The organism is Caulobacter sp. GW821-FHT12A07 (genome assembly GCF_058807655.1).
In genome coordinates this window covers 108,886-163,045 of sequence record NZ_JBXAQX010000009.1, presented here as the reverse complement: position 1 = coordinate 163,045, position 54,160 = coordinate 108,886, and the positions used below count along the sequence as shown (strand labels likewise).

At 69.7% G+C, this 54,160-nt stretch carries 52 protein-coding genes, 1 tRNA gene and 1 pseudogene (2 of these 54 running past the window's edge); 26 read left to right on the top strand and 28 right to left on the bottom strand.

What is annotated here, in order from left to right; genetic code table 11:
* The 7 genes from AC1RRS_RS18420 to AC1RRS_RS18390 all read left to right on the top strand — a co-directional run.
* Window positions 1-321, top strand: partial view of a response regulator gene (locus AC1RRS_RS18420; RefSeq protein ID WP_492856360.1) — the 3' portion only. 144 nt of this gene lie to the left of the window's left edge; the window shows 321 of its 465 coding nt (coding positions 145-465); its start codon lies beyond the left edge, outside the window; the stop codon is at window positions 319-321.
* Window positions 321-629 carry a SemiSWEET family sugar transporter gene (locus AC1RRS_RS18415; protein ID WP_487291904.1) on the top strand — a complete coding sequence of 103 codons (309 nt, stop codon included), beginning with the start codon at window positions 321-323 and terminating at the stop codon, window positions 627-629. Before AC1RRS_RS18420 ends, AC1RRS_RS18415 begins: the two co-directional genes overlap by 1 nt.
* Window positions 630-688: 59 nt before the next feature.
* Window positions 689-1,603 carry an acetylglutamate kinase gene (gene argB, locus AC1RRS_RS18410; RefSeq protein ID WP_487291903.1) on the top strand — a complete coding sequence of 305 codons (915 nt, stop codon included), beginning with the start codon at window positions 689-691 and terminating at the stop codon, window positions 1,601-1,603.
* A gap of 136 nt (window positions 1,604-1,739) precedes the next feature.
* The gene (locus AC1RRS_RS18405) at window positions 1,740-2,399 is read left to right on the top strand and encodes a pyrimidine 5'-nucleotidase (RefSeq protein WP_492856359.1); all 660 of its coding nucleotides are present in this window, start codon (window positions 1,740-1,742) and stop codon (window positions 2,397-2,399) included.
* 1 nt (window position 2,400) lies between these two features.
* A complete protein-coding gene (gene dapD / locus AC1RRS_RS18400) occupies window positions 2,401-3,246 on the top strand; it encodes a 2,3,4,5-tetrahydropyridine-2,6-dicarboxylate N-succinyltransferase (RefSeq protein WP_487291901.1) in 846 nt (281 codons plus the stop codon).
* 5 nt (window positions 3,247-3,251) lie between these two features.
* A complete protein-coding gene (locus AC1RRS_RS18395; RefSeq protein WP_492856358.1) occupies window positions 3,252-4,544 on the top strand; it encodes a leucine-rich repeat-containing protein kinase family protein in 1,293 nt (430 codons plus the stop codon).
* Between the two features lie 40 nt (window positions 4,545-4,584).
* Window positions 4,585-5,037: a DUF805 domain-containing protein gene (locus AC1RRS_RS18390; RefSeq protein ID WP_492856357.1), complete on the top strand. Its 453-nt coding sequence runs from the start codon at window positions 4,585-4,587 to the stop codon at window positions 5,035-5,037.
* 302 nt (window positions 5,038-5,339) lie between these two features.
* Here the strand turns inward: AC1RRS_RS18390 and AC1RRS_RS18385 are convergent, their stop codons facing one another.
* Entirely contained in the window at window positions 5,340-5,819 is a 480-nt protein-coding gene (locus tag AC1RRS_RS18385) for a cupin domain-containing protein (RefSeq protein WP_492856356.1), read from the bottom strand.
* Window positions 5,820-5,883: 64 nt separating this feature from the next.
* Here AC1RRS_RS18385 and dapE point away from each other — a divergent pair, with 64 nt between their 5' ends.
* The 3 genes and pseudogenes from dapE (at window position 5,884) to AC1RRS_RS18370 (ending at window position 8,126) form a co-directional block, all read left to right on the top strand.
* On the top strand, window positions 5,884-7,047 hold the full coding sequence (gene dapE, locus AC1RRS_RS18380) for a succinyl-diaminopimelate desuccinylase (protein ID WP_492856402.1): 1,164 nt from the start codon (window positions 5,884-5,886) through the stop codon (window positions 7,045-7,047).
* Window positions 7,025-7,144: pseudogene (locus tag AC1RRS_RS18375) on the top strand (hypothetical protein); the annotation flags it as partial. The gene dapE and the pseudogene AC1RRS_RS18375, both read left to right, overlap by 23 nt.
* 61 nt (window positions 7,145-7,205) lie before the next feature.
* Window positions 7,206-8,126 carry a glutaminase gene (locus AC1RRS_RS18370; protein ID WP_492856355.1) on the top strand — a complete coding sequence of 307 codons (921 nt, stop codon included), beginning with the start codon at window positions 7,206-7,208 and terminating at the stop codon, window positions 8,124-8,126.
* 565 nt (window positions 8,127-8,691) lie between these two features.
* On the opposite strand, the gene truA is transcribed toward AC1RRS_RS18370, so the two are convergent.
* A complete protein-coding gene (gene truA, locus AC1RRS_RS18365) occupies window positions 8,692-9,435 on the bottom strand; it encodes a tRNA pseudouridine(38-40) synthase TruA (RefSeq protein WP_487291896.1) in 744 nt (247 codons plus the stop codon).
* Window positions 9,435-10,361, bottom strand: coding sequence for a methionyl-tRNA formyltransferase (gene fmt, locus AC1RRS_RS18360; protein WP_492856354.1), 927 nt, complete (start codon window positions 10,359-10,361; stop codon window positions 9,435-9,437). Before fmt ends, truA begins: the two co-directional genes overlap by 1 nt.
* A 144-nt stretch (window positions 10,362-10,505) precedes the next feature.
* Between fmt and AC1RRS_RS18355 the strand changes: the two genes are divergently transcribed.
* From AC1RRS_RS18355 to AC1RRS_RS18345, 3 genes are all read left to right on the top strand, one after another.
* Window positions 10,506-10,862, top strand: a complete 357-nt coding sequence (locus tag AC1RRS_RS18355) for a cell surface protein (RefSeq protein WP_110121077.1) — start codon at window positions 10,506-10,508, stop codon at window positions 10,860-10,862.
* 298 nt (window positions 10,863-11,160) lie between these two features.
* Complete coding sequence (locus AC1RRS_RS18350; protein WP_492856353.1) at window positions 11,161-11,478, top strand: hypothetical protein; 318 nt, start codon at window positions 11,161-11,163, stop codon at window positions 11,476-11,478.
* Window positions 11,479-11,638: 160 nt separating this feature from the next.
* Window positions 11,639-11,776, top strand: a complete 138-nt coding sequence (locus AC1RRS_RS18345) for a hypothetical protein (protein WP_199228285.1) — start codon at window positions 11,639-11,641, stop codon at window positions 11,774-11,776.
* Window positions 11,777-11,959: 183 nt separating this feature from the next.
* Here AC1RRS_RS18345 and AC1RRS_RS18340 read toward each other — a convergent pair whose 3' ends face one another.
* Window positions 11,960-12,433, bottom strand: coding sequence for a COG3650 family protein (locus AC1RRS_RS18340; RefSeq protein ID WP_492856352.1), 474 nt, complete (start codon window positions 12,431-12,433; stop codon window positions 11,960-11,962).
* 125 nt (window positions 12,434-12,558) lie between these two features.
* Between AC1RRS_RS18340 and AC1RRS_RS18335 the strand changes: the two genes are divergently transcribed.
* The 3 genes from AC1RRS_RS18335 to AC1RRS_RS18325 all read left to right on the top strand — a co-directional run bounded on the left by AC1RRS_RS18335 (window position 12,559) and on the right by AC1RRS_RS18325 (window position 15,214).
* Window positions 12,559-13,686, top strand: a complete 1,128-nt coding sequence (locus tag AC1RRS_RS18335) for a DNA cytosine methyltransferase (RefSeq protein WP_492856351.1) — start codon at window positions 12,559-12,561, stop codon at window positions 13,684-13,686.
* Between the two features lie 78 nt (window positions 13,687-13,764).
* Window positions 13,765-14,751 carry a cysteine synthase A gene (cysK, locus tag AC1RRS_RS18330; protein ID WP_492856350.1) on the top strand — a complete coding sequence of 329 codons (987 nt, stop codon included), beginning with the start codon at window positions 13,765-13,767 and terminating at the stop codon, window positions 14,749-14,751.
* 28 nt (window positions 14,752-14,779) lie between these two features.
* Window positions 14,780-15,214 (top strand): very short patch repair endonuclease, encoded by a 435-nt coding sequence (locus AC1RRS_RS18325; protein ID WP_492856349.1) that lies wholly within the window; start codon window positions 14,780-14,782, stop codon window positions 15,212-15,214.
* Window positions 15,215-15,366: 152 nt separating this feature from the next.
* On the opposite strand, the gene AC1RRS_RS18320 is transcribed toward AC1RRS_RS18325, so the two are convergent.
* From AC1RRS_RS18320 to AC1RRS_RS18310, 3 genes are all read right to left on the bottom strand, one after another.
* Window positions 15,367-17,142, bottom strand: coding sequence for an ATP-binding protein (locus tag AC1RRS_RS18320; protein WP_492856348.1), 1,776 nt, complete (start codon window positions 17,140-17,142; stop codon window positions 15,367-15,369).
* Between the two features lie 185 nt (window positions 17,143-17,327).
* Entirely contained in the window at window positions 17,328-17,621 is a 294-nt protein-coding gene (locus AC1RRS_RS18315; protein ID WP_492856347.1) for a DUF167 family protein, read from the bottom strand.
* Window positions 17,622-17,635: 14 nt separating this feature from the next.
* Window positions 17,636-17,950: a YggT family protein gene (locus tag AC1RRS_RS18310; protein WP_487291887.1), complete on the bottom strand. Its 315-nt coding sequence runs from the start codon at window positions 17,948-17,950 to the stop codon at window positions 17,636-17,638.
* A gap of 151 nt (window positions 17,951-18,101) precedes the next feature.
* On the opposite strand from AC1RRS_RS18310, the gene AC1RRS_RS18305 reads away from it, so the two are divergent.
* A tRNA-Ala gene (locus tag AC1RRS_RS18305) sits at window positions 18,102-18,177 on the top strand.
* 184 nt (window positions 18,178-18,361) lie between these two features.
* Window positions 18,362-19,540 carry a carbohydrate porin gene (locus AC1RRS_RS18300; protein WP_492856346.1) on the top strand — a complete coding sequence of 393 codons (1,179 nt, stop codon included), beginning with the start codon at window positions 18,362-18,364 and terminating at the stop codon, window positions 19,538-19,540.
* Here the strand turns inward: AC1RRS_RS18300 and AC1RRS_RS18295 are convergent.
* Window positions 19,537-19,911 (bottom strand): hypothetical protein, encoded by a 375-nt coding sequence (locus tag AC1RRS_RS18295; RefSeq protein WP_492856345.1) that lies wholly within the window; start codon window positions 19,909-19,911, stop codon window positions 19,537-19,539. The two genes, AC1RRS_RS18300 and AC1RRS_RS18295, sit on opposite strands and share 4 nt — an antisense overlap.
* A 162-nt stretch (window positions 19,912-20,073) precedes the next feature.
* Here AC1RRS_RS18295 and cytX point away from each other — a divergent pair, with 162 nt between their 5' ends.
* Window positions 20,074-21,327 (top strand): putative hydroxymethylpyrimidine transporter CytX, encoded by a 1,254-nt coding sequence (cytX, locus tag AC1RRS_RS18290; protein WP_492856344.1) that lies wholly within the window; start codon window positions 20,074-20,076, stop codon window positions 21,325-21,327.
* 65 nt (window positions 21,328-21,392) lie between these two features.
* On the opposite strand, the gene AC1RRS_RS18285 is transcribed toward cytX, so the two are convergent.
* From AC1RRS_RS18285 to AC1RRS_RS18255, 7 genes are all read right to left on the bottom strand, one after another.
* On the bottom strand, window positions 21,393-21,779 hold the full coding sequence (locus AC1RRS_RS18285) for a DUF1801 domain-containing protein (protein WP_492856343.1): 387 nt from the start codon (window positions 21,777-21,779) through the stop codon (window positions 21,393-21,395).
* A 20-nt stretch (window positions 21,780-21,799) separates the two neighbouring features.
* Window positions 21,800-22,210, bottom strand: coding sequence for a DUF1801 domain-containing protein (locus AC1RRS_RS18280; RefSeq protein ID WP_492856342.1), 411 nt, complete (start codon window positions 22,208-22,210; stop codon window positions 21,800-21,802).
* 91 nt (window positions 22,211-22,301) lie between these two features.
* Complete coding sequence (locus AC1RRS_RS18275) at window positions 22,302-22,730, bottom strand: SRPBCC family protein (RefSeq protein ID WP_492856341.1); 429 nt, start codon at window positions 22,728-22,730, stop codon at window positions 22,302-22,304.
* Window positions 22,727-23,050: an ArsR/SmtB family transcription factor gene (locus AC1RRS_RS18270; protein WP_492856340.1), complete on the bottom strand. Its 324-nt coding sequence runs from the start codon at window positions 23,048-23,050 to the stop codon at window positions 22,727-22,729. The genes AC1RRS_RS18275 and AC1RRS_RS18270 overlap by 4 nt, the downstream gene beginning before the upstream one ends.
* A 243-nt stretch (window positions 23,051-23,293) precedes the next feature.
* The gene (aguB, locus tag AC1RRS_RS18265; protein WP_492856339.1) at window positions 23,294-24,175 is read right to left on the bottom strand and encodes an N-carbamoylputrescine amidase; all 882 of its coding nucleotides are present in this window, start codon (window positions 24,173-24,175) and stop codon (window positions 23,294-23,296) included.
* Window positions 24,176-24,181: 6 nt separating this feature from the next.
* Entirely contained in the window at window positions 24,182-25,186 is a 1,005-nt protein-coding gene (locus AC1RRS_RS18260) for an agmatine deiminase family protein (protein ID WP_492856338.1), read from the bottom strand.
* A gap of 146 nt (window positions 25,187-25,332) precedes the next feature.
* Entirely contained in the window at window positions 25,333-27,927 is a 2,595-nt protein-coding gene (locus AC1RRS_RS18255) for a TonB-dependent receptor (RefSeq protein ID WP_492856337.1), read from the bottom strand.
* A 190-nt stretch (window positions 27,928-28,117) separates the two neighbouring features.
* Between AC1RRS_RS18255 and AC1RRS_RS18250 the strand changes: the two genes are divergently transcribed.
* Window positions 28,118-29,701, top strand: a complete 1,584-nt coding sequence (locus AC1RRS_RS18250; protein ID WP_492856336.1) for an ArnT family glycosyltransferase — start codon at window positions 28,118-28,120, stop codon at window positions 29,699-29,701.
* 248 nt (window positions 29,702-29,949) lie between these two features.
* Here the strand turns inward: AC1RRS_RS18250 and cysS are convergent, their stop codons facing one another.
* On the bottom strand, window positions 29,950-31,341 hold the full coding sequence (cysS, locus tag AC1RRS_RS18245) for a cysteine--tRNA ligase (RefSeq protein WP_492856335.1): 1,392 nt from the start codon (window positions 31,339-31,341) through the stop codon (window positions 29,950-29,952).
* A 192-nt stretch (window positions 31,342-31,533) separates the two neighbouring features.
* Here cysS and folE point away from each other — a divergent pair, with 192 nt between their 5' ends.
* Window positions 31,534-32,175, top strand: coding sequence for a GTP cyclohydrolase I FolE (gene folE / locus AC1RRS_RS18240; protein ID WP_110121597.1), 642 nt, complete (start codon window positions 31,534-31,536; stop codon window positions 32,173-32,175).
* Window positions 32,176-32,319: 144 nt separating this feature from the next.
* Here the strand turns inward: folE and AC1RRS_RS18235 are convergent, their stop codons facing one another.
* The 5 genes from AC1RRS_RS18235 to AC1RRS_RS18215 all read right to left on the bottom strand — a co-directional run bounded on the left by AC1RRS_RS18235 (window position 32,320) and on the right by AC1RRS_RS18215 (window position 34,393).
* Window positions 32,320-32,511, bottom strand: coding sequence for a hypothetical protein (locus AC1RRS_RS18235; protein WP_487290111.1), 192 nt, complete (start codon window positions 32,509-32,511; stop codon window positions 32,320-32,322).
* Window position 32,512: 1 nt separating this feature from the next.
* The gene (locus AC1RRS_RS18230) at window positions 32,513-32,689 is read right to left on the bottom strand and encodes a hypothetical protein (protein ID WP_199228617.1); all 177 of its coding nucleotides are present in this window, start codon (window positions 32,687-32,689) and stop codon (window positions 32,513-32,515) included.
* Window positions 32,682-32,951: a hypothetical protein gene (locus tag AC1RRS_RS18225; RefSeq protein ID WP_110121918.1), complete on the bottom strand. Its 270-nt coding sequence runs from the start codon at window positions 32,949-32,951 to the stop codon at window positions 32,682-32,684. Before AC1RRS_RS18225 ends, AC1RRS_RS18230 begins: the two co-directional genes overlap by 8 nt.
* A complete protein-coding gene (locus tag AC1RRS_RS18220; protein WP_492856334.1) occupies window positions 32,948-33,250 on the bottom strand; it encodes a hypothetical protein in 303 nt (100 codons plus the stop codon). The genes AC1RRS_RS18225 and AC1RRS_RS18220 overlap by 4 nt, the downstream gene beginning before the upstream one ends.
* A gap of 258 nt (window positions 33,251-33,508) precedes the next feature.
* Window positions 33,509-34,393, bottom strand: a complete 885-nt coding sequence (locus tag AC1RRS_RS18215; RefSeq protein ID WP_492856333.1) for a DUF817 domain-containing protein — start codon at window positions 34,391-34,393, stop codon at window positions 33,509-33,511.
* Window positions 34,394-34,468: 75 nt separating this feature from the next.
* Here AC1RRS_RS18215 and hisI point away from each other — a divergent pair, with 75 nt between their 5' ends.
* The 3 genes from hisI to AC1RRS_RS18200 all read left to right on the top strand — a co-directional run bounded on the left by hisI (window position 34,469) and on the right by AC1RRS_RS18200 (window position 35,980).
* On the top strand, window positions 34,469-34,891 hold the full coding sequence (gene hisI, locus AC1RRS_RS18210; protein ID WP_492856401.1) for a phosphoribosyl-AMP cyclohydrolase: 423 nt from the start codon (window positions 34,469-34,471) through the stop codon (window positions 34,889-34,891).
* The gene (locus AC1RRS_RS18205; protein WP_492856332.1) at window positions 34,878-35,504 is read left to right on the top strand and encodes a LysE family translocator; all 627 of its coding nucleotides are present in this window, start codon (window positions 34,878-34,880) and stop codon (window positions 35,502-35,504) included. The genes hisI and AC1RRS_RS18205 overlap by 14 nt, the downstream gene beginning before the upstream one ends.
* 134 nt (window positions 35,505-35,638) lie before the next feature.
* Window positions 35,639-35,980 (top strand): endonuclease domain-containing protein, encoded by a 342-nt coding sequence (locus AC1RRS_RS18200; protein ID WP_492856331.1) that lies wholly within the window; start codon window positions 35,639-35,641, stop codon window positions 35,978-35,980.
* A gap of 76 nt (window positions 35,981-36,056) precedes the next feature.
* Here the strand turns inward: AC1RRS_RS18200 and AC1RRS_RS18195 are convergent, their stop codons facing one another.
* A complete protein-coding gene (locus AC1RRS_RS18195; RefSeq protein ID WP_492856330.1) occupies window positions 36,057-37,775 on the bottom strand; it encodes an alkaline phosphatase D family protein in 1,719 nt (572 codons plus the stop codon).
* A 289-nt stretch (window positions 37,776-38,064) separates the two neighbouring features.
* On the bottom strand, window positions 38,065-39,246 hold the full coding sequence (locus tag AC1RRS_RS18190) for a DUF418 domain-containing protein (protein ID WP_492856329.1): 1,182 nt from the start codon (window positions 39,244-39,246) through the stop codon (window positions 38,065-38,067).
* Window positions 39,247-39,434: 188 nt separating this feature from the next.
* Between AC1RRS_RS18190 and AC1RRS_RS18185 the strand changes: the two genes are divergently transcribed.
* Complete coding sequence (locus AC1RRS_RS18185) at window positions 39,435-40,397, top strand: hypothetical protein (RefSeq protein WP_492856328.1); 963 nt, start codon at window positions 39,435-39,437, stop codon at window positions 40,395-40,397.
* Between the two features lie 46 nt (window positions 40,398-40,443).
* Here AC1RRS_RS18185 and AC1RRS_RS18180 read toward each other — a convergent pair whose 3' ends face one another.
* Window positions 40,444-45,258, bottom strand: coding sequence for an NAD-glutamate dehydrogenase (locus AC1RRS_RS18180; RefSeq protein WP_492856327.1), 4,815 nt, complete (start codon window positions 45,256-45,258; stop codon window positions 40,444-40,446).
* Between the two features lie 338 nt (window positions 45,259-45,596).
* Complete coding sequence (locus AC1RRS_RS18175; protein ID WP_492856326.1) at window positions 45,597-46,724, bottom strand: AI-2E family transporter; 1,128 nt, start codon at window positions 46,722-46,724, stop codon at window positions 45,597-45,599.
* Between the two features lie 109 nt (window positions 46,725-46,833).
* On the opposite strand from AC1RRS_RS18175, the gene AC1RRS_RS18170 reads away from it, so the two are divergent.
* Window positions 46,834-48,372, top strand: a complete 1,539-nt coding sequence (locus AC1RRS_RS18170) for a helicase HerA-like C-terminal domain-containing protein (protein ID WP_492856325.1) — start codon at window positions 46,834-46,836, stop codon at window positions 48,370-48,372.
* Window positions 48,373-48,678: 306 nt separating this feature from the next.
* Here the strand turns inward: AC1RRS_RS18170 and AC1RRS_RS18165 are convergent, their stop codons facing one another.
* The 3 genes from AC1RRS_RS18165 to AC1RRS_RS18155 all read right to left on the bottom strand — a co-directional run.
* A complete protein-coding gene (locus AC1RRS_RS18165; protein WP_492856324.1) occupies window positions 48,679-50,994 on the bottom strand; it encodes a hybrid sensor histidine kinase/response regulator in 2,316 nt (771 codons plus the stop codon).
* Window positions 50,995-51,072: 78 nt separating this feature from the next.
* Window positions 51,073-53,505 carry a bifunctional diguanylate cyclase/phosphodiesterase gene (locus AC1RRS_RS18160; protein WP_492856323.1) on the bottom strand — a complete coding sequence of 811 codons (2,433 nt, stop codon included), beginning with the start codon at window positions 53,503-53,505 and terminating at the stop codon, window positions 51,073-51,075.
* Between the two features lie 169 nt (window positions 53,506-53,674).
* Window positions 53,675-54,160: the 3' portion of a polysaccharide biosynthesis/export family protein gene (locus tag AC1RRS_RS18155; RefSeq protein WP_492856322.1), read on the bottom strand. It continues 111 nt past the right edge of the window; the window shows 486 of its 597 coding nt (coding positions 112-597); its start codon lies beyond the right edge, outside the window — the gene reads right to left on this strand; it ends in the stop codon at window positions 53,675-53,677.

The following is a 54,160-nucleotide window of genomic DNA, read 5'->3' as shown; positions in this document are numbered from 1 at the left end:
CTGCATCCCGACCTCGCCCTCGTGGACGTGCACCTGCAGGACGGCCCGACGGGCGTCGAGGTGGTGCGCAGGATCCATGACGACTGCGGCTGCGTGGCCCTGTTCATGACCGCCAACGTCAAGCGCCTGCCGGACGACTTCGCCGGCGCCTGCGGGGTGATCGGCAAGCCCTATTCCGAGCACGGGGTGAAGACCGCCCTGGCCTATCTGGCCGTCTGCCTGGAAGAGGACCGCGCGCCGGGCCTGCCGCCGGTGGGGCTGGAACTGGCCCCGGCCTTCGCCGCGCGCTGGGGCCTGACCGAAATGCCGCGCTCGGCCTGATGGCCGCCTCGCCGCTCGCCGTCCCATCTGTCGCCGTGATCGTCGGGACCGCCGCGGCTCTGCTGTCGATCACCAGCTTCGCCCCGCAGATCGTCAAGATCGTGCGCGAGAAGGACGCCTCTTCGGTGTCGCTGCGGACCTATGTGGTCACGGTCGCGGGCTTCTCGTGCTGGCTGGCCTATGGGCTGATGATCAAGGCCTGGCCGGTGGCGGCGGCCAACCTGGCCTGCCTTGCGATGTCGGCCGCCGTGCTCGCCTTGAAATGGCGCTATGGCCGCCAAGGGGACCACGAAGACGTCAAAGGGTGACAGGGGGGGCGGGGTCCGCTATCGAGGCCCGCCTAATTTCGCGCACCAGGACCACCGCCTTGACCGAAGTCGCCGAGGAAGCTGGCTGGGCCACCGCCAAGACTCTGGCCGAAGCCCTGCCCTACATCCAGATCTACGACCGCGAGACGGTGGTGATCAAATACGGCGGCCACGCCATGGGCCAGGAAGAGGTGGCCAAGCTGTTCGCCGCCGACGCCGTGCTGCTGAAGCTCTTGGGCGTGCACCCGGTCGTGGTTCACGGCGGCGGCCCGCAGATCAGCCGCATGCTCGACAAGGCCGGCGTGAAGTCGACCTTCGTCGACGGCCTGCGCGTCACCGACGAGGCGACGATGGAAGTGGCCGAGATGGTGCTGTCGGGCGCCATCAACAAGGAAATCGCCAACTGGATCACGCTCGCCGGCGCCGAAGCCGACGTGCGCGGCGTGGGCCTGTCGGGCAAGGACGCCCGGCTGATCACCGCCGAGAAGGTGACCCGGACCCGCAAGGATCCCGACAGCAACATCGAGCAGGCCGTCGACCTGGGCTTCGTGGGCGAGCCGACCAAGGTCGACCCCCACCTGATCCAGGCCCTGCTGAGCTCGGAAACCGACTACATCCCGGTGATCGCCCCGATCGGCGTGTCCGAGCAGGGCGAGACCTTCAACATCAACGCCGACACGGTGGCCGGAGCGCTGGCGGGCGCCCTGAAGGCCAAGCGGATGCTGATGCTGACCGACATCAAGGGCGTGCTCGACGCCAATGGCGAGCTGATCCGCGAGATGACCCTGGACCAGGCCCGCCAGCTGATCGCCGACGGCGTCGCCACCGGCGGCATGATCCCCAAGCTCGAGAACGCCATCCACGCCGTGGAGAGCGGCGTCGAAGCCGTGGTCATCCTCGACGGCCGCCGCCCGCACGCCATGCTGGTCGAACTGTTCAGCGAGCACGGCGCGGGCACGCTGATCTCGAAATGATTTCAGAGAACCTCCCCCTGTGGGGGAGGAGGCCCGCAGGGCCGGAGGGGGGCCGTTTTCAGCCGCCGCCGCGCCTAGGGTTCTCCCCCCTCCGATCGCTCCGCGATCGCCTCCCCCACGGGGGGAGGTTCCAGTCATGAGCGCCGACCTCACCCACGTCGACACCTGGCTGTTCGACCTCGACAACACCCTCTACCCGGCCGAGACCGAGTTCATGGGGCTGATCGAGGGTCGCATGACCGACTTCGTCGAGCGCTACACCGGACTTCCCCGCGAGGAAGCCCGGGCGCTGCAGAAGAAGTACTATATGGAGCACGGCACCACCCTGGCCGGGCTGATGACCTATCACGGCATGGACCCCTCCCAGTTCCTGGAGGAGGTGCACGACGTGTCGCTGGACAACCTGGTCCCCGACCCGGCCCTGCACGCGGCGATCGACGCCCTTCCCGGCCGGCGGCTGGTGTTCACCAACGGCTCGCTGGGCCACGCCGAGCGGGTGCTGGGGCATCTGGGCCTGCGCGACCTGTTCAGCGAGATCTTCGCCATCGAGACGGCCGACTACATCCCCAAGCCGTCGCTGGCGACCTTCGACAAGATCACCAAGCTGCACGCCATCGATCCGCCGACCACGGCCTTCTTCGAGGACAGCGAGAAGAACCTCGTCCCGGCCGCGCGCATCGGCATGACCACCGTGCTGGTCGGCGCCCACGCGGCCGCCTCGACCTCCGAACACGTCCACCATCGCACCAACGACCTCGCCGGGTTCCTGAGCTCGGCGCGCCTGAAGGAAGCCTGACATGACCGCCCTGACCTTCGCCGATCTGCAGACCGAGATCGAAGCCGCCTGGGAGGCCCGCGACGGCGTCTCGACCGCCACCGCCGGCCCGGTCCGCACCGCCGTGGAAGAGGCCCTGCTGCTGCTCGACAGCGGCAAGGCCCGCGTCTCGGAGAAGATCGACGGCGAGTGGACCACCCACCAGTGGCTGAAGAAGGCCGTGCTGCTGTCGTTCCGCCTCAACCCCAACACCGTGATGCGCGCCGGCTCGCTGGGCGGCGGCGTCGGTCCGTGGTGGGACAAGGTGGCCAACAAGTTCGACGGTTGGGACGCCCCGCAGTTCGAGGCCGGCGGCTTCCGCGCCGTGCCGGGCGCCATCGTGCGTCGCGGCTCGCACATCTCCAAGAACGTCATCCTGATGCCGTCGTTCGTGAACATCGGCGCCTTCGTCGACGAGGGCACCATGGTCGACACCTGGGTGACGGTCGGCTCGTGCGCCCAGATCGGCAAGCACGTCCACCTGTCGGGCGGCGTCGGCATCGGCGGCGTGCTGGAGCCGCTGCAGGCCAACCCGACCATCATCGAGGACAACTGCTTCATCGGCGCCCGCTCGGAAGTGGTCGAAGGCGTGGTCGTCGGCGAGGGGAGCGTGCTTTCGATGGGCGTCTACCTGTCGGCCTCGACCAAGATCGTCGACCGCAAGACCGGCGAAATCCACATCGGCAAGGTGCCGCCCTACAGCGTCGTGGTGCCGGGCAGCCTGCCCGACAAGAACGGCGGCCCGAGCCTGTACTGCGCCGTGATCGTCAAGACGGTCGACGCCCAGACCCGCTCGAAGACCTCGATCAACGACCTGCTGCGCGACTGATCCGCGTGACGGGGGCGGCGAACAAGACCCTCGCCGCCCTGCGCGCCGGCGAACTGGCCGGGGCGCGCGAGCTGGACCTCTCCGGCGCGGAACTCACCGAGTTCCCGCCGGAGATCTTCGGCCTGGCCGACACGCTGGAGGCCCTGGACCTGTCCGGTTCGCGGCTGTCGACCCTGCCGCCCGACCTGGGGCGGCTGAAGCGGCTGCGCTTCCTGTTCTGCTCCTATTCGCCGTTCCGCCGCCTGCCCGGGAGCCTGGGCGACTGCGAGGCCCTGAGCCAGGTCGGCTTTCGCGACTGCGGCCTGGAAGAACTGCCCGCCGAGGCCCTGCCGCCCCGGCTGCGCTGGCTGACCCTGACCAACAACCGGCTGACGTCCCTGCCCGCGGCCCTGGGCGAGCGCCCGGCCCTGCAGAAGCTGATGCTGGCCGGCAACCGGCTGGACGCCCTGCCCCAGGGCCTGGCGCGGGCGCCGAACCTGGAGCTGCTGCGCCTGTCGGCCAACCGCTTCGAGGCCATGCCCGGCTGGCTGGCCGAACTGCCGGCGCTGGCCTGGCTGGCCTGGGCCGGAAACCCCTTCGACACCGGCGACGACACGACCTCGGGCCCGGTCGCCTGGCGCGAGCTGGCGGTGGGCAAGGCCCTGGGACGCGGCGCCTCGGGCGACGTGTTCGAGGTCGCCTGGAACGGCCAGGGGACCACCAGGCCTGCCGCCCTGAAGCTGTTCCGCGGGACCATGACCAGCGATGGTTTGCCCGAGCGCGAGATGGCCGCCTGCCTGGCCGTGGGCGAACACCCGAACCTGACCGGCGCCCTGGGCCGCGTGGTCGGGCATCCGGACGGCGCCGAGGGCCTGCTGATGCCGCTGCTGCCGGACGGCTGGCGCGTGCTGGCCGGCCCGCCCAGCCGCCAGACCTGCAGCCGCGACGTCTACGCCGCCGATTTCCGCCTGCCGCTCGACGTCGCCCGGCGCCTGGTCCGCGACGTCGCCGCCGGGACCGCGCGGCTGCACGAGCGGGGCCTGAGCCACGGCGACCTCTACGCCCACAACGTGCTGTGGGACGGGGAAACCGGCGCGGCCGTGCTCAGCGACTTCGGCGCGGCCGCCTTCCTGCCGCCGGGCGAGGAACGGCGCTGGTCGGCGCTGGACGTGCGCGCCTTCGGCCTGCTGCTGGGCGAGGTGCTGGACGGGGTCGAGGGCGAGGTCCCAGCCGCCCTGCGCGCCCTGGAGGCCGCCTGCGTGCAGCCGGACGGCGGCGCGCGGCCGTCAATGGACGAGGCGCTCGCCGCCCTGTCCTGAACCCTTTCGAAAAGCGGCGGATCAAGCTCTAGTAGCGGCCATGTCGAGCCTCGTCGCAAAGCTGAAGCCGTTCTTCTCGCTCAAGGGCCGGGCCGCCCGGCTGGAATACTGGCGGGTGCAGGTCGTCCAGATCGCCCTGGCCGCCGTGGTCATGAGCCTGGTGGTGCTGGCCACCCGCATCGGCGGCTGGCTGGGGGCGGTTCCCTGCCTGCTGTTCCTGCCCATCCTGGCCGCCGGGGTCTGCGTGGCCGTGCGCCGCCTGCACGACCGCGGCAAGGCGGCCTGGTGGATCCTGATCTTCGCCGTCGGCCCCTACGCCCTGACCGCCCTGGCCGCCGGCCTCTACGAAGGCGGCGGCCCCAACGGCGCCGAACTGGCCGCCCCCCTGCTCGGCCTTGGCGCCTTCGCCCTGTCGATCTGGGCCTGGGTGGAGCTGGGCTTCCTGCGCGGCACCAAGGGCGAGAACCGGTATGGGGCGGAGCGGCGGGCCTGAGCCCTTCCTATTTCTCCCCGTCAATCCCGCCCTTATGGCGGGAACCTCCACCGCTACCGACGCTGTGAGCGGGCGCCATGAGGGTTCGCAAAGGGCGGTGAGCGCGCTTCGACCCCCTCTCTCATGGAGAGAGGGAGGGGCCCGCGCCGCAAGGCGTGGGAGGGTGAGTGGGTAGGCGAAGCCCCCCGACGATCTTGGCGCTGTTGCAGGCGATGTGCCGGCACGCCGGCTGAAGGTGTAACCACTCACCCTCCCATGCTCCGCATGGGCCCCTCCCTCTCTCTAAGAGAGAGGGGTTCTTTTCACCGCTTGCGCCCGCGCTCCACCTCGTACGGCGTTCCGTCGCGATGGCGGTAGGTCTCCTCGCCGGGGCGGATGATCAGGTCGAGGTCGGGATAGTCGCAGCCGTCCTCGGCGGGGCGGCGCGAGCCCATTTCCAGCAGCACGGCGACGCGGTCGGAGCGGTTCTGGATCTGGTGGCCGTCGGCCACGCCGGCCTTGAAGCCCGCGCAGTCGCCGGCCCGCAGGATCGTCTCGCCCCCCTCTTCGACCAGCACGACCTCGCCCTCGACCACCCAGACGAACTCGTCCTCGGCCGTATGCCAGTGGCGCTGGCTGGACCAGACGCCCGGCTCGAGCCTCATGAGATTGACGCCGAACTGGGTGAGGCCGACGGCGTCGCCCAGCTTCCAGCGCTGGCGGGCCTTGCAGGGCGCGTCGAACGGCGGCGGATAGGCCGTGCCGTGGCGGGTGGGAGCCTTGTCGATGTCGATCTTGGGCATGGTCGGCCTTGGCAAGTTCGTGCGCGGTTTGCGTCCCGCCGAAGGGAAGCTTAAAGCCTGCACCATGACCAGTCCCGCGCCCGTTTCCGTCAGCATCGACGCCGTCGAGCTGGCCCAAGCCCTGATCCGCCGCCCGTCAGTCACCCCCGCCGACGAGGGCGCGATGGACGTGCTGCAGCGCCAGCTGGAAGGGCTGGGCTTCAATTGCCGGCGCATGAAGTTCGGCGAGATCGAGAACCTCTACGCCAAGCGCGGGACCGCGCGGCCCAACCTCTGCTTCGCCGGCCACACCGACGTGGTGCCGGTGGGCGACGACGCGGCCTGGACGGCGGGCCCGTTCGAGGCCGAGATCAAGGACGGCGTGCTCTACGGCCGCGGCGCGGTCGACATGAAGTCGGCGATCGCCGCCTTCGTCGCGGCCGTGGCCAATACGGACGAGGTCCCCGGCTCGATCAGCTTCCTGATCACCGGCGACGAGGAGGGCGTGGCCGAGGACGGCACCGTGAAGGTGGTCGAGGCCTTGGCCGCCGAGGGCGAGATCATCGACCACTGCATCGTCGGCGAGCCGACCAGCGCCAGCCTGCTGGGCGACATGGTCAAGATCGGCCGGCGCGGCAGCATCAACGCCTGGATCGCGGTGGACGGCCGCCAGGGCCACGTGGCCTATCCGCACCGGGCGGCCAATCCGATCCCGGTGCTGGTCGACATCCTTTCCCGCCTGCAGAGCCGGATGCTGGACGAGGGCTATACCGGCTTTCAGCCGTCGAACCTGGAGATCACCACGGTCGACGTCGGCAACCCGGCGACGAACGTGATCCCGGCGAGCGCGAAGGCCCGGATCAACATCCGCTTCAACCCGGCCCACAAGGGCAAGGACCTGGCCGCCTGGATCGAGCACGAGTGCCGCGAGGCGGCCGAGGGCTTCTCGGGGAGGGTCGAGGCCCTGTGCAAGATCAGCGGCGAGGCCTTCCTCACTGAGCCCGGCGCCTTCACCGACGTGATCGTCGGCGCCGTGGGCGACGCCACCGGCCGCGTGCCCGAGCTGTCGACCACCGGCGGCACCAGCGACGCCCGCTTCATCCGCGCCATCTGCCCGGTGGTGGAGTTCGGCCTCGTGGGCTCGACCATGCACCAGGTGGACGAGCGGGTGCCGGTCGAGGAAGTCCGCCAGCTGGCGGTGGCCTACACCGCGCTGATCCGGCGGTATTTCGAGGCGTTTTCGGGCTGACGATTTCGAAGGCAAAAATGCTCGTCATCCCGGCCGCAGCGTAGCGGAGAGCCGGGACCCAGGGGCAGCCGCACTGCGCCGTCCCCTGGGTCCCGGATAAGCCCTGCGGGCTTTCCGGGATGACGAACTAGGGGGTAGGCGGAGGGGATGCACAGCGCATGAACGAGCTCTCCATCGACGAAGTCCTCGCCGAGGTCGCCGTGCTGGTGAAGCCGCACTTCGGCAAGGGGCGGGTGCCCGACTACATCCCGCAACTGGCCACCGTGCCGGGGACGAAGTTCGGCATGGCCGTGCGCACGGTGGACGGCGGCGAGCACGTGATCGGCCACGCCGACGAGGGCTTCTCCGTCCAGAGCATCACCAAGGTGCTGAGCCTGGGGCTCGCTTTGAACCGCATCGGCGACGAGGTGTGGACGCGGGTCGGCAAGGAGCCGTCGGGCACGCCGTTCAACCACCTGTCGCAGCTGGAGTCCGAGGGCGGCTTCCCGCGCAATCCGTTCATCAACGCCGGCGCCCTGGCGGTGACCGACATCCTGCTCGACAAGGTGAAAGACCCGGCCGCCCTGGTGCGCGGCTTTGCCGGTTTCCTGGCCGACGGGCCGGTCGAGATCGACGAGGCGGTGGCCGAGTCCGAGCTGGCCAACGCCTGGCAGAACCGGGCCATCGCCAACCTGATGCGCGGCAAGGAGACGATCACCCACGACCCCGAAGCCGTGGTCGCCGCCTATTGCCGCCAGTGCGCCCTGACCATGAGCTGCCGGCAGCTGGCCCGGGCCTTCCTGCCGCTGGCGGCGGGCGGGTTCTCGCCGGTGGTCGAGGAGACGATCTTTCCCGAGCGCCTGACCCGGCGGCTCAATTCCCTGCTGCTGACCTGCGGCATCTACGACAGCGTCGGCAGCTTCGCCTACCGCGTCGGCCTGCCGGCCAAGAGCGGCGTCGGCGGCGGAATCGTGGCGGTCGTGCCCGGCAAGGCGACGGTGGCCGTGTGGTCGCCGGAGCTGGACCGGTTCGGGACGTCGGTGGTGGGGGCGTCGGCGCTGGAGGCCTTCGCGCAGCTGACGAATTGCTCGGTGCTCTGACCTGATCCCTCTCTCTTTGAGAGAGGGAGGGGCCCAGGCGAAGCCTGGGAGGGTGAGAGGTAACAAACTCGCCGGAAGAAGCTCGGCTGTTCAGCCGTCAGCGCATCAAGGGCAGCTGCGCCTCTTCGTGGCGGACTTGAAGTTTGTAGGAAGGCCTGGGGTTTGCCGGTTGGCGGTGAAACCTCTCACCCTCCCACGCCTTCGGCGCGGGCCCCTCCCTCTCTCTATGAGAGAGGGGTCATGTTGCGCGTTTGACCCAGATCAAGGCGACGCTCGCGCGGGGCATGCAACGTCAGGGCGAACTTCAACGGAGCCCGCCATGTCGCTCGGTCAGATCGCCTATCTCGGTTTCGTGCTCGCCGGCTTCGGCGTGTTCATCCTGGCGCTCGGTACGGTCTGGATCGCCGAGCGCATGTCGGACCGCAAGCCGGACTGACCTCCCCACCGGAAGCCCCTTCCCTGACTTCCCCGGGGTTTCCGCCCTCGAGGCCGCCCTCACACCGGCCTCTCCCGCAGCCTCCGTCGACTGTCGAGCCGGCGGAGGCCGCGGGTTTCTTCCAAGCCCTCAGTCGCCGTAGCCGACGCCCACCAGATAGAGCCCGTCGGCCGGGGCCACGGGGCCGCATTGCGTGCGGTCCCTGGCCTCCAGGGCGGCCTTGACGTCGCCGGGCTCCCAGCGGCCGGCGCCGACCTCGACCAGCGTCCCTGTCATCGACCGCACCTGGCGGTGCAGGAACGAGCGCGCCTCGAAGTCGAGGTGGATCTCCTCGCCGACCTGGCGCACGCGGGCGACGTCCAGCGTCTTCAGCGGCGACTTGGCCTGGCAGTGCATGTCGCGGAAGGTGGTGAAGTCGTGCAGGCCGACCAGGGCTTGCGCGGCCGCGTGCATGGCGTCGGCGTCCAGCGGCTTCTTCATGTGCCAGACCTTGCCCTTGTCGAGGGCCGGCGGGGCGCGGCGGTTGAGGATGCGGTAGAGGTAGCGGCGCTCATTGGCCGAAAACCGCGCGTGCCAGTCTTCCGGGGCCACCTCGGCGTCGAGGATCGAGACGGCCTCGCGCATCAGATGGGCGTTGAGGGCGTTCATCACCGTCTGGGCCGGCCAGTCGCGCTCGAGGTCGACATGGACGACCTGGCCGGTGGCGTGGACGCCGGTGTCGGTGCGGCCGGCGGCGGCGATGCGCAGTTCCTGGCCGCTGAAGGCCTTCACCGCCGCCTCGATCGCCCCCTGCACGCTGGGCAGGGTCGCCTGGGCCTGGAAACCGGCATAGGGACGGCCGTCGTACTCGACGAGGAGGCGGTAGCGGGGCATCAGGCCAGGACCGTCCCGGCGGCCAGCGGGAAGCCGCGCAGGAAGACCTCGGCGTCCTGGGCGCCCTTGCCCTCGCGCTGGGCCTTGAGCAGGCGGACAGCGCCCTCACCGCAGGCGATCAGCAGTTCGTCGTCGAGCACGGCGCCGGGCGCGCCATCCGCGTCTTCCACCGTCGACAGCAGGGCCTTCACGCGCACCGGGCCCTTGTCGGACGGGGCCTCGAACCAGGCGCCGGGGAAGGGCGAGAGGCCGCGGATGTGGCGGTCGACCTCGGCGGCCGGGCGGGTCCAGTCGATGCGGGCCTCGGCCGGCTTGATCTTCCTGGCGTAGGTGACGCCTTCTTCGCTCTGCGGCGTCTCGATGGCCTGGCCGCGCTCGATGGCGCCCAGGGCGACGGGCAGGATGCGGGCGCCGACGGCGGCCAGACGGTCGTGCAGGCTGGCCACGGTGTCGAGCGCGTCGATGCGCACGCTCTCCGACAGCAGGACGGGGCCCTCGTCGAGGCCCTCGCTCATCCGCATCACCTGGACGCCGGTGACGGGATCGCCGGCCATGATCGCCCGCTGGATCGGAGCCGCGCCGCGCCAGCGGGGCAGCAGGCTGGCATGCAGGTTGAAACAGCCCAGCTTCGGGGCGTCGAGCACGGCCTTCACGAGGATCTGGCCGAAGGCGACGACGACGGCGGCGTCGAGATCCAGCGCCTGGAAGGCCTCGATCTCTTCGGGGGTCTTCATCGAGACCGGGGTGCGCACGGGCAGGCCCAGGCCCTCGGCGAAGGCGTGGACCGGCGAGGGCTTCAGCTCCTGGCCGCGGCCGCGCGGGGCGGGCGGCTGGCTGTAGACACAGACGATCTCATGGCCGCTGGCGACCAGTTCGGCCAGACAGGCGACGGCGAAATCGGGGGTTCCGAGGAAGGCGATGCGCATGGCGGGGGTTTAGCCCCGCAAGGGCTTCGGGGAAAGCGTGCGGCGCCGGGGGGCGCGCCCGGGGCTTTGAGAGTCGGAACCTCGACCGTTCGCGCATCGTTGTTTGCCGGACTCTTTGCAACCACGACCGTTGGAGGAAGACCCATGCGCACCCTCGCCCTGATCGCCGTCTCCGCCCTGGCCCTGTCGGCCGCCGCCTGCTCGGACCAGCACGCCCAGCAGATCAAGGAAGGCGCCGCCGCCGCCGGCCAGGACATCAAGGACGCCGCCAACGAGATCAAGAACGACCCGGACGTCAAGGAAGCCGGCACGGCCCTGAAGGAAAGCACCAAGGAAACCGCCGCCGACCTCAAGGTCGCCGCCGGCGACGCGGTGGACGCCGCCAAGGAAGCCGGCGCCAAGGCCGGCGACAAGGCCCAGGAAGCCGGCAAGGACATCACCCGCGAGAGCAAGGAAGCGGGGACGGCGGCCAAGAAGGAAGTGCACGAGGCGACGAAGTAGGGCCGCCGGCGGGGGTGAAGTTATCCACAGGGATCGCCTCTTTTTTCCTCCCGTCATTCCCGCCCTTGTGGCGGGAAACCCTGGTTCCGCTGACACGTGAGATGCGAGCGGCGTGCTGAGCACGCCGCCACGACTGCCCTTGCGACTGATAGAGGGGTTCCCGCCACAAGGGCGGGAATGACGGGAGAATTGGGGGGCGGGAGAGGTTTATCCCCGTTGGCCGGCGCCTCTGCCTCAACGAATTCAAAGCCCTACAAGAAAACGCACGTTTCGTGTCCCCGGCCTCCGGACCGGCCTCATGCTGCTGGTCATGAGCGAACAGACCTCCCGCGCCTGGTGCGCGAAGATCCAGCAGCGGCTGATGGCGGCGATGGATGACCTGTGGGCGGCGATGGAGGACGGTTTCGATCGCGAGGCCATGCGCAAGGCGTCGGAAAAGGTGCGGCTGCTGGGCCAGATGGCCGCGACGGTGAGGAAGATCGTCGTGGCCCTGCCGCCCGAGCGCGCGGCGCGGCCGGCGGGCGGATGGCTGTCGGCGCTGGAGCCGGAGGTCGCCCCGCCGAGGCCCGAGCGGAAGATCGATGCGCTGAAGGGCGGGGCGCGCGGGCGGCGTTGAAGTCTGAGAGACCCCTCATCCGACGGCCTTCGGCCGCCACCTTCTCCCGCAAGGGGAGAAGGATACCGGCGTTCTCCGCCGCCCTTGCAAGCGGCGCCGGCGGAACCATATGACGGTCACGGGCGCTGGATTTTCAGACCCGCAACGGACCCGAAACACCATGGCCGCCAAGGCCCTCATCGCTCTCGCCATCGTCGCGGCCATCGCCGTCGGCCTGCTGCTGCCCACCCCGGGCCGCCAGCACAAGGCGCAGGCCAGCCAGTCGCAGATCGAGACGATTGATATCAAGGGCAGCTGAGGCTGCCGGGCGGGCTGATCGGCGTTTGCCAGCTTTAGCCAATTTTTCGCCGCGCATCCCCGCGAAGGCGGGGATCCAAGCGAAGCCTGCAGATAGCCCACAGCCGCGCCACATCCTGAACGTCGGCTTGGATCCCCGCCTGCGCGGGGATCTTACGGCGTGGGGTGGAAGGAGCGCCGAAGCCTAAGGCCGCCCCTGCTTCTCCAGTTCCTCCACCCGTCCCGCGCAGCCCTTCAGGGTCGCGCCGTCGATCCAGACCTCGGCGGCGTGGCTGAAGGCGCGGTCGGACATGCCGTCGGAGCAGGGCTGGGGCGTCAGGCGGAAGACCAGGCGGTGGCTGGCGGCGCCGGGCTCGGCGGCCGGCTGCTCGGCGTCCCAGACGCCCTGCTCGCCGTCGATGCGCACGCCGGGATTGGGCAGGGTGACGGCGCCGCCCTCCATGCGATCCAGCAGAAGCCCGCCCTCGCGGATGCGGCCGCTCCAGAACGGCTCGGTGCCGACGAGATCGAAATCGCCGCCATAGTCGGGACCCACGCTTGTCGGGGCGTCGGCCGGCGCGGCGCTGGCGCCCTCGGACTGGCCCATCGGTCCGTCGCCGCACCCGGCCAACAGCGCACAGGCGGCTCCCACGACGGCGATGACGGTGAAACGCATCATGCGGGCGCTATCCTCGAAGCGGCGGCCGGAGCCCTGACGGGCTCCAATTCCTGGTTCGAGCGTGGCGGGCGCCGAAACCGCTTACACTTTCGGCTGCCACGCTCTGCGGCTAGTCTCCCAGCACGATGAATCACAACGCCGCCCCCGTCTTCTACGAATTCTTCGCTGGCGGCGGCATGGCCCGCATCGGCCTCGGCGAAGGCTGGACCTGCGCCTTCGCCAACGATTTCGACCCGGTGAAGGCCCAGACCTACCGCGCCAACTTCGCCGACGCCGAAGAGCACTTCCACACCGGCGACGTCTTCAAGCTGGAGGCGGCCGACCTGCCGGGCCAGGCGGACCTGGCCTGGGCCTCGAGCCCCTGCCAGGACTTCAGCCTGGCCGGCGCGCGGGCGGGCCTGCACGGCGGGCGCTCGTCGGCCTTCTTCGGCTTCTGGCGGCTGATCGAGGCGCTGGAAGACGAGGGTCGCGCCCCGACCACCATCGTCATCGAGAACGTGGTCGGCCTGTTGACCTCGCACCGCGGCGAGGACTTCACCGCCCTGTGCCAGGCCCTGGCCGACCAGGGCTACCACTTCGGGGCGCTGGAGATCGACGCGGCCAGCTTCACCCCGCAGTCGCGGCCCCGCGTGTTCGTCGTGGCTACCCGGGCGCCGACCGAGGGCCTGACCGGCCAGGGGCCGTTCCACAGCCGCGCCGTGCGCGAGGCCGCCGCCCGCTTGCCCCAGGCCCTGAAGGACCGCTGGCTGTGGTGGGCCCTGCCCGCCCCGCCGGCCCGCAACACCGACCTTTCCACCGTGCTGGAGCCCGACGACGCCGTCGAATGGCGCGGCGAGGAAGCCACCGCCGCCCTGCTGGACCTGATGGCCCCGGCCCACCGCGCCTCGGTCGACGCGCGCGTCGCCTCGGGAGAACGGGCCGTCGGCGGCGTGTTCCGGCGGATGCGCGGCGGCGAACAGCGGGCGGAAGTGCGGTTCGACGGCCTGGCAGGCTGCCTGCGCACCCCGCGCGGCGGCTCCTCGCGGCAGACCCTGCTGGTGATCGACAAGGGCGTGGTGCGCTCGCGCCTGGTCACGCCGCGCGAGGGGGCCAGGCTGATGGGCCTGCCCGACAGCTACGCTCTGCCGAAAAGCGCCACCGCCGGCCTGCACGTGATCGGCGACGGCGTGGCGGCCCCGGCCGTGCGCTGGCTGGCCGAACACCTGCTGACTCCGCTCGCGACCAGGAAATCTGCGGCCCTGGCGGCCGAATAGGTCGCTGACACGCAAAAGCCTACGGCCTAAGGTGGAGATCGACCCTAGGGCCGCAATTCAACGCTCCGAGAGACCATCATGGACGACGCTTCCAGCCTGTACGACGCCGCGCGCTTCAAGCGCGCCGGCCGGGGCAAGATCTACGACTCCATCCTCGACACCGTCGGCGACACCCCGATCATCCGCCTGCCGCGCCTGATGGCCGAGCTGAAGCCCAAGGGCGAGGTCGTGGCCAAGCTCGAGTTCTTCAACCCGCTGGCCTCGGTCAAGGACCGCATCGGCGTGGCCATGGTCGAGTACCTGGAAGCCAAGGGCGTGCTGAAGCCGGGCGGCTCGATCGTCGAGCCGACCAGCGGCAACACCGGCATCGCGCTCGCCTTCGTGGCCGCGGCCAAGGGCTACAAGCTGACCCTGGTGATGCCCGAGAGCATGTCGATCGAGCGCCGCAAGATGCTGCTGCTGCTCGGCGCCAAGCTGGAGCTGACCCCGGCCGAGAAGGGCATGCGCGGCGCCGTCGCCCGCGCCCAGGAGATCGTCGAGGCCACCCCCGGCGCGGTGATGCCGCAGCAGTTCGAAAACACCGCCAACCCGCTGATCCACCGGGTCTCGACCGCCGAAGAGATCTGGAACGACACGGCCGGCGCCGTGGACGCCGTGGTCTCGGGCGTCGGCACCGGCGGCACGATCAGCGGCGTCGGCCAGGTGCTGAAGGCCCGCAAGCCGGGCCTGAAGATGGTGGCCGTCGAGCCGGAAGCCTCGGCCGTGCTGTCGGGCGGCCAGCCCGGCCCGCACAAGATCCAGGGCATCGGCGCCGGCTTCGTGCCGGGCATCCTCGATCGCGGCGTGATCGACGACATCGTCCAGGTCAGCAACGACGACGCCTTCGCCATGGCCCGCAAGGCCGCCTCGACCGAAGGCCTGACCGTCGGCATCAGCTCGGGCGCGGCCCTGACCGCCGCCTTCGACCTGGCTTTGCGCGACGAATACGCCGGCAAGCTGATCGTGGCGATCATCCCCAGCTTCGCCGAACGCTACCTGTCGACGGCCCTGTTCGAGGGGCTGTAAGGCTGCCGGCCGGATCGGGGAGCGACGGGTGACCGACGTCTTCGATCCGGCCAAGCGCTCGGCCGTCATGGCCCGGGTGAAGAGCAAGGGCACCACGCCCGAACTCGCCCTGCGCCGGCTGCTCACCGCTCTAGGCGCCCGCTACCGCCTGCACCGCAAGGACCTGCCCGGCTCGCCCGACGTCGTCATGCCGGGGCGGAAGCTCGTCTTCTTCGTGCATGGCTGCTTCTGGCACGGCCACGACTGCGCGCGGGGCTCGCGCGTACCCAAGGCCAATCGCGACTACTGGCTGGCCAAGGTGGCCCGCAACAAGGCCCGCGACGCCAGGAACGAGGCGGCGCTGGTCGATACCGGCTGGCGGGTCGAGACGATCTGGGAATGCCAGATGAAGGACGAGGCCGCGCTGGTGGAGCGGCTGCGTGCAAACCTCTCCCATGGGGAGAGGGAAGGGCCCGCGCCGTAGGCGTGGGAGGGTGAGGGGGTACGCCGTTTGCCGCCCTGCCCCGTCGTCCCTGCCTTGTCCGGAAAGGTCCCTAACCCCTCACCCTCCCAGGCTTCGCCTGGGCCCTTCCCTCTCCCTATGGGAGAGGTGTTTCCGGGTGGGAGAGGGCGGCCTTACGCCGCCGCCGTCCGCGCGGGGATGACCGGCAGCACCTCGACCAGGGCGGCGTGCAGCTGGGCCGGGTCGATGGGCTTGGCGACGTGGGCGTTCATGCCGGCGGCGCGGCAGGCCTCCCAGTCCTTGGGGGTGGACGAGGCGGTGACCGCGATCACCGGCACGCCGCGATTTAGGCCCGGCTCGGCGCGCAGCACGCGGGTGGTCTCGCGGCCGCCCAGGCCCGGCATGTAGACATCCATCAGCACCGCGTCGAACACGGTGGAGGCCAGGATCTCCAGCGCTTGCTCGCCGGACTCGGCCAGGACGGGCGTGACGCCGAAGGTCTGCAGCACCAGCTCGACCGCGCGGCGGTTGACCACGTGATCGTCGACCACCAGCACCCGCGCCCCGGCGATCGAGGCGACATCGTCGGCGGCGGCCGGGGCCTGGGCCTCGTCGACCCGCAGGGTGAAGCGCATGCTCGCCCCATGACCCAGCCCTTCGCTGGCGGCCGACAGGTCGCCGCCCATCAGCCGGGCCAGCTCGCGGCTGATCACCAGCCCCAGGCCCGAGCCGCCGTGCAGCCGCATGACCTCGGCGTTCAGCTGGTCGAACGGGGTGAACATACGGGGCATGACCTCGGGCTCGATGCCCCGGCCGGTGTCGGTGACGGCGATCTCCAGGGTCCAGCCCTCGCCCTGGCGATGGGCGGCCAGGGCCACGGTGACGCCGCCCTGCTCGGTGAACTTGATGGCGTTGGACAGCAGGTTGTTGAGCACCTGGCGCAGGCGCAGGGCGTCGCCCGACACCCAACGCGGCAGGCCCACGGCCCCCTCGACCCGCAGCTTCAGCCCCTTCTTCTGGGCTTCGGGACGCCACAGCCGCAGGGTGTCGGCCAGGGCCTGGCGCAGGTTGTAGGGCGCGCGCTCCACCGCCATGCGGCCGGCCTCCAGGCGCGAGAAGTCCAGCAGGTCGTTGAGCAGGGTGCGCATCATCGCGCCGGCGTCGGAAATCAGCTGGGCGTGGACCTTGGACGAGGCTTCCGGCACCTCGCTGTGCAGGCGCGCGGCGCCGGCCAGTATGGCGCTGATCGGGGTGCGCAGCTCGTGGCTGATCATGGCCACGAAGGCGCTCTTGGCGGCGACGGCTTCTTCGGCCTCATGGCGGCGGCGCTCGGCCTCGGCCTTGGCGGCCTCCTCGGCCTTGAGGGCGGCCTCCAGCGTGCGGGCGGCCACGGCGACCGAGAAGATCAGCAGCAGCACCCCGAACCACAGGGCGTTGGCCAGGGGCGCGTCGGGATTGGCCGCCCGGCCGATGAACGGCACGATCAGCAGGTAGACGATGTGCGGCGCGGCCGCCGCGAGCGTGGCGGATCTCAGGCTGACATTGACGACGATGACGTTGAGCAGGGCGCCGGCCAGCAGCATGCCGCCCAGGGTGGGGGCGAAGCGCTGGTTCGAGGCGAACAGCGGCAAGGCCAGGGCCCCGAAGATGATCGAGGTGATCGCCGGCATGATCGCCAGGGCCCAGCGCCGCCAGCCGGCCAGGGCGCGCTCGGGCGCTGCCTTCAGCGACTGGAACAGCCACAGCTCGAACAGCTGGGCGATCGCGTAGGCGGCCGCCCACAGCCACACCCAGCGCATGCCGATATAGATGTGCAGGATGGCGGCCATCGAGATGGTGGCGGTCAGGCGCAGATAGATGTTGCCCCGCCGGGCCGCGGCGGCGCGGACGATCGCCGCCTGCCTGTCTTTGACGCTTAGGGCCTTGTCGCTTACGGCCGTGGAGCTCATCGCGCGGCCCCCGCTGGCCCTGGTGATCGCCATTTTCGCCCAAACCCTGGGCGCCCAAACCCTGGGCGAAGACCTCTAAGAGGTCGTGAAAGAACACTATTCTTTCAATGGCACAGCCAAAGCGCGCTTGCGAGGGCGCGGCGGGACCGGCGGCCGATTTGTCGCACCTGGCGTTGAAAAAGGGATCAGGCGGGGCGGGCCAACAGGCGGTCCAGCACCTCTTGCGCCAGGCCCTCCACCTCGATGCGCTTGAGGCGGGCGGTCGCGCCCGAGACCACCCGCACGGCCGAGCGCGGCGCGGACAGGCGCTTGGCCAGCAGGGCCACGAGGGCGGCGTTGGCCTCGCCCTCGACCGGCGGGGCGCTGACCCGGACCTTCAGATAGGGACGGCCGTCGGCGTCGGCCGCCCAGCCGTCGATCGCGTCGCGCCCGCCGCGCGGCGTCAGGCGCACGGCGAGGACGGCGACGGGAACGGCCACGGGGGCCTTCTGACTCAGCCGAGCAGGCTCAGCAGCATGTTGCGCAGCGGGTAGAGCAGGAACGACTGCACGCCGACGATGATCAGGAACAGGATGATCGGGGTGATGTCGACGCCGCCCAGCGGCGGGATCACCCGGCGCAGCGGCGCCAGCAGCGGCGCGGTCACCGCGTCGAGGAAGCGGCTGATCGAATAGACCGCGCGGTTGCGCAGGTTGATGACGTCGAAAGCCACCAGCCAGCTGATGATCGCGCTGATGATCACCGCCCACTTGAGCAGGTTCAGCAGCGAGCCGAGGATGAAGAAGACGAACAGGATCAGGTTGGCCATGGGCGTTCCGCGAAAGGTCGCCCGCTTCTTGCCCGCCCCTGTCCCCGCTGGCAAGGCCGCGCTGTTTCCGGCTTCCACCAGAGCTTCCGCGCGGACCCGCGCAACTGCCGCTTGACGGACGCCGCCGGCCACCGTATCTCCGCGCTTCCTTGGGGCCGTAGCTCAGATGGTAGAGCGCCTCGTTCGCAATGAGGAGGTCAGGGGTTCGATTCCCCTCGGCTCCACCAAGGACCTTTCCGGACATCGTCATGCTACTCGCGCCAGCGCCCTCCTCGCGCCTCGCGGCTGTGCTCGCGCGAGTGCTCCACCTTGGGCGCCGCGACGTTGCGTCGCGGCGTAAACGGCTGGAAATAAAGGGTTTCTGAGCCTTGGGCCGCGATGCTGGCCGCCACTTCATCAAGCGGCGGCAGAATGCGGACCCTGATCATCGGAACGGCCCTGGCGGCCGGCCTGGCCGGTTTTGGCCAGGCGCAGGCGCGGGAGGCGGAAGCCTCCGGGGCGCTGGATCTCTCCTTCGGCTACAAGGCCGACCTGGCGGCGACGGTCGACGGCGGCGCGGCCCGGCGCGGGCGGGTGCTCGACAACCTGACGATCGGGGCGGACCTGGACCTGGAAAAGGCGGTCGGCTGGACGGGCGCGCGGGCCCACGCCCTGGTGCTGAACAACACCGGCGGCGCGCCGGGCGACGACTCCGGCTCGATCCAGGGCGTCGACAACATCGAGGTCTCGCGCCATCGGCTGCGGCTGTACGAGGCCTGGATCGAGCAGGACCTGGCCGGCGGCAAGGGCTCGGTGCGGGCCGGCCTCTATGACCTGAACAGCGAATTCTACGCCAACGACAGCGCCGGCCTGCTGATCGCGCCGGCCTTCGGCATCGGCTCGGAGCTGGCGGCGACGGGGCCGAACGGGCCGTCGATCTTTCCCTCCACGAGTCTGGCGGTGCGCCTGGCCTGGACGCCGTCGGAGCATGTCTACGCCCAGGCGGCGGTGCTCAACGCCCATGCCGGGGTGCTGGGCGATCCGGGCGGGATCGACTTCCACATGGACGACGGCGCCCTGCTGATCGCCGAGGGCGGCTGGACCGGAGCCGGCAAGGTTGCCTTCGGCGCCTGGCGCTACACCCGCAAGCAGGACGACATCCGCGAGCTGGGGCCGACGGGCGATCCGGCCAAGCGCAAGGCCCAGGGGGCCTATGTGCTGCTGGAGCGGGCGCTGACGGGGGCCTACGGCGAGGACGCCGTGCGCCGCACGACGGCCTTCGCCCGCCTGGGCGTCTCGGACGGCGACACCACGCCGTTCCAGGGCGGCTGGCAGGCCGGGATCAAGGTCGACCGGGTGTTTGCCAGCCGGCCGGACAGCGCCTTCTCGATCGGCGTCAACCAGGCCTACCTGACCCAGAAGCACCGGGCCAACGCCGCCGACGCCGGCCAGGACCTGGGCGATACGGAGTCGGCGATCGAGGTCACCTATGCCGACACCGTCGGCCCGCTGACCCTGCAGCCGGACCTGCAATACGTGATCCGTCCCGGCGGCGACCGGGCGATGAAGAACGCCGTGGTGGCGATCCTGCGGGTGGGGGTGGAGTTCTAGGCGCGACCTTCGTAGGCGGCCAGAACGCTCCAGAGCTTCTCGGCCTCGTCGCCGCCAAGCTCGGCGGCGTTGCGAACAGCCTGGTATTCGACTTCGTCCTTTATGCGCCCTCTACGGAGAGCGCGCCGCGCGACCTTGGAAAAACGGACGCGCATCTCGGTGAGGCTCGGCAACCCATCCTTCAGCAACGCCCTGTCGATTTCCTCGACCTGCGGCGCCGGCCAAGACCAGGTCATCTCAACAAGGTCGCCGACGGCCATCGACAATCCCGCCCGCGCCTTGGCGGGCGAGGAGGCGGCCAAGGCGTCGAGAACCGCGACCGGATCGGTCGCCGGCGACAAGAGCGCTGGCGGAAAGACAGCCCTCGCCATGCGCCCCAGCCATGCTCGCCGCCGCTCGTATTCTCCTGCTTGCACAGTCATCGACCGGGACGGTGGCAGAAGGGCGAAGACGACGCAACGCCGGGCTTCTACCAGCGTCCGAACTCCTCTGCCGCTTCCGCCGCAGCGCCGCGACCTGCTAAGGCTGGCGGCATGGCCAAGCTCGACGATGCATATGATCCGTTGACCCCCGTGCCGGCCGAGCGCCGGGTGTTCGGGACGCGGGACGCCTTTTCGCTGTGGTTCAGCCTGGGGATCGGCCTGCTGGTGCTGCAGGCCGGCGCGTTCCTGGTGCCTGGGCTCAGCCTGCCGATGGCGCTGGCGGCGATCGTGGTCGGCTCGGTGCTGGGGGCGCTGCTGCTGGCGGCGGCCGGCGTGGTCGGGGCCGACACCGGGCTGTCGTCGATGGGCGCGCTGCGGCTGACCCTGGGCCGGCGCGGCGCGGCGGTTCCGGCGGTGCTGAACGCGGTGCAGCTGGCCGGCTGGGGCGCGTTCGAGATCATCGCCATGCGCGACGCCGCCGACGCCCTGGCCAAGCAGAACTTCGGCGTCTCCAATCCGCTCGCCTGGACCCTGCTGTTCGGCGTGCTGGCCACGGCCCTGGCGGTGCTGGGGCCGGTGTCGTTCGTGCGTCGGTTCCTGCGGGCCTGGGGCCTGTGGCTGCTGCTGGGCGGGGCCGGCTGGCTGACCTGGCGGCTGCTGGCCCAGCACGACCTGGCCGCCCTGATGGCGAGGGCCGGGACGGGCGAGACCAGCTTCGGCGCCGGGGTCGACCTGGTGGCGGCCATGCCGCTGTCGTGGCTGCCGCTGATCGCCGACTACACCCGCTTTGGCCGCACCCCGGGCGGCATGTTCCGGGGCAGCGTCGCCGGCTATGTACTGGCCAACATCTGGTTCATGGGGCTGGGCGCGGCCTACGCCCTGGCGGCGGGCAGCGAGGGGCTGCTGCTGAGCGCCCTGGCGGCGGCCGGCGGCGGGATCGCCCTGCTGCTGATCATCATCGACGAGACCGACAACGCCTTCGCCGACCTGCACTCGGCCGCGGTCTCGACCGCCACCCTGGTTCCGGTGCGGCCGGCGCGGCTGGCGCTGGCGTTCGGCGCGGTCTGCACCCTGGCGGCCCTGCTGGCGCCGATGGGCCAGTACGAGGGCTTCCTGCTGCTGATCGGCTCGGTGTTCGCGCCGCTGTTCGGGGTGCTGCTGGCCGACCACTTCATCGTGCGTCGCCGCAAGACCGAAGGGGCGGCGAGCGGGGCGGTGAGTGTTTCGGGCCTTGCGGCCTGGGCGATCGGCATCGCGGCCTATCAGGCGGTGAGCCGCCTGGCGCCGGAGGTCGGGGCGACCCTGCCGGCCGTGGTGGCGGCGGGCGCGGCGTATGTGGGGCTGCGGCGGGTGGTGAAGGGCTGACTCCTCGCACCTCTTTTCCCGTCATTCCCGCCCTTGTGGCGGGAATGACGGGCGTTTTAAGAGAGCTACTTTTTCTTCTTCGCCGTGTTGAGCTCGACCGCCGCGCGGATCAGGGCCTTGAACGCCGCCGCGTCCACCGCCTCGCCCTGGCGGATGTCGATGGCTCGGCGGGTGTTTCCATCGAGGCTGGAATTGAACAGGCCGGCGGGATCGGGCAGCGAGGCTCCCTTGGCGAAGGTCAGCTTGATGTAGGCCTTGTAAGTCTCGCCGGTGCACAGGATGCCGGCGTGCGACCAGACGGGCGTGCCGCGCCACTTCACCTCTTCGAGCACTTGCGGATCGGCCTCGTGGATCAGGGCGCGCATGCGGGCCAGGGCCTCGCCGCGCCAATCGGCGAGGCCGGCGATGCGGTCGTCGATGTATTTGGCGGCGTCCTCGACGGTGTCGGTCATGGCGTTTCCTCGTTCGTTTCTTAGAGCCGCTCGCCGGGCAGGGCGGCGGCCTGTTTGATCCAGGCGGTCAGGCGGGCCTCGTCGAGGGGCTCGTCCTCGTGGATGTGGAAATAGCGGGTATCGCCGCTCTTGGACGGTTCGGGCGGGACGGGGTCGAGGGCCTGGCCGCGGAAGAAGGCGACCTTCACGTAGCGGGCGTAGACGTGGAAGCTGAGGAACCAGCTCTTCTCCTCATCCGGCGCGCCGTAGAACGGCGAGTTCCACTTCACGGCCTTGCGCACGCCGGGGACGGCGGCGGTGATCAGGGCGTCCAGGCGGGCGCCGACGGCGCTCTTCCAGCCGGGCATGGCGGCGACATAGGCCTGGATCGGGGCCTCGCCGTCGCCCTTGGCGATCTGGGGGTTGCCGCCCGAGAGCAGCTTGGGGGCCATGATCCAATCTCCAAAACTCATCGTCGTCCCGGCCCCAGCGTAGCGGAGAGCCGGGATGACGGGCTAGGAACGCACGAACCGCACCCTTCCCTCAATCCTTCCCCAGCACCGCTTCCAGCTTCTCGAGGAAGCCTTTCCAGCCGGCGTGGGCGCCGCCATAGGCCTGCTTCTGGTCGGGGCGGAAGCCGGACTGCTCCATGCGCAGGTGCGTGCCCGCCGCCGTGGGGGTGAGGGTGAAGGTGACCACGCTGGTCAGGGCGTAGGCGGGGTCGGGGTGGGCGTGGTTCCAGGTGTAGGAGAGGCTGCTCGGCGGATCGACCTCCAGCACCTCGCAGTCCAGCACCCCGCCCCACTCGCCGCGCAGGGTGAAGCGGTGGCCGACCACGGGGGCGAAGTCGGACTTCATCAGCCACTCCTCGATCAGGTGCGGCTGGGTCAGGGCGCGCCACAGCTTGTCGGCCGGGAACGGCAGGTCGCGCTCGACGACGACGGAGCGCAGGTCGGCGGTCTGGTCGATCATTGGTCCATCCTGTTCAAAAGGTCCTCCAGCCGGTCGAAGCGGCTCTCCCAGAAACCGGCCATGCGACGGGTCCAGTCGACCAGGGGCGACAGGGCCTCGAGGCGGGCGCTGTAGTGGGTCTGGCGGCCGGCGTGGCGGTCGGTGACCAGGCCCGCCTGCTTGAGCACGGCCAGGTGCTTGGACACCGCCGGCTGCGAGACGCCGGCCTGGGCCGTCAGCGCCCCCACCGTCTGCTCGCCCTCGCGGCACAGCCGCTCGAACAGCGCCCGGCGGGTGGGGTCGGCGAGGGTGCGGAAGAGGTCGTCGGGGGCGGGGGTCATGCCTGGGCCTGGGAGCAATCGATAACCGGTTGGCTATGGGTTATTGATAACTACGGAGTTATGGATGAGTCAAGCAGGCATGAAGAACGCCCCCTCCGGCGGACGGAGGGGGCGCTCTAGATGCTCCCCCTTTGGGGGAGCTGTCGCGAAGCGACTGAGGGGGCTTGCGCGGCATAGGCCGGCGCTACCCCCTCCGGCCCTCTGGGCCACCTCCCCCAAAGGGGGAGGATTTGTCTTGCCGGATCAGGCGCTCGGCCGCGGCCCGGCCAGGCTGGTGTAGAACTCCGGCCGGCGGTCGCGGAAGAAGCCCCAGGCGGCGCGGTGGGTGGTGAGGAAGTCGAGGTCGAAGCTGGCCTGGACCAGGCCCTCGTCGGCGCGGCCGAGTTCGCTGACCAGGTCGCCGCGATGGTCGGCGATGAACGACGAGCCGTAGAAGGTCTGGCCGCCGTTGGGATAGCCGTCCCAGGGCTCGAAGCCGATGCGGTTGGCGCCGATCACCGGGATCACGTTGCTGACCGCGTGGCCCTGCATGGCCCGCCGCCAGGGCAGGGCCGTGTCGAGGGAGGCGTCATGCGGCTCGCTGCCGATGGCGGTGGGGTAGAACAGGGCCTCGGCGCCCATCAGGGCCATGGCGCGGGCGGCCTCGGGGTACCACTGGTCCCAGCAGATGCCGACGCCCAGGCGGCCAAAGCGCGTGTCCCAGACCTTGAAGCCCGTGTCGCCCGGCCGGAAGTAGTACTTCTCCATATAGCCGGGGCCGTCGGGGATGTGGCTCTTGCGATAGACGCCCAGCAGAGAGCCGTCGGCGTCGGCCATCACCAGGCTGTTGAAGTAGTGCGGGCCCTCGCGCTCGAAGATCGAGATCGGGATGACCACGCCCAGTTCGCCGGCCAGGGGGGCGATGGCCTTGACCACCGGGTGCTCGCGCCACGGGTGCGCCTCGGCGAACCAGCGCTCTTCCTGCGCGACGCAGAAGTACGGCCCCTGGAACAGCTCCGACGGCAGGATGACCTGCGCGCCCTTGGACGCGGCCTCGCGGATGAAGCCCTCGGTCTTCTTGATGTTGGCGTCCAGGTCCATGCCGTAGGAGGTCTGGATGGCGGCGACGCTGAGCGTGCGGGGCATGCGGACTTACTCCTCGGGTTCTTGCTGGCTGATGCAGTGGAACGAGCCGCCGCCCGTCAGGATCGCGGTGGAAGGCAGGCCGATGACCTGGCGCTCGGGGAACAGGCCCTTGATCACCTCGACGGCGAAGGCGCCGGATTCCTCGGCGTAGATCGGCACGATCACCGCCTCGTTGGCGATCAGGAAGTTCATGTGCGAGGCCGGGATCGGCTCGCCGTCCTCGTCGAGGATCCGGCCCGGCGAGGGGATGCGCACGACCTGCAGCGGCGAGCCGCGGCTGTCGGTCATGGCGCCCAGCAGGCGGGCGGTCTCGGCATAGACCTCGGCGTTTGGATCGTCGGCGCCGAAGGCCATCGGGCAGGCGACGACGCCCGGGGCGACGAAGCGGGCCAGGTTGTCGACGTGGCCGTCGGTGTGGTCGTTGAGCAGGCCGTCGCCCAGCCACAGCACCTTCCTGGCGCCGAGCGCGGCGGCGAGGGCCGAGGTCGCGGAGGCTTCGTCCCAGCCTTCGTTGCGGTTTTCGTTCAGCACGCACTGGCGGGTGGTCAGCACGGTGCCGAGGCCGTCGTGGTCGACGGCGCCGCCTTCGAGGATGAAGTCGTTGCGGACCAGCGGCGCGCCCGAGGCGGCGGCGATCTGCTCGGCGACGATGTCGTCGCCTTCGAGGTCGTACTTGCCGCCCCAGCCGTTGAAGCGGAAGCCGGCGGCCGAAGCGCCGTCACCGCCGGCGGTGAAGATCGGGCCGGTGTCGCGCAGCCAGATGTCGCCGAACTGGCCGCGGACGATCTCGACGGTGGTGTCGGAGAGCAGGGCTTTCGCCGCTTCCTCGGCCTCGTCGCCGACGACCATCAGGCGCACGCGCTCGCCGCCCGGGCCGGCCAGGGCGCGGGCGAGGTCGGCGACCTCCTGTTGGGCCTGCTCGAGGTCTTCCTGCCAGAGCTCGCCATGGCTGGGGAAACCCAGCCACATGGCGCGGTGCGGAGCCCACTCGGCGGGAACGGTGAGGGTCATTTTCGAAAGCCTGGTCAACAAGAGGGGGCGCAGATGGCCCCTGGGGGTCGAAGGGTCAAGCGCGCCTTCTAGCAAATTGGTGCGACAAAAGAAAAAGGGCGGCTCCGAAGAGCCGCCCTTCCCCGTCTTGCGAAGCTTGCGGAGGCTTAGAAGCCAGCGCGGAGCGTCAGGGTCACCGTGCGCGGGGCGCCGATGTTGGCGAACGGACGGCTGTAGCCGGGCGCGCCCGGGGTCGCGCTCGTCTGGGTGCCGATGTTGCCGTAGTAGTTCTTGTCGAACACGTTGATCACGTTCAGCTGGACGTTCGAGTTCTTGTAACCGAAGCGCTCCAGCTCGAAGCGCACGTCCAGGTCCGTCGTGATGTAGGACGGAACCTTCAGGTCGTTGACGTCGGTGACCCAACGCTCGCCGACGTACTTGGTCTGGGCGCCCAGGGTCAGGCCCTCGAGGACTTCCCATTCCATGCGGTTCGAGAAGGTGACGTGCGGGGTCTCGACGATTTCCTTGCCCTTGGTGGCGGCGAAGGTCGTCGAGGTGATGGCGATGTTATCCTGCACTTCGCTGTCGTTGTACGAGAACGAGAAGTAGGCCGCCAGGTACTCCACCGGCTTGAAGCCGACCGAGGCGTCGAAGCCGTACTGCTTCACCTTGCCGACGTTGCGGTCGATGTTCAGGCCCAGGTCCTGATCGTACGAGCTGACGATCCGGTTTTCGAACTGGGTCGCCCAGGCGCTGGCCGAAGCGATGATCGCGCCGCTCTGGTAGCGATAGCCGCCTTCGAAGGTGGTGCTGGTTTCCGGCTGGACGGTCGCGTTGCCGATCGAGCCGTTGGCCAGGCGCAGCACGGTGTACAGGTTGTCGGTACGCGGCAGCGAGGTGGATTCCGCGTAGCTGCCGTAGATCGAGCTGGCTTCACCGAAGCGGTAGGTCGCGCCGATGTTCGGCAGCACGTCGTCGTACTTCAGGGTCTTGGAGTACGGAGCGATGTACTGGGTGGTGCCGCCATCGAACGTCACGTTGCCGTTGGCCAGCGGGGTGCTGGGCGTTTCGGTGGTGCAGCGCACGGTGCTCGAAGCGTTCTGCGAGTAGCAGAACTGGTTCAGTTCACGCTTGAAGAACGGAGCGCGCAGGCCGACGCTGACGTTCAGGTTGTCTTCCAGGAACTTGCCCCGGTACTCGACGCTGACCTGGTTCAGGGTGGCGATCGAGAAGCGGTCGCGGGCGCGCATGAAGCTCTTGCCGTCGGCGGTCACAATCTTGTCGCCGTGGCCGTCCTTGCCGCCGAACCAGCTCTGGTAGGTCGGGGTGTCGCCCTGGTCGATGAAGCTGTACTCGCCGGTCTGGCGGTGACGGCCGTAGTCGAGGGTATAGCCGACGCGGATGGCGTTGTTGTCGTTCAGCTTCCAGATCAGCGAGGTGAGCAGGCCGTAACGACGGGTGTTGGTGTTGCTCGGGTTCATGACCCGCACCGTGTCGTTGGTGTCGCCGTCGCCGTTCAGGTCAACGCCGGCGGTGAGCAGCGAAGCGGTGGTCTGGGCGCCGAGAAGCTGACGGGTCGAGGTCGAGCAGGCGCTGGTGGCTTGCGCGCTGGTCGGGGCGGCCGTCACGGTCGGGTTGGCCGCGAAGTAAGCGGCGCGGCAGCTTTCCGACAGGGTGGTGTTCTGGGTGCCGCCGTTGGCCAGGGTGTACTGGAACGACGGGTCGACGGTCAGGGTGAAGCCGTTGCCGAGCGTGAACTTCGACTGACCGCGGATGTTGCCGGTGTTCGACGGATTGACGCGCAGGTTGTAGAAGCTCGAGTTGGTCGAGGCCGAGTCGAGATCGATGTCGCCGGTGACGCCGGTGCCGCCGGCGCGAGAGGTCGGCGCAACGTAAGCCGTCGCGAAATCGACGCTCCAGCCGGCCGTGTCGACTTCGTTAGGCAGCGACGCCGTCGCGGTCCGCAGGCTCGGGCCGTAGTATGCGTTGTTGCGGTTGACGTTGTAGTGCGCGGCCAGGCTGATGAAGTCGGTGCCGTCGCCGATCGGCTGATAGATCTTGGCGTTGATCTGGCGCTTGTAGATTTCGCCTTCGCCCTTGAACTTGTCGTACTTCTGGTACGAGCCTTCCACCCACATGCGGGTGCCCCAGGGGCCGACTTCGCCGCTTTGGACCATGGCCGCGTAGCGCTGGTAGTCGAAGCTGCCGACGCTGGCCTGGACCCAGGCGCCGCGCTCCTTGGAGGGCGTCAGGGTCGAGATGCCGATGGTGCCGCCGGTGCTGGCCGCGGTCGGGCTGTCGACGTCGGTCGAGCCGGTGTTGACCGAGGCGCTGCCGATGATTTCAGAGTCAGGCAGCTGGTTGGTGTAGGTCGCGTAGTTGCCGGTGTCGTTCAGCGGCATGCCGTCGAAGGTCAGGGCGACGCGGTTGCCGTCGAAGCCGTGCAGACGGATGTTGCCGCCCGACGAGCCGTACGGGTCGTTGTTGGTGAAGTTCAGACCCGGCACCAGGATGTTCAGCGACTGGATGACGGTCTGGCCGGGAACCTGGGTCTGCAGGAATTCCTGCGACACCGTGGTGCGGCTCTTGGCGACCGTCTCGGCGGTGATCATGCCATCGACCGTCTTCGGACGGGTGCTGGCGGTGACGACGATCGAGTCCAGTTCGGTCGAGGCGGTCGACTGAGCCATGGCGGCGGTCGCCGCCAGCAGGCTGCCGACCAGCGCGGTCGACGCCAGACAGGCGATTTTTTTCGTGTTCATTCCAATGATCCCCTCATTCTTTGACGCTAGTTCGGAAAAACGAGCATCGAACCGCATCGTTTGGGCGGTGTAGCGAAACATTTAGAAGGTTTGGTGACGGAAAGGCCACGATGGCCCAGAATCTGCCACATCGATCAGTCGCTTGCGGAACAATTGGTCAGATTTCCCTTACTTCGCTAAGAAGCGCGTCATGACCGCGTCCCCCTACGCCGCCGAAGATTCCGCAGCCCGCGCTTGGCGCCTGACCCTGATCGGCGTCGCCCTGCTGACGATCGTCCGGGTACTGGCGATTTTTTCGACGCCGCTGGAGCTGTACCCCGACGAGGCCCAGTACTGGCTTTGGTCGCGGACCCTGGATTTCGGCTACTATTCCAAGCCGCCGATGATCGCCTGGGTGATCTGGCTGACCACGACGATCGGCGGCGACACCGAAGGCTGGCTGCGGCTGGGCGCGCCGCTGCTGCACGGCGCCACCGCGCTGATCGTCCACCGCATCGCCCGCCGCCTGTACGGCGGCTGGACCGGCCTGGCCGCCGCCGGCGTCTACGCCCTGATGCCGGGCGTGCAGCTGTCGTCGGGCGTGATCGGCACCGACGCGCCGCTGCTGTTCTTCCTGGCCCTGACCATCTGGGCCTATGTCTCGCTGCCGGCGGCCAAGACCCCGCGCGAGCGCCTGCTGACCGCCGCCGGCCTGGGCGCGGCCCTGGGCCTGGCCTTCCTGTCGAAGTACGCGGCGATCTACGTCCTCTTCAGCATCGGCGCGCACCTGGCGCTGTCGCGCGAAGCCCGCAAGGCCTGGACCTGGCCGATGGGCCTGGCCTTCTTCGGCGTGCTGATCGCCGTCTTCGCGCCCAACCTGATCTGGAACGCCGCCCACAAGTTCGCCACGGTCGAGCACACCGCCGCCAACGCCAACTGGGGCGCCAAGTCGCTGTTCAATCCGCGCGAGCTGGTCGAGTTCGTCGGCTCGCAGTTCGGGGTGTTCGGCCCCCTGCCCTTCGGCGTGCTGCTGGGCGGCGGCATCGTGCTGGCGGTGAAGAAGCGCCTGCAGGCCGCCGACGTGCTGCTGCTGTGCTTTGTTCTGCCGCCGCTGCTGACCGTGGCCGGCCAGGCCTTCGTCAGCCGCGCCAACGCCAACTGGGCGGCCGCCGCCTATGTCGCCGGCTCGGTGCTGGTCGCCGGCTGGATGGTGCGCTGGAGCGCCAAGCGCTGGCTGGCCGGGGGCCTGGCCCTGCAGGCGGCTTTCGCCGCCCTGTTCCTGGCCTGCCTGATGAGCCCGCGCCTGGCCGACGGCATTGGTCTCGCCAACAGCTTCAAGCGGGTGCGCGGCTGGGACCAGACGGTGCAGGCGATCATCAACCGCGCCCGCGAGGAGCAGGCCGGGCAGCGCCTGACCTCGGTGGCCGTCGACGACCGCTTCCTGTTCAACGTGGCCGCCTATTACGGGCGCGACTACTGGGGCACGGTCGGCGCCCCGCCGCTGCGCATCTGGGTGCACGAGGCCCATCCGCAGAACCAGGCCGAGACCGAGGCCCCGATGACCGCCGCCTACGGCCAGCGCACGCTGATCGCCAGCCTGGAGGGGGTCTACAAGGCCAAGATCGAGCAGGACTTCAAGGCCACCTCGGGCGACGAGATCGTCCGTGTGCGGCTCGACCGCAAGCGCGTGCGGCGGACGGACCTGTTCATCGCCGAAGGCTTCGCGCCCGTGGCCCGCGACCCGAAGACGGGGCTGCCGCCGGATCCGGAGAAGGGTGGTTCTACGGCCAGATAAGCTCCTCCTCCGAGAAACGGGGGAGGTGGCGCGGCGCTATCAGCGCCGTGACGGAGGGGGCGAGGGACGGAGCACCGTGCGCACCGCCGCCCCCTCCACCGCTTCGCGGTCCCCCTCCCCCGCAAGCGGGGGAGGAGAAACAGAAACGCCGCGACGGCCGAGCAGCTGTCGCGGCGTTTTGCGTTTGAGAGACCCCTCATCCGTCAGCTGCGCTGACACCTTCTCCCGCAAGGGGAGAAGGGAAGGGATCAGTCCTTCATGCGCCAGGTCGCGCCGGTCGGGCTGTCCATGACCACGACGCCGAGGGCGTCGAGGTCGCCGCGGATGGCGTCGGCGGCGGTCCAGTCCTTGGCGGCGCGGGCGGCGACGCGGCGGGCCAGCAGGTCCTCGACCTGGGCCTTGAGGTCGTCGGACGCGTCGCCCTCGAACCAGGCGTCGGGATCGGCCTGCAGGAAGCCCAGCAGGGCGCCGGCCTCGAGCAGGCGCGACTTGTGGATGGCCACCTCGGTCAGGTCGCCGGCGGTGACGGCCTTCTCGATGGCGCTCGACACCTCAAACAGCTTGGCGACGGCGGCGGGGGTGTTGAGGTCGTCGCAGAGGGCGTCCATCACCTCCTGGGGGGCCTCGACGGCCTGGTCGGCGACGACGTCCTTGGCGCGGCGCAGGGCGCCGTAGAGGCGGTCCAGCGACTTCTTGCTCTGCTCGAGCAGCTCGGGCGTCCAGTCCAGCGGCTGGCGGTAGTGGGCCGACAGCAGGGCCCAGCGCACCACCTCGCCCGGCGTGGTCTTCACCAGCTCGTGCGGGATGATGACGTTGCCCAGGCTCTTGGACATCTTCTCGCCGTCCATGTCGAGGAAGCCGTTGTGCATCCAGTAGCGGGCGTAGGTCGGCAGGCCGTGGGCGCAGCGCCCTTGCGCCACCTCGTTCTCATGGTGGGGGAACTGCAGGTCGATGCCGCCGGCGTGGATGTCGATCGGCAGGCCCAGCTGCTTGTCGATCATCGCCGAGCACTCGATGTGCCAGCCCGGACGGCCCGCGCCCCAGGGGCTTTGCCACTCGGGCTCGTTTTCCTTGGAGGGCTTCCACAGCACGAAGTCGGCCGGGTGGCGCTTGTAGGGCGCGACCTCGACGCGGGCGCCGGCGATCATGTCGTCCAGGGGACGGCCCGAGAGCTGGCCGTAGTCGGCGAAGCTCTGGGTGTCGAACAGCACGTGGCCCTCGGCGGCGTACGCCGAGCCATTGTCGACCAGCTTGCCGATCATCTCGACGATGGCGTCGATGTGGTCGGTGGCCTTGGGCTCCAGGGTCGGGCGCAGGGCTCCGAGGGCGTCGGCGTCCTCGTGGTAGGCGGCGAGATAGCGGTCGGTGATGACCTTGATCTCGACGCCCTCGTCGGCGGCCTTCTTGTTGATCTTGTCGTCCACGTCGGTGACGTTGCGGGCATAGACCACCGCCTCGTCGCCGAATTCGTGGCGCAGCAGGCGGAACAGCACGTCGAAGGCCACCACCGGACGGAAGTTGCCGATGTGGGCGTAGCCGTAGACCGTCGGTCCGCAGACATACATCGTCACCCGGTCGCGATCGGCGGGAACGAAGTCGCGCTTCTCGCGCGCCATGGTGTCGTAGAGCCTGATGGTCATGAAAACTCGGTCGCCTTGACGCAGCGGAAGGGTGTTGTCGGAACGAAAAACCGGACCCATATAGCGGGGAGCGAGCCTTCGAACCACGTCTTTGCGACGTGAGAGGCGCGCCCTTTAACGGGTGGCACGCGTAATTCCGGGGCGAACGGCGCTCCGGCGCAACTCAGCCCGTGGAAAGCCCCCTTCGAAAACATGGACGCACTGACCCGCGAGCGAACCCTGATCGGCTCTGACGATAACGCCGGTCTTGATCTTGAACCCGCCCAGCGCCCCAGCCGAGACGAGGCCATGGCCGCGGTGCGGACCCTGCTGGCCTGGGCCGGCGACAACCCCGACCGCGAAGGCCTGCTCGACACGCCCCAGCGCGTGGTCGACGCCTATGGCGAGTGGTTCGCCGGCTATACCGGCGATCCGGCCAAGGAGCTGTCGCGCACCTTCGAGGACGTGCAGGGCTATGACGACATGGTCATGCTGCGCGGCATCGACGTGCAGAGCCACTGCGAGCACCACATGGCGCCGTTCCTGGGCAAGGCCTGGGTGGCCTACATGCCCACCGGCAAGGTCGTGGGCCTGTCGAAGCTGGCGCGCCTGGTCGAGATCTTCGCCAAGCGCCTGCAGACGCAAGAGACCATGACCATGCAGGTCGCCGACGCCATCGAGGACCACCTCTCGGCGGCCGGCGTGGCCGTGCTGATCGACGCCGAGCATCAGTGCATGAGCACCCGCGGCGTGCACCACCACGACGTCTCGACCATCACCACCCAGTTCCGCGGCGTGTTCAAGACCGACAAGGTCTTGCAGCAGCGGTTCATGGATCTGGTGACCCGGAAGTAGGCCGATAGATGCTCCCTCTCTGGGGGAGCTGTCGCGAAGCGACTGAGGGGGTTTGGGCGGCCGACGCCGCGCTACCCCCTCCGGCCCTCTGGGCCACCTCCCCCAAAGGGGGAGGATCTGGGCCTGCGGGCCTCTCCCCGGATCCTAGCTTCGCTCGTAGGCCAGGAGCTCCGCCTCGCCGGCGCTGGTGATGATCCAGCCGGTGCGGCCGCGCTCGGCCAGGCCCAGTTCGGTCAGGCCGCGGGCGTCGGCGATGTTGATCCAGTCGACGTCGTGGCCCTGCTTCTTGCGGGCGAGATTGCGCAGGGCCGTCACCTGCTCGGGCGAGAGCGCCATCCTATTGGCCGCCCGACAGCGGGTTGGGCGCGACGGCGGCGCGGACGGCGAACGCCCCCAGGCGCTGCTGCAGCCGCACCACCTCGGCCGTGAGGTCGCCGACCTCGGCCTGGAGCTGGGCGTTGCGGCGCTTGAGATACTCGTTCTCCCGCTGGATGCGGTCGGTTTCCTCAGTCATCGGAGCCCTCCAGGCGGGGCGGGCGAGCCGCGGCGCTGCAACGCGCCACCCAGCCCTGTCCGCGCTCACGCGTCATCTGCATGACCGTGAAGTCCTGGATGCCGCCGTCGGGCGAGCCCAGAGTGTAGATGTCGCCGATGACCGGCGGGGTGGCCAGCTGGCCGCCGATCGTGACGCTGAGCGCCTCGTCCCGCCAGCCGTAGGTGATCTCGTAGTCGTGGCGCCCGAACGGCGCGCTTCCACTGACGCTGCGGGCGCTCATGAGCGCCGGCCAGGAGGAGGGGTCTTCGCGGCCTGGTCGGCCAGGCTGTCGTCGACATGGGCGCGCAGCCCGGCTTCCATCGCGCCCTTGGCGTCGGCGGCGGCGACCGGCTTGGCGAACGCGGCGGCGATGGCGCGATGCGCCAGCAGGCCGGCGGCGTTGAGGTCGGGCTGGAAGCGGGCCGCATAGCGCCGCAGGACATCCGACAGGGCCAGCAGGCGAAGATCCCGCGACAGGCGCGGCGAACGCCCTTCGGCCTGCGAAGTGATCGGCGGGTCAGTCGGCGGGAAGCGGGACATCGAGGATCTCCAGGCGCGCGCCGACGCACGTCCTGGCGATAGGACGGCGCGCCGGACGTCGGCGGCGATGAACGAAAACGGCCTTGAACGAAAAGGCCCGCGAACGACGCCGGCATGAAACCGGCGGGCCGCCGAACCAGGTCGAGGTCGCCGCGAACGGAACCCCTTGGCGCGCTCTTCGGCGCATGGATCATCATAGCACGAAGCGGGCGATCCCGGCGGGATTTCTCCGGCTCGACGCGGCTGTCGGAGCGGCCCTCAGGCCGCCGCGCGGATGCCTTCGCGCAGGCGCTCGACGCAGGCGTCGAGGGGGCGGTGGACGAGGCTGACCAGGACGAAGCTGATCAGCATCAGCAAGTACCAGGCCCCCAGCTTCTCGATGGCGACCATATGCCAGCCGCCGGCCTGGCTGGGATAGATCCAGGCCCCGGCGAAGGTGCCCAGGTTCTCGGCGAACCAGATGAACAGCGCCACCAGCATCAGCCCCAGCAGCAGCGGCATGCGCCGCGCCTGGCGGTCGGGCGTGTAGACGATCCAGGTGCGGCCGAACAGCACCGCCGACAGCACGAAGAGGCCCAGGCGAATGTCGGTCACATAATGGTGGGTGAAGAAGTTGACGTAGACCAGCACCGCCAGGATGTGGGCGCTCCAGAACGGCGGGTACTTCACGAAGGTGAAGTCGAACAGCCGCCAGGCGCGGGCGATGTAGCTGCCGACGCAGGCGTACATGAAGCCGGTGAACAGCGGCACGTCGCCGATCCGCAGCACGCTGTCTTCCGGATAGACCCAGGAGCCGTGGGCGGTCTTGAAGATCTCCATGGCCGTGCCGACCAGGTGGAAGATCAGGATCACCGCCGCCTCGTCCCAGCGCTCGAGCTTGAGCAGCAGCAGGGCCGCCTGGATGGCGACCGAGGCGATGACGAGGAAGTCGTAGCGCGCCAGCGCCGCGTCCTTGGGCCAGAACAGGAAGGTGCCGACCAGCAGGGCCAGCATCAGGCCGCCGAACAAGCACGCCCAAGCCTGTTTCAGGCCGAACAACAGGAATTCGTAGGCCCTGGCGTTGGCCTTCGAGCGCTCCGCCCAGGGCCGCGCCCAGCGGTCCAAAACCGCCACGCCGCCCTTGATCCTGGACTTGAGGTCCATCGTCCCGTCTTTTCCCGTCCCCCGCCGGATGCGGGAGGCTAGCCCAAACCGGGGGTGTTGCGCCATATGTCTTTGATGACCAGCGCCTTCTTCCCCTCCGCCCCCGACAAGCAAGCCCTGGAACGGGGGCCGGCCCTGGCCCCGCGCTTCGACGCCGCCGGCCTGGTGGCGGCGGTGGCCCAGCACGCCGACACCGGCGAGATCCTGATGCTGGCCTGGATGAACGACGAGGCCCTGAAGCTCACCCTGGAGACGGGCGTCGCCCACTATTTCAGCCGTTCGCGAAACGGCCTCTGGAAAAAGGGCGAGACCAGCGGCCAGCTGCAGATCGTCAGCGAGGTCCGCGTCGACTGCGACCAGGACGCCGTGGTGATCAAGGTGCGCCCGCAGGGCGACGGCGGCGCCTGCCACGTCGGCTTCCGCTCGTGCTTCTATCGCGTCTGGGAGAACGGCCAGCTGGTCGAGCGGGAGGAGGACCACATCCATGACCACGCCTGAGGCCCTCGTCGCCTTCACCCTGGCCGCTAGTCTGCTGACCATCACGCCCGGGCTCGACACCGCCCTGGTGCTGCGCAGCGCCGCCACCGAAGGCCCGCGCCGCGCGGCCGCGGCGGCCATGGGCATCGGCGTGGGCTGCCTGATCTGGGGCATGGCCGCGGCCTTCGGGGCCGGGGCGCTGCTGACCGCCTCGGAGCTGGCCTACACGGCGCTGAAGTGGGCGGGCGCGGCCTATCTGGTGTGGATGGGCGTGAAGATGCTGATCAAGCCCCGCGACCGCTTCGAGCCGGGGGCGGTGTCGCCGACCGGCGGCGGGATCGCGGACTCGTTCCGGCGCGGCCTGTTCACCAACCTGCTCAATCCCAAGGTCGGGGTGTTCTACATCTCGTTCCTGCCGCAGTTCATCCCGGCGGGCGCCAACCCCGGCGTGTTCGGCACGCTGCTGGCCGGGATCCACGTGCTGCTGGGCCTGGCCTGGGCCGGCCTGCTGATCGCCGCCACAGCGCCGCTGGCCGGCCTGCTGCGGGAAGCCGCCGTGGTGCGGTGGCTGGATCGGATCAGCGGCGGGGTGTTCATCGCCTTCGGGCTGCGGCTGGCGCTGGAGCGGCGGTAGTATTGATCCCTCTCTCTTGGAGAGAGGGAGGGGCCCGCCGCGAAGCGGTGGGAGGGTGAGAGGTTTCACCCTCGGCCGGAAAACCTCGATTCCTTCCGTTGCTTCGGCCAAAGGCGCGCACTCACGCTGTCGCCATGAATGCGACCGCCAACGCCCGCCGCCTGCGTCGGGGCCAGACCCTCGCCGAGAAGACGCTGTGGGCGCTCGTCCGCAATCGCCGCCTGGGCGGGTTCAGGTTCCTGCGACAGGAGCCGATAGATCGCTACTTCGTCGACTTCGTCTGCGAAGCGGGCAAGCTGATCGTCGAGCTGGACGGCGCTTCCCACGAGGGGCGCGAAGACCACGACGAGCGCCGTACGCAAACTCTGGAGCTGTTCGGCTATTTGGTTCTGAGAATCCGCAACGAGCAGGTTCTCGCCGACCCGGGCGGGACGGCGGATGAGATCCTCGCAGCGCTTCGTTCTGGCAGGCTGTAACCTCTCACCCTCCCACGCCTTCGGCGCGGGCCCCTCCCTCTCTCAAAGAGAGAGGGGTCGATAGGGCGGTCTTACCTCACGCCTCCGCTAGCGCCTTGACCCCGCCGCCATCCGCCGGCGTCACCACGAACGTCTTCAGCACGCTGGTCGTGTAGTCGGTCGACAGGATGGTCGAGACGGCGATCAGTTCGCCCACGGCCTTGCCCTTTTCCAGCGTCAGCAGGACGAAGCCCTTGGCGCTGGGGTGGGCGTATTTCACTTCCTTGTTGCGCTGGACGAAGGCCTCGCCGATCGGGGCGCCGGGCATGATGTCGCCGTAGCCGGGCGAGGTGACCGAGGTGGCCCCGAACTCGGCGGCGACGCGGGTCGAGCCGGCGTCGTCCCACAGCTCGTTGGCCCAGAACATGTGGCTGTCGCCGGCCAGGACGATCGGCGTCGCCTGGCTGGCCTTGAAGATGTCGTAGACCCGCTGGCGATCGACCGGATAGCCGTCCCAGGCGTCGAGGTTGGAGGGGATGTCGAAGGCCGACATGGCCACGCCCCCCGCCACCCGGCCGCGGGCGTATTCGGGCAGGGCCGCCAGCATGGCGTCGAACTTTTCGTCGCCCATGGTGGCCTTGAGGTTGGGCGGGGCGACGCGGGCCATGACCACCTGGTTGCCCAGCACCTGCCAGGCCGTGCCGGCCTTGACCGAGGCGTCGACCTCGCGGGCCAGCCACTGCTCCTGGCCCTCGCCCATCATCCGGCGCGAGGGATCCTTCCACTTGGCGACGAAGGCGGCGATGTCGGGCTTGCCGTCGGCGGTCTTGGGCAGGTCGCGCTCGTAGGTCAGCTGCTCGGTGCGGGCGGTCAGGCGGGTCTCGACCATCAGCAGGGTCGCGACGTCGCCGAACTGGAAGCGGCGCCAGGCGGCCTCGGGCAGGGTTCCGCTGGACGGCTCGCGGATCGGCATCCACTCGTAATAGGCCTTCAGCGCGGCGGCCTTGCGGGCGGCCCAGTCGCCTTCGCCCTTGTCCGGATCATGATTTTCCGCCCCGCCGACCCAGCTGTCGTTGGCGGTCTCGTGGTCGTCCCAGACCACGATCCAAGGCGCGCGGGCGTGGGCGGCCTGCAGCATCGGGTCGGTCTTGTAGAGGGCGTGGCGGCGGCGATAGTCCGACAGGCTGACGATCTCGTGCGGCGGATCCGGCTGGCGCTGGGCGGCGACCGGCGAGCTCATGCCGTAGTCCTTGGGCCCGCCGCCGTATTCGTAGATGTAGTCGCCCAGGTGCAGCACGGCGTCGACGCGCGGCAGCTTGGCGATGGCGTCGTAGGCGTTGAAGTAGCCGTTCGGATAGAGCGAGCAGGAGGTGACGGCCAGGACCACGTCCTTGACGCCGCTCTGCGGCAGGGTGCGGGTCGCGCCCGTGATCCCCTCGCCGACCGGCTTGCCGGCCTTCAGGACGCGGAAGCGGTAGTGATAGTCCGTGCCCGGCTTGAGGCCCGTGGCGTCGATCTTCACGGTCCAGTCGCGGCCGGCGTCGGTCAGCGTCCGGCCCTGGGCGACGAGGGTCTTGAAGTCCGGATCGGTCGCCACTTCCCAGCGGACGGCGACCGGGGCGGCGGCGCCGCCTGCCGTCGCGCCTTGGGGCGTGACGCGGGTCCAGAGGATGACGCGGTCGGCCAGCGGGTCGCCCGAGGCCAGGCCGTGCAGGAACTTCACCTCGCCCTCGAAGGGCTTGGGAGCGGCGGCGGCGACCGGCGTGGCCGCGCCCGTGCCGAGCAGGGCCAGAAGCCCGCGACGATCGATCTTCATTGTACGCACTCCCCGACGGGACGCCCACGGCGTCTGCAAGCGGCGTTAGCGACGAGCGGCGACAGACATGTGACGCACGCCGTTCGCTCGGCGGTTTCTTGTGACCGACGCGGACGATGGCTCAACAGCGCCATTTATCAACCCGTCATTCCCGCCCTTGTGGCGGGAACCCCTGGCTCCGTACGCACGTGAAGTTGCGGCGGATCGCCGGCGATCCGCCTCTTCCGCCCTTGCGGCTGAAAGAGGGATTCCCGCCACAAGGGCGGGAATGACGGGAGAAATTAAGGGATCACGCCCGCCGAAGCGGCGCGGGGCCGCGATAGAGCCGGCGCCAGATCCATTCCAGCGGACCCATGGTGAAGCGCTCCAGCCACCACCGCGACCACAGGATCTGGACGATCCAGATCGCCACGACGATCAGGGCCAGGGCCGGGCGGTCCAGGCGCGCATAGAGGCCAAGGCCGCGTCCGCCGTAGAAGATGGCGGTCATGATCAGCGACTGGGAAAGGTAGTTGGTGAAGGCCATCTGGCCGACCGGGGCCAGCACGGCGGGGATCCTGCGCCAGACGCCGGAAGACCGGGCCGCCAGGGCCATCAGACCGACATAGGTCAGGGTGGTCAGGGGGGCGGTGATGGTCTGCAGGCCCTCGGCCAGATGCAGCACCGGCTGGGCCATGCCGCCCAGCACGAAGGTGAAATAGGCCCAGCCGGTCGCGGCCAGGGCCAGCAGGCCGACGGCGATCAGCACGCCGTAGGTGCGCTTCGAGGCCTCGCCGGTGAAGACGCCGGTCTTGAAGGCGCCCAGGCCGATCATCATCAGGCTGGTCGTCAGCAGGAAGATGATCGGCTCGTAGGGCAGGCTCTCCAGCCGCTCGCGGGCGTTGATGATCATCGACTGGATGAAGTCGCCGCGATAGGCCGCGATCGCCGCCGCGCCCTTGGCCGCCTCACGGGCGGCTTCGGCCGCGGTCTCGGACGGCGGCTCGCCCGACAGCAGCGCCAGACCCAGGGCGGTCAGGACGGCGAACACCAGCCACACCCCCACGCCCCAGCCCAGCAGCCGCCGCGCCGGCCACGATCGCGCCTGGGCCACCACGAAGCCGGCCAGGGCGTAGCTCAGCAGCACGTCGCCCCACCAGATCGCGAAGCCGTGGGCGATCCCGAAGGCCAGCAGCCAGAAGAGGCGCCGATGCAGCAGGCGATCCCCTTCCCGCCCCCGCTCGCCGCCGACCAGGAACATCGAGATCCCGAACAGCATCGAGAACAGGGTCACGAACTTGCGCTGGAACAGCCACTGGGTGACCAGCCACACCGACATCGTCTGCGGCCCGGTCCCGAACGGCCAGGCCGTCACGCTGTCGCTGAGATCGAGCGGAAAGGCGAACGCCGGCGCGTTGCACAGCAAGATGCCCAGCACGCCGAGGCCGCGCAGCGCGTCGAGCAGGAGGATGCGGTCTTTGTCGGCGGCCATGCGGCGCTTGCCCCGGTTGTTGCCGGGCGATGGTGACGGGCTTCGCGGACGACGTCAGCCCTGGGTGGAAAAGAAGATCGCGATCGCCTGCGTTGCGACCGATTCCGACGGTGTGGCGCGCGACATTGAGGACCGTGGCCCCGCCACCCCGCTCGAATTTCCGGGCGTGCGAAAACATTGGATATTTTATGGATTACAAGAACATCGCCATCGCGGGCGTCGATTTCGGCGTGCCGTCGGATGGAACCACCGACGCGGCTCCCGCCCTCAACGCCGTCATGGCCCAGCTGGCCACGCGCGGCGGCGGGATCGTCGACCTGCCGATGCCGACCCTGATCGTCGGCTCCACCCTCGACAACCAGTACAGCCGGGTCTTCCTGAGGGGCTCGGGCCGCTCGTCCGAGCATACCGGCGGCGCGCCGGTGGCCGGGACGACGATCGTGCCGACCTTCGCCGGCACGGTGCTGAAGCACCGCTCTCCCTACGGCTCGACCCTGGCCCAGAACGTCGGCGGCGGCTTCACCGGCCTGCGCGTCGTCGGCAACGGCGTCGCCACCCGGCTGCTGGAGATCGACAGCATCCGCGAGGGCGAATACGACCTCTTCCTCGAAGAGTGCGTGGGTCCCTACAGCGCGGTCCTGGCCTGCGGCGTGTCGGGCGTCAGCCTGGCGGAAAACACCAACATCTACATGGCGCAGATGCGGCTGGCCTTCCGCCAGCTCACCGGCTCGGCCGGCTCGGCGGCGCTGCTGATGACAGGGTCGAGCAACGCCAACGTCACCGCGTGCGACATGGTCCTGCGTTTCCTGATCGGCGGCGGCATGTCGGCGCTGGAGATCCAGGACGCGGACAACAACCACATCGACCTGCACGTCTATCGGGCGACGGGCGGCGTCGGCAACGGCCTGGTGTCGCGGGGCAAGTACGGCGCCTCGAGCGGCTATGCCCGCGCCAACCTGTTCCGCCACATCTCGTCGAACGCGCCGCTGCTGGTGGAGGGGACCAACACCGGCGGGGTGCTGACCGCCTCGAACGGCATCTGCCACTTCCTGGACAAGGAGAACGCCACGCCCAACCCGACGGTCGGAACCGGGGCGTCCTTCCCGTTCATCACCAACCTGGGCCAGATGCGCGGCTTCACCACCATCTGACAATCCGCGACGCCTCGGGAGCCCGCGCTCCCGAGGCGTCTGCCGATCAGCCCTGCACCGACAGCTCGCGCAGCGCCGCGTTTGCGATGGTGAGCTTGGCGAAGGTCCAGCCGCCGCCGGCCTGCTCGATGTCTTCCACCGTGCGCTTGGCGGCCTTGACGCGGTCGGCGCGCAGGGCGGCCCACGAGGTCACGGCGGCCTTGGCCGAGCTCTCGTCATCGCCGGCCTGGGCGTTGGCGGCGAACTTCAGGACCGCCTGGGTGATGGCGGCCTGTTCGAACAGCAGGTCCTCGATCAGGCGACGGACGGCCAGGCGCTCGAAGCTGTCGCCGCCGACGAACTGGCCGGCCGCCCAGCGCAGGCGGTCGAAGCCGAGGGCCGCGCCGACCTGGTGGTAGAGGCGGGCGACGTTCTCGACGCTCCAGCTGGAGGCGTTGCCGATGTCGACGAGGTCGGCGGCCGTGGTCGTCGGCTGCAGGGCCGCGACCGCTTCGGCCAGGGCCTGGGGCGCGCCGTCGGCGACATAGGCCTTGGCGCGCTTGGCCGTGGTCTTCTGCTCGAAGCCCGACAGGATCGTCGGGGTCAGGCTCTTGAGGGCGGCGACCGACGGACCGTAGGCCTCGACCAGCTGCTTGACGCTCGACTTGTCGCGGAAGGCCCGGCGGGCCAGCCAGAAGGTCAGGCTGCGCAGGGCGTAGGCCAGAGCCTTGTAGAGGGCGGTCTGGCCGTCGGCGCCGGCCTGGTTGTCCAGGGCCGAGACCTGGTCCCACAGGGCGTCGATGCCGAGGATCTCGCGGGCGGCGGCGAAGCCGACCACCAGGGCCTCGACGTCGCAGCCGGCGGCGGCCTTCAGGCGGCTCGGGAAGGTCGGACCGCACATGTTGACCATCTGGTTGCCGACCACCGTGGCGATGATCTCGCGCTTCAGGCGGTGCTTCTGCATGGCGTCGGCATAGACGCCCAGCGCCTTGGGGAAGTAGCCGTGCAGGGTGGCCTGGAACCAGGGATCGTCCGGGGCGCGCGAGGCGATGATGTCGTCGAACAGATCAAGCTTGCCGTAGGCCAGCAGCACGGCCAGCTCCGGCCGGGTCAGGCCCTTCTTGGCCTGGGCGCGGTCGGCCAGGACGGCGGCCTCGGGCAGGCCCTCGACCTTGCGGTCGAGACGGCCGCGACCTTCCAGCTCGCTCATGAAGCGGACGTGGGAGTCGAGCTCCTCGACGCTGTCGCTTTCCAGCAGGGTCAGCGCCAGGGTCTGGTCGTAGTTGTGCTCCAGCACGTGATGGGCGACGTCGTCGGTCATCGAGGCCAGCAGGGTGTTGCGGCTGGGACGCGTAAGGTCGCCCGAGCGCTCCAGCAGGCCCGTGAGGATCTTGATGTTGACCTCGTGGTCGGAGCTGTCGACGCCGGCGCTGTTGTCGATGGCGTCGGTGTTCAGGTGGCCAGAGGCTTGCGCGAACTCGATGCGGCCGGCCTGGGTGAGGCCCAGATTGGCGCCCTCGCCCACCACCTTGACCCGCAGGTCCGAGCCGTTGACGCGGATGGCGTCGTTGGCCTTGTCGCCGGCGTCGGCGTTGGTCTCGCCCTTGGCCTTCACATAGGTGCCGATGCCGCCGAGATAGAGCAGCTCGGCGCGCGACTTGAGGATCGCGGTCATCAGCTCGGCCGGCGAGACGCTGGCGGCCTTGAGGTCGAGCATGGCCTGGACCTCGGGCGACAGCGGGATCTCCTTCTGGTTCCGGGGCACGATGGCCCCGCCCTTGGAGAGCTTGCTGGCGTCATAGTCGGCCCAGGACGAACGCGGCAGCTTGAACATGCGGTCGCGCTCTTCCCACGACACGGCCGGATCCGGATCGGGGTCGAGGAAGATGTGACGGTGGTCGAAGGCGGCCAGCAGCCTGGTCTGCTTGGACAGCAGCATGCCGTTGCCGAACACGTCGCCCGACATGTCGCCCACGCCCACGACGGTGAAGGGCTGGGTCTGGATGTCCTTGCCCAGTTCGCGGAAGTGGCGCTTGACCGCCTCCCAGGCGCCGCGGGCGGTGATGCCCATGACCTTGTGGTCGTAGCCGACCGAACCGCCCGACGCGAAGGCGTCGCCCAGCCAGAACCCGTAGCTCTCGGCCACGCCGTTGGCGATGTCGGAGAAGGTGGCCGTGCCCTTGTCGGCGGCGACGACCAGATAGGGATCCTCGCCGTCGTGGACCACGACCGAGGCCGGGGTGATCACCTTGTTGTCGGCGTCGATGTTGTCGGTGATGTCCAGCAGGCCGAACAGGAAGGTCTTGTAGGCGCGGATCGCCTCGGCCTGGATGGCGTCGCGATCGCCGCCGCGCGGCAGCTGCTTGGGATAGAAGCCGCCCTTGGAGCCGACCGGCACGATGACGGCGTTCTTGACCTGCTGGGCCTTCACCAGGCCCAGCACTTCGGTGCGGAAGTCGTCGCGGCGGTCGGACCAGCGCAGGCCGCCCCGGGCGACGGGGCCAAAGCGCAGGTGCACGCCCTCGACATGCGGGGCCGAGACGTAGATCTCGCGATAGGGCTTGGGCGCGGGCAGGTCGGCCAGTTCGCGCGAGGCGATCTTGAAGCTGATGTGCGGCTTGGGCGCGCCGTCCTCGCCCGTCTGGTAGAAGTTGGTGCGCTGGATCGCGCCCACCAGGGCGGCGATGCGGCGCAGGGCCCGGTCGGCGTCGAGGCTTTCGACCGCCTGCAGGGCCTCGGTGATCTTGTCGGCGACCGCGACGGCCTGCTCCTTGCGGGCCTCCAGGTCGGCGGCGATGGCCGGGTCGAACTTGATGCGGAAGAGATCCAGGATCAGGCGGGCGACGCCGGGATTGTCGGCCAGGGCGGCTTCTTGCACCGCCTGCGACGGGTCCAGGCCCGTCTGCTGGCGGTAGCGGGCCAGGGCGCGGACCAGAGCGGCCTCGCGCCAGTCGACGCCCAGTTCCAGCACCAGGCGGTTGAAGCCGTCGCTCTCGGCGCGGCCCGTCCAGATGGCGACGAAGGCGGCCTCGAAGGCGCCCTTCACGTCGGCGAAGGCCAGGTGCTCGCCCTGTTCGTCGCGCAGGACGAATTCATGCACCCAGGTCGGCGCGATCAGGCCGTCGATGATCGGCTTCAGCTTGAAGCCGTCCTCGATCAGGGCTTTCAGGCCCATGTGCTCGAGGATCGGCAGCACGTCGGCCAGCGGGGCCGCCGCGCCGGGGCGATAGAGCTTGAAGCGGAAGGTCAGGGCGTCGTCGCCCTCGCGGCGGAAGGCGCGCACGCGCACGGCCTCGCCGGACTTCAGGTCGTCGACGACGGCGATGTCGGCCAGGGCCTCGGGGGCGTCGTACTGGTCGCGATAGCCGGGCGGGAAGGCGCCGGCCCAGCGGGAAAGGGTGTCGACCACCGGACGGGTGGCGCCGCGCTCGCGGACGATGGCCTCGAAACGGTCGTCCCAGGTGCGGGTGGTCTCGGCGATGGCCGCTTCCAGGGCCGCCAGATCCGGGTCGCCGTGCTGGCCCGGCTTGACGCCGAGGATGTAGTGCACGCGCGCCAGAGGGGCGTCGGAGAAGCTGGGATAGTAGGCTGAGACCCGGCCGTCGAAGGCCTGGCTGAGCAGCTCGCCGGCCCGCTGGCGCACGCCGGAGTCATAGCGCTCGCGCGGCACGAACAGCAGGGCCGAGATGAAGCGGTCGAACGGGTCGCGGCGGGTGAACAGGCGCACGCGCGGACGGTCGTAGAGGTGCAGCACGCCGAGCGCCATGGAGAGCAGGTCGCCCTCCTCGATCTGGAACAGCTCGTCGCGCGGCCAGGTCTCGAGGATGTTGCGCAGGCGCTTGCCGTTGTGGCTGTCAGGATCCTTGCCGGCCTGGTCGAGCACGTGCTCGACCTTGCGGCGGATCAGCGGCACCTCGTGGGCGGGGGTCTCGTAGGCCTCGGCGGTGAACAGGCCCACGAACCGGACCTCGCCCGAGGGCTTGCCGTCGGGGCCGTAGCGGCGGATGCCGACATAGTCCATGTAGCCGCGGCGGTGGACCTTGGAGCGCAGGTTAGACTTGGCCACGACCAGCGGCGCGCCCAGCAGCAGGTGGTCGCGGACCTGGGGCGACAGGATCGCCGGCTCGCTTTCGCGGCGCAGGACGGTGCGGGTCTGGTCGCGCAGGACGCCCAGGCTGCCTTCCGGCTGGTACAGCGGCTCCTCGGCCGCGTAGCCGCCGTCGGCGGTGCGGGGGTAGTCGTAGACCCGCGCGCCCAGGAACACGAAGTGGTCGCCTTCCAGCCAGTCGAGGAAGGCCAGGCCCTCGTTACGCTCGTCGGCGGGGAGGTCGACGCCCGCGCCGCGCAGTTCGTCGATCGTGCGGCGCATCAGGGCGCGCATGGCGTCGAAGTCGTCGACGGCCAGGTGAGCGTCGCCCAGGGCGTCGCGGACAGCGGTCAGCAGGGCCTGCTCGCGGTCCTGGCCGACGGGCTCGAGCCAGACCTGGATCAGCGAGCGGCGCTGGCCGGCCAGTTCGACCATCGGGTGGAACATGGCGCGCACCGAGAAGCCGGTCTCGGCGATGGCGCCCATGATGCTGTCGACGAGGAAGGGACGGTCGGGCTGGACGATCTCGAGCACGTCGCCGCCTTCGGCCGCGCGGACGCGCAGGGCCAGGGGCTGGTCGGCGGCGGATTCGGCGAAGCGCCAGAGTTCGGCGAGACCGGCGGCCACTTCGGCGGGTCCGACGCCGGGCAGCTCCTCGGCCGACCAGTCTTCCGACGCCAGGGCCGCGAACTGAGCCTGGGGCGGGGAAAGCGATCCGCCCAGCGCCGCGGCCAGAGCCGCGCTCAGAGCGTTTGACGCCTGCTGGTTCGCCTTGCGGTCATTTTCGCCGACCATGGGTATTTCCTCGCGAATTTTTGGCGACAACCTAGCCCTTTCCCACGCGCGTTCAACACACGCGCCTGAGAACCGAACAATATTTTGCCTAAACTGCCAAATTCCGAAGGATGCGCCACCCACATTTCTAGCCGAGCCGGATGACCGTTGATTGTTCGGAAATGCGGTCCGGAAACGGAAGCGCCGCCGGTGGGGGGAGACCGGCGGCGCAGGCCCGCCTTGGGGGGAGCGGCGGGCTGTTTCCGCTTACGACGCGCCAGGTAAAGCAGGCTGGCGTCGCGCGGGACCGGGGTGGGGGCTCCCGGTACGAGACTTAGATAGGCGCGCCTTTTCGGAATTTAAGCCCCTTTTTTCAAACTTGGCTTTTTTCTCGCCGAACCCTGTTTGGCAACGCCCGCCGGGCCGTGCTCGACGGCTTTCTCGCCGCTGGGATCGCCGTCTTCCGACAGCAGGATGGCGATCCAGCGGGTGCCGTCGAACTGGGCCAGGATCAGCATCACGGCCACGGTCAGGGGCGTGGACAGGAACATGCCGGTGACGCCCCACAGCGCGCCCCAGACGGCCAGCGACAGCAGCACCACCGTCGGGTCCATGTTCAGGCTGTCGCCCTGCATGCGCGGCAGCACGACGTTGCCGACCACGAAGTAGATCACCTGCAGGGCGGCGGCCAGGATGATGGCCGGCAGCAGGGTGTGATTGAACTGCACGAGAGCGAACAGCGGCGGCAGGATGCAGCCGACGGCCCCGCCCAGGATCGGGATGTAGCTGGCGATGAAGATCAGGAAGGCCCAGAAGAAGGCGTTGTCGAGCCCGACCAGGGCCATGACCGCCCAGGCGGCGATGGCGATGATCAGGCCGGTGACGGTCTGGATCCACAGGTACTGCTCCACCCCGTTGCGGATGCGCTGGAACAGGGCCATCGAGCGGTCGCGCTCGGCGTGGTGCGGGAACAGGGCGACGATCTTGCGCGAGAAGCCCCGGCGCGAGGCGACGATGAAGCCCAGATAGATCAGCACCAGCACGGCGTTGGAGGCGAAGTTCTGCAGGCTGCCGGCGACGGCGCCGACATATTGCTGCGGATTGAGCTGGGCGATCAGGTCGTCGATGGTCGGCGGCACCTGGACGCCCACCAGGCCGGTGACCTTGGCGATCACCTCGTTGAGGCGCGGGGCGTAGGCCTTGGCCTGGCCGACGAACTCGGCCCCGTTGTCGACCACGATCCACACCGAGCCGCCGAACAGCAGCAGCGACAGCAGGATCGCCATCGGCAGGGCCAGGCGCTGCGGGAACTTCGGCACCCGGTTGCTCAGCACCCGGGCGAAACTGTCGATCATCACCGCCAGGAAGGCGGCCAGGGCCAGCGGGGTGAGGATGTCGCGCGCGAAGTACATGGCCGCGCCGGCGGCCACCACCGCCAGGAAGACGACGGCGTTGCGGCTGGTGATCGAGGGCGGAGCGGTCGTCATCGACGGGAATCTCTTTTGACGTAAGTCTTGGGGACCATTGTTCAGCCGGAATGGCGAAGGACAAGGCTTAGAGCTAGGCTTAAGCCTCAATCATGTAGGGAAGTTGCGCATGACCCTGGAGATCGGCGACGGCGAGATCCTTATCGGACTCGGCGAAGGGCCCGTGACGCAGCGGCTGGACCGCTCCAACCGCCACGGCGTGGTGGCCGGCGCGACGGGCACCGGCAAGACGGTGACCTTGCAGATCATGGCCCAGGCCTTCGCCGACGCCGGGGTGCCGGTGTTCGCCGCCGACGTGAAAGGCGACCTCTCGGGCGTCGCCGCCCCGGGCACGCCCAACGAGAAGATGCTGGCCCGCGCCGCCTCGATGGATATCGCGCTCAGCCCCGGCGCGCCGCCGACCATCTTCTGGGACCTGTTCGGCGAGAAGGGTCACCCGATCCGCACCACCATCTCGGAGATGGGGCCGGTGCTGCTGTCGCGGCTGCTGGAACTCAACGACGTGCAGGAAGGGGTGCTGACCATCACCTTCCACGTCGCCGACAAGGACGGCCTGCTGCTGCTGGACCTGAAGGATCTTCAGGCGGCGCTGAAATACGTGGCCGACCACGCCGCCGACATCGGCACCCAGTACGGCAACGTCTCGCCGGCCACGGTGGGCGCGATCCAGCGCAAGCTGCTGACCCTGCAGACGCAGGGCGCCGAGCACTTCTTCGGCGAGCCGGCCCTGAAGCTCTCCGACATCATGCGCATCGACGTGACGGGGCGCGGCTACGTCAACATCCTGGCGGCCGACAAGCTGATCCAGTCGCCCAAGCTCTATTCGACCTTCCTGCTGTGGCTGCTGTCGGAGCTGTTCGAGGAGCTGCCCGAGGTGGGCGATCCGGAGAAGCCCAAGCTGGTGTTCTTCTTCGACGAGGCGCACCTGCTGTTCAACGACGCGCCCAAGCCGCTGATCGAGAAGATCGAGCAGGTGGTGCGGCTGATCCGCTCCAAGGGCGTGGGCATCTATTTCGTCACCCAGAACCCGGCCGACATTCCCGACGCGGTGCTGGGCCAGCTGGGGGCCCGGGTGCAGCACGCCCTGCGCGCCTACACCCCCGCCGACCAGAAGGGGCTGAAGGCGGCGGCCCAGTCGTTCCGGGTCAATCCGGCCTTCGACACCGCCGAGACCATCCAGGCCCTGGGCGTAGGCGAGGCCCTGATCTCGGTGCTCGACGCCAAGGGCGCGCCGACCGTGGTGCAGAAGACCCTGATCCGCCCGCCGGCCTCGCGCCTGGGTCCGCTGACGCCAGAGGAGCGCGCCGCCGCCGTCGCCAAGAGCCCGGTCGCCGGCCTCTACGACCAGGTGCAGGACCGCGCCTCGGCCTACGAGACCCTGCAAGGCCGCGCCGCCCAGGCCCAGAAGGACGCCGCCGCCGCGGAGGACGCGGCCGAGGCCGAACGCCAGCGGGCGGCCGAGGAGAAGGTGCGCGAGCGCGAACGGGCGAAGGAGGAACGCGAGGATGCGCGCGCCTCGCGGCCTCGGGCCTCGAACCGCCAGGGCATGGCCGAGACCTTCGCCAAGTCGCTGATCCGCACGGTGGCCAGCCAGGCGGGGCGGGAGATCATGCGCGGGCTGCTGGGGGGATTGAGCAGGAGGCGGTAGAAACCTCCCCCTCTGGGGGAGGCGGCCGAAGGCCGGTGGGGGGCCGTTTTCAGCTTGCCGTGCTTTGGCCGATTTCGCCGCCGCTCCCCCCACCGATCGCTGCGCGATCGCCTCCCCCACAGGGGGAGGTTCCTTGTGGTTTTCCTTCTCCCCTTGCGGGAGAAGGTGTCGACGAAGTCGACGGATGAGGGGTCGCACCCACGAAAAACGCCGCGACGGCTGATCGGCTGTCGCGGCGTTTCATGTTTGAGAGACCCCTCACCCGACCCGCTTCGCGGGCCACCCTCTCCCGCAAGGGGAGAGGGATCAGCGTCGAATGGCCTCCGCCAACGCCGACCGCAGCTGCTCTATCCGGAACGGCTTGCGCAGGACCGGCCACGGCGAGTCCTCCAGGGCGGCGGCCAGGCGGTCGCCGGCGTAGCCGGTGGTGAGCAGCACGGCCATGTCGGGGTCGCGCTGGACGGCGATGCGGGCCAGTTCGACGCCGCTGACGCCGCCGGGCATGACGAGATCCGACAGCAGCACGTCGAACGGCGGCTCGGCCTCCAGGCAGGCCAGGGCCGCGTGGCCGTGCTCGGCGACCACGACGATGCAGCCCATTTCCGACAGCGCGCCCTCGGTGATGGCCCGGACGCTGGCGTCGTCCTCGACCAGCAGCACGCGCACGCCGGACAGATCGGCGGCCGGACCGGCCTCGACGACGATCGCCCCCGCCGCCTCGGGCGCGGCGGCCGGCAGGTGCAGCGACACCGTCGTGCCCCGGCCCTCCTGGCTGTCGATGGTCACCGCCCCGCCGCACTGGCGCACGAAGCCGTAGACCTGGGCCAGGCCCAGGCCGGTGCCCTTGCCGACCTCCTTGGTGGTGAAGAACGGCTCGAACACCCGGCCCAGCACCTCGGGCGACATGCCGTGGCCGGTGTCGGTGACGGCGACCCGCACATAGTCGCCGGCCGGGGCCTCGCCCGCCTGGCCGTCAACCAGCGCCTCGGCGGTGACCGAGACGGTGATGGTCCCGGCGTCGGGGGTGGCGTCGACGGCGTTGACGACGAGGTTGAGCAGGGCCGCTTCGAACTGGGCGGCGTCGACGCGGCTGGCGCCGGCCTCGGGATCGGCCTCGACCACCAGGGTCTTGGCGTCGCCGGCGGCGCGGCGGACCAGGGGCTCGACCTGCAGGATCAGACCGGCGATGTCGACGACCTCCAGCTTCAGCTCCTGGCTGCGCGAGAAGGCCAGGAGCTGGCGGGTCAGGCGCTCGCCGCGCTGGCCGGCCGCCAGGGCCGCCTCGCCCAGCCGCTGCACGCGGGCGACGTCGCCGGGCTTCTTGAGGATCATGTCGAGCCCGCCGACCATCACGGTCAGCAGATTGTTGAAGTCGTGGGCCACCCCGCCGGTCAGGCGGCCGACCGTCTCCAGCCTCTGGGCCTGGGCGAGCGCCGCCTCGGCCTTGGCGCGCTCGGCGATGCTGGCCTCCAGGGCGGCGGTGCGCTCGACCACGCGGGCCTCGAGCTCAAGGGTGGTCTCGACGACCTCGGTGTTGTCGAAGCAACTGCCGATATAGCCCTGGAACTGGCCGTAGGCGTCGTGGCGCGGGGCGCCGGCGCTGCTGATCCAGCGCCAGGCGCCGTCGGCGCGCTTCAGCCGGAAGGCGACGCGGAACGGCTGGCGCAGCTTGGTGGCGGCCAGCACCTCGGCCTCGGCGGGACCCAGGTCGTCGGCATGGACGCCGTGCGCCCAGCCCCTGCCCGTCTCCTCCTCCAGCGAGCGGCCGGTGAACTTCAGCCAGGCGTCGTTGAACCAGACGCAGTCGCCGCCGACGTCGGAGATCCAGATCATCACCGGGGCGGCGTTGGCCACGCCCCGGAACTGCTCCTCGCTGGTGCGCAAGGCGGCGGCGGCCTGGCGCTCGCGGGTCACGTCGCGGAAGGTGATGGCCAGGCCCTCGCTGATCCGCACGCCGGACGAGCGCACCCAGCGCGGCTCGCCGTCGATCACCCGCATCAGTTCCAGGTCGTCGGGACCGCCCTCGTCGAGCAGGCGCGTCAGGCGGACCAGCATCTGCTCGCCGGTGTCGTCGCGGAAGACGTCGCGCACCCGGCGGCCGGTCAGGGTGGAGATCCCCTTGGGCCGCATGGCCTGGGCGGCGGGGTTGGCGTAGGTCCAGCGGAAGTCGATGATCTGGCCGCCGCGGCGGATCGGCTCGAGGATGACGAAGGCGTCGAGCGAGGCCTCCTGGGCGATGCGGAACCGCTCCTCGGCCGCAAAACCGTTGCGCACCGCCAGCCGCAGGGCCGCGACGAACAGCACGATCAGGCCGGCGCTCACCGCGAAGGTCGCCAGCTGGGCGGCCTCGACGGCGTCCAGCGGTCCCATCCACAGCAGCTTGACCAGCAGGGCGCTGGCCCCGACCGCCAGCAGCCCGCCCCACAGGCCGCCGACCAGGGCGGCCAGCATCACGGCCACGAAGAACGGCGGGAAATTGCTCGGATGGTTGGTCAGGGCGACGGCGCCGACGCGCGCCGCGGCCGCCAGCCCCACGGCCAGGACCACGAGGCACAGCCGAAGGATCGGCCGATCGACGGACGAGGCGAAGCGGATCGCCGTCCGGCTCAGAAATTGGCCCATGCCGCCGCCCTAGATCACGCGCACACCCCCAGGAGGGCGCTTGGGCTAACGCCCCTCAGCGGTGAAGGTTCCGGCGGATCAGGCCGCGCCGCGAACCTTGACCTTCGGAGCCTTGGCGGCTTCAGGGAGGGGCTCGAACACGGCGGCGGCGCTGGCCAGGGTCCAGGCCGACAGGCTGTCGAGCGGACCCGGACGGCCGATGGCGTAGCCCTGCAGCTCGGCGCAGGCCTCGCCGCGCAGGAAGTCGATCTGCTCCTGGGTCTCGACGCCCTCGGCCACGACCGGGATCTCCAGGCTGCGGCCCAGGCCCAGCACGGCGCGCACGATGACGGTGGCGCGGTCGTGGCGGTGGATGTTCTCGACGAAGCTCTTGTCGATCTTGATCTTGTCGAACGGGAACGACTGCAGGGTCGACAGCGACGAGAAGCCGGTGCCGAAGTCGTCCATGGCGATGCGCACGCCCAGGGCCTTCAGGCGGCGCAGGTTGTCGAGCGCGCGCTGGTAGTCCTTGAAGAGGGCGCTTTCGGTGATCTCCAGCTCCAGTCGCGAGGGCGACAGGCCGGTGGCGATCAGCACCTCGTGCACCAGGGTGGGCAGGTTGGGCTGGTTCAGCTGCAGCGGCGACAGGTTGACGGCGATGCGCAGCGGGCGATCCCAGCTGGCGGCGTCGGCGCAGGCGCGGCGCAGGACCCACTCGCCCAGCTGGGTGATCAGGCCGTTCTCCTCGGCCACCGGGATGAAGTCGAGCGGCGGGACCATGCCGCGCACCGGGTGCTTCCAGCGGACCAGGGCCTCGAAGCCGCAGACCTCGCCGTCGGCGGCGCGGGCGAGCGGCTGGTAGAACACCACCAGCTCCTCGTCGGTGATGGCCTGGCGCAGTTCGCGGGCCAGGGTGCGGCGCTCGCGGATGGTCTCGTCCATCTCGCGCTTGAAGAAGCGATAGACGCCGCGGCCGCTTTCCTTGGCGCGGTAGAGGGCCATGTCGGCGTTGGCCAGCAGGGCCTCGGCGGTGCGGCCGTCGTCGGGGAACAGCGACACGCCGAGGCTCGCGCCCATGGCCAGGTCCTGGCCTTCGTAGACGGTGGGCAGCGACAGCTGTTCCAGCACGTGGCCGGCCAGTTCGGCGGCGGCGGTCGGCTGGTCGCCGGCGGCGATCTGCACGATGATGAATTCGTCGCCGCCGAGGCGTGCGGCGAAGGACGGGGCGGTGACCGACTCCTGGAGGCGGCGCGCGGCCTCGACCAGCAGGGCGTCGCCCGCCAGGTGGCCGTGCAGGTCGTTGGCTTCCTTGAAGTGGTCGAGGTCGATGCAGACCAGGCCCAGGCTCTCGCCAGAGGCCTCCACGCGCTCGAGCGCGGCGGCCAGGCGCACCTGCAGCGAGTTGCGGTTGGGCAGGCCGGTCAGGCCGTCGTGTTCGGCGAGATAGCGGATCTTCTCCTCGGCCGAGCGGCGCTCGCGCAGGTCGCGGATGGCCAGCACGGTGAGGCCCGAGGTCTCGGTGCGGGCGCCGTCGTCCATCAGGCGCGAGAACACCTCGACCGGAATGGCGCGGCCGCCTTCGGGCGGCTGAAGCAGGCCTTCGCGGCGCACGCCCTCGCGGGAGGATTCCTTACCGTCGAAGGTCAGCATGGCGTTGTAGAGCGGCTTGCCGACCAGTTCGTCCAGCGAGGCGCCGGCCAGTTCGCAGAAGGCGGCGTTGGCGTCGTTGATGCGGCCGTCCTGGACCACGACGATGCCTTCATAGGCGGCGTTGGCCAGGCGGCGGATGCGGTCGAGGGCCGAACGGCTGGTCGAGGACTCGATGGTCACAGCGCCCAGGCCGCCCAGGATGATCAGGCCGGTGATCGAGGTGACGGCCAGGGTCAGCACGGCGCCCGACAGGAGCTGTTCGGGCACGATGACGCTGGCGTCGGGCATGATGGTGACCGCGCCCATGCCGGTGAAGTGCAGGCCGCAGACGCCCAGGGTCAAAATGCCGCCGCCGATCAGCTGCTTGGGCAGCGTGCGGGCGCGGCCGCCCAGCACCAGGGCGCCGGCCGAGAACGCGACGCCGATCAGCACCGAAACGGCGACGGTGGCCTGTTCCCAGACCACGTAGCCCTGGGTCACGAAGGCCGACATGCCGGTGTAGTGCATCGCCCCGATGCCCAGGCCCAGCAGCAGGCCGCCGGCGCAGTCGTTGGTGCGGGTGCGCTCGGCCGAGGCCACGGCGAAGCCGGCGGCCATGAACAGCACGGCGATCATCAGCGACAGCAGGGTGCCGGCCGGGCTGTAGCCCGTCTTCAGGCCCGGGTCGTAGGCGACCATGCCGATGAAGTGGGTGGCCCAGACGCCCGAGCCGGCGACGAGGCCGGTGAGCAGCAGCCAGGCGCCGCGGACCAGGCCGCGGGCCCCGCGCAGGCGCGAGAAAAGACGGAACGCCGTGAAACACGCGGCGAAGCAGACGAGGCCGGCGACGAGCACGAGCCTGAAGTCATGCTGCCCGGTGAGGCAGGTCAGAACCTTCAACAAAGGCGTTCCCCCAGAGTGGTACGAAGCCACTCTGTGCGGAAAGATACAAAAAAATGGTTTCTAATACGCGGCCAGGTAGTCGCAGGCGCGGCCCATCGCCGCATTTCGTAGTGAATCGAACCTTAATCCGTCCGATTGCACGAAATATACCGCGCCCGCGCGGTGTTTCTTAGAAGAAGCGTTCGCCGATACGGACCGTGTCGCCCGGGCCGACCTTGGTCGAGGGCGTGAGTTCGACCTTGGTCTCTTTCTCTTCGCCGTCGTGCTTGATGAACACCTTGCCCTTGTCGGCGCGGTAGGTGTAGCCGCCGGCGGTGGCCACGGCGTTCTGGACGGTCAGGCCCGAAGTATAAGGATAGGTGCCCGGCTTGGTGACTTCGCCCAGGATGTAGAACGGGCGGAAGTTCAGCACCTCGACGCTGACGCGCGGCTCCTTCAGGTAGCCGTCGCGCAGGGCCGTCTCGACCGTGTCCTGGAACTGGCGGACGCTGAGGCCCTCGGCCTTGACCTCGCCGACCAGCGGCAGGGACAGCTTGCCCGAACCGGTGACGTAGAACTCGCCCGACAGCGACGGCTCGCCGAAGACCGTGACGCGGACCTTGTCGCCCGAGCCCAGCTGGTAGTCGAGGCCGGCGGCCTGGTCGGCGGTGATCGG

What these genes read in the sequence shown, in the direction of transcription:
- AC1RRS_RS18235 (WP_487290111.1), bottom strand. Translation starts at nt 32,511, where the DNA reads ATGGCGCTCTCGCCCGAGCAGGTGACGGCCCTGCGCAATCTCGCCCGC.
- AC1RRS_RS18405 (WP_492856359.1), top strand. Translation starts at nt 1,740, where the DNA reads ATGAGCGCCGACCTCACCCACGTCGACACCTGGCTGTTCGACCTCGAC.
- AC1RRS_RS18250 (WP_492856336.1), top strand. Translation starts at nt 28,118, where the DNA reads ATGACCGCGTCCCCCTACGCCGCCGAAGATTCCGCAGCCCGCGCTTGG.
- AC1RRS_RS18225 (WP_110121918.1), bottom strand. Translation starts at nt 32,951, where the DNA reads ATGAGCGCCCGCAGCGTCAGTGGAAGCGCGCCGTTCGGGCGCCACGAC.
- AC1RRS_RS18200 (WP_492856331.1), top strand. Translation starts at nt 35,639, where the DNA reads ATGAATGCGACCGCCAACGCCCGCCGCCTGCGTCGGGGCCAGACCCTC.
- AC1RRS_RS18170 (WP_492856325.1), top strand. Translation starts at nt 46,834, where the DNA reads ATGACCCTGGAGATCGGCGACGGCGAGATCCTTATCGGACTCGGCGAA.
- AC1RRS_RS18340 (WP_492856352.1), bottom strand. Translation starts at nt 12,433, where the DNA reads ATGATGCGTTTCACCGTCATCGCCGTCGTGGGAGCCGCCTGTGCGCTG.
- AC1RRS_RS18320 (WP_492856348.1), bottom strand. Translation starts at nt 17,142, where the DNA reads ATGAGCTCCACGGCCGTAAGCGACAAGGCCCTAAGCGTCAAAGACAGG.
- truA (WP_487291896.1), bottom strand. Translation starts at nt 9,435, where the DNA reads ATGCCCCGCTACCGCCTCCTCGTCGAGTACGACGGCCGTCCCTATGCC.
- AC1RRS_RS18390 (WP_492856357.1), top strand. Translation starts at nt 4,585, where the DNA reads ATGTCGAGCCTCGTCGCAAAGCTGAAGCCGTTCTTCTCGCTCAAGGGC.
- folE (WP_110121597.1), top strand. Translation starts at nt 31,534, where the DNA reads ATGGACGCACTGACCCGCGAGCGAACCCTGATCGGCTCTGACGATAAC.
- AC1RRS_RS18385 (WP_492856356.1), bottom strand. Translation starts at nt 5,819, where the DNA reads ATGCCCAAGATCGACATCGACAAGGCTCCCACCCGCCACGGCACGGCC.
- cysK (WP_492856350.1), top strand. Translation starts at nt 13,765, where the DNA reads ATGGACGACGCTTCCAGCCTGTACGACGCCGCGCGCTTCAAGCGCGCC.
- AC1RRS_RS18165 (WP_492856324.1), bottom strand. Translation starts at nt 50,994, where the DNA reads ATGGGCCAATTTCTGAGCCGGACGGCGATCCGCTTCGCCTCGTCCGTC.
- AC1RRS_RS18300 (WP_492856346.1), top strand. Translation starts at nt 18,362, where the DNA reads ATGCGGACCCTGATCATCGGAACGGCCCTGGCGGCCGGCCTGGCCGGT.
- dapE (WP_492856402.1), top strand. Translation starts at nt 5,884, where the DNA reads ATGACCAGTCCCGCGCCCGTTTCCGTCAGCATCGACGCCGTCGAGCTG.
- AC1RRS_RS18415 (WP_487291904.1), top strand. Translation starts at nt 321, where the DNA reads ATGGCCGCCTCGCCGCTCGCCGTCCCATCTGTCGCCGTGATCGTCGGG.
- cytX (WP_492856344.1), top strand. Translation starts at nt 20,074, where the DNA reads ATGGCCAAGCTCGACGATGCATATGATCCGTTGACCCCCGTGCCGGCC.
- AC1RRS_RS18345 (WP_199228285.1), top strand. Translation starts at nt 11,639, where the DNA reads ATGGCCGCCAAGGCCCTCATCGCTCTCGCCATCGTCGCGGCCATCGCC.
- AC1RRS_RS18335 (WP_492856351.1), top strand. Translation starts at nt 12,559, where the DNA reads ATGAATCACAACGCCGCCCCCGTCTTCTACGAATTCTTCGCTGGCGGC.
- AC1RRS_RS18175 (WP_492856326.1), bottom strand. Translation starts at nt 46,724, where the DNA reads ATGACGACCGCTCCGCCCTCGATCACCAGCCGCAACGCCGTCGTCTTC.
- AC1RRS_RS18355 (WP_110121077.1), top strand. Translation starts at nt 10,506, where the DNA reads ATGCGCACCCTCGCCCTGATCGCCGTCTCCGCCCTGGCCCTGTCGGCC.
- AC1RRS_RS18215 (WP_492856333.1), bottom strand. Translation starts at nt 34,393, where the DNA reads ATGGACCTCAAGTCCAGGATCAAGGGCGGCGTGGCGGTTTTGGACCGC.
- AC1RRS_RS18280 (WP_492856342.1), bottom strand. Translation starts at nt 22,210, where the DNA reads ATGGCCCCCAAGCTGCTCTCGGGCGGCAACCCCCAGATCGCCAAGGGC.
- dapD (WP_487291901.1), top strand. Translation starts at nt 2,401, where the DNA reads ATGACCGCCCTGACCTTCGCCGATCTGCAGACCGAGATCGAAGCCGCC.
- AC1RRS_RS18370 (WP_492856355.1), top strand. Translation starts at nt 7,206, where the DNA reads ATGAACGAGCTCTCCATCGACGAAGTCCTCGCCGAGGTCGCCGTGCTG.
- AC1RRS_RS18350 (WP_492856353.1), top strand. Translation starts at nt 11,161, where the DNA reads ATGCTGCTGGTCATGAGCGAACAGACCTCCCGCGCCTGGTGCGCGAAG.
- AC1RRS_RS18190 (WP_492856329.1), bottom strand. Translation starts at nt 39,246, where the DNA reads ATGGCCGCCGACAAAGACCGCATCCTCCTGCTCGACGCGCTGCGCGGC.
- AC1RRS_RS18260 (WP_492856338.1), bottom strand. Translation starts at nt 25,186, where the DNA reads ATGACCCTCACCGTTCCCGCCGAGTGGGCTCCGCACCGCGCCATGTGG.
- AC1RRS_RS18230 (WP_199228617.1), bottom strand. Translation starts at nt 32,689, where the DNA reads ATGACTGAGGAAACCGACCGCATCCAGCGGGAGAACGAGTATCTCAAG.
- AC1RRS_RS18255 (WP_492856337.1), bottom strand. Translation starts at nt 27,927, where the DNA reads ATGAACACGAAAAAAATCGCCTGTCTGGCGTCGACCGCGCTGGTCGGC.
- AC1RRS_RS18285 (WP_492856343.1), bottom strand. Translation starts at nt 21,779, where the DNA reads ATGACCGACACCGTCGAGGACGCCGCCAAATACATCGACGACCGCATC.
- AC1RRS_RS18220 (WP_492856334.1), bottom strand. Translation starts at nt 33,250, where the DNA reads ATGTCCCGCTTCCCGCCGACTGACCCGCCGATCACTTCGCAGGCCGAA.
- AC1RRS_RS18310 (WP_487291887.1), bottom strand. Translation starts at nt 17,950, where the DNA reads ATGGCCAACCTGATCCTGTTCGTCTTCTTCATCCTCGGCTCGCTGCTG.
- AC1RRS_RS18195 (WP_492856330.1), bottom strand. Translation starts at nt 37,775, where the DNA reads ATGAAGATCGATCGTCGCGGGCTTCTGGCCCTGCTCGGCACGGGCGCG.
- AC1RRS_RS18185 (WP_492856328.1), top strand. Translation starts at nt 39,435, where the DNA reads ATGGATTACAAGAACATCGCCATCGCGGGCGTCGATTTCGGCGTGCCG.
- AC1RRS_RS18295 (WP_492856345.1), bottom strand. Translation starts at nt 19,911, where the DNA reads ATGGCGAGGGCTGTCTTTCCGCCAGCGCTCTTGTCGCCGGCGACCGAT.
- fmt (WP_492856354.1), bottom strand. Translation starts at nt 10,361, where the DNA reads ATGCGCATCGCCTTCCTCGGAACCCCCGATTTCGCCGTCGCCTGTCTG.
- cysS (WP_492856335.1), bottom strand. Translation starts at nt 31,341, where the DNA reads ATGACCATCAGGCTCTACGACACCATGGCGCGCGAGAAGCGCGACTTC.
- AC1RRS_RS18205 (WP_492856332.1), top strand. Translation starts at nt 34,878, where the DNA reads ATGACCACGCCTGAGGCCCTCGTCGCCTTCACCCTGGCCGCTAGTCTG.
- hisI (WP_492856401.1), top strand. Translation starts at nt 34,469, where the DNA reads ATGACCAGCGCCTTCTTCCCCTCCGCCCCCGACAAGCAAGCCCTGGAA.
- AC1RRS_RS18180 (WP_492856327.1), bottom strand. Translation starts at nt 45,258, where the DNA reads ATGGTCGGCGAAAATGACCGCAAGGCGAACCAGCAGGCGTCAAACGCT.
- AC1RRS_RS18270 (WP_492856340.1), bottom strand. Translation starts at nt 23,050, where the DNA reads ATGACCCCCGCCCCCGACGACCTCTTCCGCACCCTCGCCGACCCCACC.
- AC1RRS_RS18275 (WP_492856341.1), bottom strand. Translation starts at nt 22,730, where the DNA reads ATGATCGACCAGACCGCCGACCTGCGCTCCGTCGTCGTCGAGCGCGAC.
- aguB (WP_492856339.1), bottom strand. Translation starts at nt 24,175, where the DNA reads ATGCCCCGCACGCTCAGCGTCGCCGCCATCCAGACCTCCTACGGCATG.